The following is a 57,671-nucleotide window of genomic DNA, read 5'->3' as shown; positions in this document are numbered from 1 at the left end:
AACTATAAGACGAAGTTCTATCTCAGAAAGGTTATCTAAAATCGATTCTGATTACTTCCGTCAAATATACCAATGTGTTTACCAGCAATTTCACGATGCCTACCCTAACAAGGATAAGGAAAAACATCATTTAATACATGTAGATAGTTCTATGGTTAGTGAGGCTTCTGCCAAACTATTAAAAGGTATTGATCATAAAAATGGGAAGAAATCTGTTAAATACAGTATGGCTTTTGATGGTTTATTACCTTGTCATTCAGAGGTGTTTACCAAGGCGAAGTATGCTAGTGAAGATATGGCTTTATCCAAGGCTATACGCAATCATGTAAAGCAAGAAACACATCATCAAAACATCTATGTTATTGATAGAGGGCTTCAGTCTACAAGAACAATGAACTCATTTACTAATGAGGCTGTTACTATTATTGTTAGAGCAAAAGAAACCGAAAACATGTAGAACTACAATCTTTAGTTAAGCAAGCTCAAGATTTAGATTTAGGAGAATTAACCCTTATCAAAGATAGTAAAGTACAACTTTACACAGGAAAACCAATCCATAACAAAAAAGGAAATGCACATTATAGAGAAGAATTAGTAGAAACTCCTTTTCGTTTAATTGTAGCGAAAACAAAAACAGAAGACCCTAAGGACTTTTGGTTTATTACCAATGATTTTGATTTATCGGCTAAACAAATAGCACAAGCCTATCGAAGACGATGGGATATTGAGGTGTTTTTTCGTTTTATAAAACAAGAACTCAATGTAAGTCATCTGGTCTCATTGAATAAAAATGGAATAGAAGTTATGCTATATATGACTCTAATCGTAGCCATGTTAATTTTAACCTATAAAAAAGCAAACCAAATAGGTTATAAAACTGCTAAAAGAAGATTTAAAATGGAACTCAGAAATTTAGCTATAGCAATGATTGTTGTAGACTGAGAAGGAAATTTAGACCATTTTGAAACTTAAAAAAAATGGCCGGAATTTCTTCCGACCATGACTGGTTCATTAGACTGGTTTTTTTTTTACGGAATTTTAACATTAGGGGCTCATTTTTTTTTGTAACTTACGTCTATAAACTATAAATCAAATTCCCCCGGTATGGCAAGAGCTATGTACGATTATACTAAAACTATACTTAAGAAAGTAAGTTTTAACTCTGATTTGTTCTATAAGGAATTAAAAAAAGCATTGAACAGATTACTTCCTCATGAAATTGACGAACTAACAATTTGGCTTAATGAATTTACAGCCAATAAACCTGAGCTTTATCCATGTATGGCTTTGGTTAGAAGCTAAAATATTTATTTCTAAAAACTCCGAAATGATTTTCGGAGTTTTTAATTTTATAGAGCTACATTCTATTAATCATATTAAATATGTCGTCTTTTTCCTCACAGTTTTTATCTTTGCTACATTTATTTTCATGACGATTTTCACTATTATCACTCTCCTTCTCCTGTTTAACGTTTCTTTTTAAATACTTTAGATAATTATTACGTCTCTTAAGCCTTCTATATACCTTAATTTTTTGTGCTTTTTGCTTCGTTTCAATATGTTCTCTACCTTTAACTATATAAAAGTAAGAACGTCTATTTACCTGGTGTTCTTCTTCCGTGCACTTATTCCTATTTCTGTTGGTACAATCATTTAATAATCGTTCCTCTCCATATCCTTTTGCACTTTCTATTCTATTTGCATCTATTCCTCTACTGATAATATAATCTCTAGTAGCCCTTGCCCTTTTATCAGATAACATTTTATTGTAGGCATCTTTCCCCCTACTATCGGTATGAGATTCGATTTTAATTATAATCTTAGGATGATTTTTCATCACCATAACGATATTCTCTAATTCGTACTCCGCATCAGTTCGAATATGATAATCATTAAAATCGAAATATATAGGGTTAACTACAATTTGATTTCCAATAATGAGCGGGGTCAAATTGAGATTTATTTTTAATTGTTCTACAGACATGTCAGCGGTATCACCTGATTTTTGATCTGGTCTATAATCAAATTTACTCCCCTTAACAACGAAGTTTAAGTCACATGGAACCTTATTAAATATATAATTCCCAGTAGTATCAGTAACAGTTTCTTGAATTACTATACCTTCTTTATCAACTAGTTTTAAAATGGCATCAGAAATCGTCTCACCAAACTTAGAATCTCTAACAGTTCCGGAAATTTGCTTTTCACAAACATCCTTATACATATAATAGCTATAAATATCATCATCTCCCTTACCATTTTCCCTATTCGATGAAAAAAAGCCCTTCTTACCTCCATCATCTATGTAAAAAGCAAAATCATCTCTTTTACTATTAAATGGTGTCCCTAAATTTTTAACTTTCGAATAGGTTGAGTTTTCCCTTATTTTTGCTTGAAATATATCCAACAATCCCAAACCTAGGTGTCCATCTGAAGAAAAATACAAAGTATTGTCGGCTCCAACAAAAGGGAATTTCTCACTATATTCAGTATTAATATTCTCTCCTAAATTAATAGGATTTCCATATGTTCTATTTTGTTCAATTTCTACCTTATATATATCAGATGCGCCAAACCCTCCTGGCATATCAGAAACAAAATAAAGTGTTTTTTCATCGGGACTTAAGGCTGGATGCCCTGTAGAATAGTTATCACTGTTAAAAGGTAACTCAGTAACATTAATCCACATACCGTTTACTAAAGAAGCACTATAAATTTTTAAATTTACAGATCTTCTTTTATCTTTATTTACTCTCTTTCCATCAAAGTTATTTCTTGTAAAATAAATAGTTTTACCATCTTTAGTAAATACAGGTTTCCCTTCATGATATTCTGTAGTTATAGGATGATGCAATAACTTCTTATCATAAAGCGTTAACACAGTATCTTTTTCACTGCCTTCAACTGTTTCAATTCTTTCTTTCGCTTTATAAATATTTAAAAACGGTTGATTATTCCATTTGTAAAGCTTTTGTTTCTTATAATTTTTAGGTGAAGCCGAGGCAAAATATACATTCCCATTTAATATAAAGCCACCATAATCAGAGAAAATTGTGTTAATAGCAAGGTTTCTTACTCCGATTCTTTCTTTATTTTTTTCAGAACTGTCATCAAGTAAGTAAGTAATATCACTTTCTATAATTTCCTCATTATCTATATTCCCTTTTTTAGTAATTCCTAAAAAAACAGAATCAGACTTTTTATAATTTCCATTACCTCTTAGTACTTGCGCATACCTAAATAGGTATTTATCAGAAATTTCATTATTATATTTATTTACTAATAATTCATACCATACCAAGGCTTCTTCTATATTAGCGTTATTATAATACGAATCTGCCAAACGACTCAATACCTTTTTAGAGCTATCACCCTTTTGTTCCACCAAAGCTTGGTATAACTCAGCAGCTTTAACATATGAAAATTCTTCAAAATACCTATCCGCTAGTCTTTTATTCTGACTATAAACATTATTCATTCCGACTACTACGGTTATCGACAGTAATATTTTATGTAATTTCATTAGATTTTTTTTAAAATTAAAAGAATCTAGGAGATCTATATTTAGACTCTCTAAGTATTTCATACCTAAGCATAACCTCGTGGGTTCCTGTATTCGTAACGTTATAATTTGATGTAGTCAAATCATATGCGTATCCAATTAATAATGTATCCGTTGCTTGAAAACCTAAAAGTGCACTGATAGAATCACCCCATCTCCATGCTAATCCAGCTCTAAATTTCTCATTAAACAAAAAATTAGCAGAAACATCTAATGATAACGGGGCACCTTTCACACCCTTTAACAATGCGGCAGGTTTAAATTTTATACCTTCATTTAAATCAAATACGTAACCTGCTATTAAGAAAAAGTGCATCCTTTCGGTGGCTGCTTCTGCAAGCTCTTCCAAATTTTTATCATAATGTTCTGATCTCAGAAAATTCGGAACAGACAACCCGATATACCACTGAGATTCATGGTAGTATATTCCAGCACCTACTGTTGGTAAGAATTTACCATTAATATTATTCTCAAACAATGTTTCGCTATCTACCACTTTACCTTTTGTCCAATCAATATTTAACATTCTACCTCCTAGACGTAAACCAAAAGCAAAATTTCCTTCTTCTCCAGTCTCTATTGTATAAGACAAATTAGTATCAAAATAAATTTCATGTGAAGGTCCGATCTTGTCGTTAACCAAATTAAAACCAAGACCCAGCCCTGAATATCCAATTGGAGAATCAAAGCTCAAATTCTGTGTATCTGGAGCACCGTCAAAACCAACCCATTGTGTTCTCCCTAAAGCTGTTATAACTGGATGGCCTTTAGATCCAGCATACGCAGGGTTAACGCTCATTGTATTGAACATATATTGCGTAAATTGAGGATCTTGTTGTGCATAGGTTTTTAATATCATACAAACACCTAGCAAACATATAAATTGTGAAACTGACTTCATTTTATTCTTCAATTATTTAATAATTTATTACCTATTAATGTAGATCCATCCTTTTTTAACTGGACTTCCTTCCCCCAAATCTAATATATAAAAATATGTACCAACAGGAAGCTTACTATCAACATTTATATTAGCTCTACCTTTAGATATACCTCTAAAAACAACATCTCTATTATCATATCCCTCTCCTTTAAATACCGTATTACCCCATCTGTTAAAAATTTCTAAACTATTATTTGGGAAGTTTTCAATACAATCAATATTAAGGAAATCATTTTTACCATCACCATTAGGACTTATATTATTATAAACCTCGACACAAGTGTCAGTAAGCAAAGCATCACCAAATCCATCCAATTCATCAACACTATCCGCAATACCATCGCCATCTGAATCCGTTCCACTATCTTCTACCACACCTGTTCCACCGTCATTTGGATCTGTTGGGTCTGTACTACTTCCATCTGTGTTTCCTAAGTCTCCAAAATTATCTACATCATCATCTACGACATCTAAGATCCCATCGCCATCGGTATCCTCTTCTCCATCAACGGTTCCGCTACCATCTTCATCTGTATTTCCGCCTTCTACCACGTCATTTATACCATCATCATCACTATCTAAGTCTAGGTAGTCTGGCACACTATCTCCATCTGAATCTGTATTATCAGATTCACCTCCATTACCTTCTCCAAAACTTGAATCATCTGCATCTGCGCTATCTACGATTCCATCGCCATCTGAATCAGTACCATCGGCAATACCATCATTATTTATATCTATATTTTCATCTTCAATAACATCATTGATTCCATCATTATCACTATCTAAATCTTGATAATTTGGTACGCCATCTCCGTCTGCATCTGGCTCTTCATTATCGTCTACTGAGCCATCTGCCTGTCCATCGCCATTGGTATCTGTATAACCAATGTCATTTGAATCAATAACACCATCATTGTTTGTATCTAAGGCTCCATCTCCTCCTTCATCTACATCTAAAATACCATCATTATCGCTATCCAAATCTAAGCTATCAATTATACCATCACCATCCGTATCCTCGGTACCTTCATCAATATCAGGAATTCCGTCATTATCGTCATCTACATCAGCAATATCGGGAACACCATCACCATCGGTATCTACTCCACTGTCTCCAAACACGGTATCATTTCCATCAACACTATCTGCAATACCATCGCCATCTGAATCCGTTCCACTATCATCTACGACTCCTGTTCCTCCATCATTTGGATCTGTTACATCAGTATCATTTACATCTGTATTTCCTGAATCTCCAAAATTATCTACATCCTCATCTACTGCGTCTAAGATTCCATCACCATCGGTATCTTCCCCATCAACTAAACCGTTACCATCTGCATCAGAATTCCCACCTTCTACCACGTCATTTATACCATCATCATCACTATCCAAGTCTAGGTAATCTGGCACACTGTCTCCGTCTGAATCTGTATTATCTGGCTCGCCTCCATCACCTTCTCCAAAATTTGAATCATCCGCATCCACGCTATCTACGATTCCATCGCCATCTGAATCTGTGCCATCAGCAATACCATCATTATTTACATCGGTATTTTCATCTTCAATAACATCATTGATTCCATCATTATCACTATCTAAATCTTGATAGTTCGGCACGCCATCTCCGTCTGCATCTGGCTCTTCATTATCGTCTACTGAGCCATCTGCCTGACCATCGCCATTAACATCTGTATAACCAGTATCGTTTGAATCAATAACACCATCGTTATTTGTATCTAAGGCTCCATCTCCTCCTTCATCTACATCTAAAATACCATCATTATCGCTATCCAAATCTAAGCTGTCAATTATACCATCACCATCCGTATCTTCTGTTCCTTCTGCAACATCAGGAATTCCGTCATTATCGTCATCTACATCAACACTATCGGGAACACCATCACCATCGGTATCTACTCCACTGTCTCCAAACACGGTATCATCTCCATCAACACTATCTGCAATACCATCACCATCTGAATCCGTTCCACTATCATCTACGACTCCTGTTCCTCCATCATTTGGATCTGTTGGATCGGTATCATTTACGTCTGTATTTCCTGAATCTCCAAAATTATCTACATCCTCATCTACGACGTCTAAGATTCCATCACCATCGGTATCTTCCCCATCAACTAAACCGTTACCGTCTGCATCAGAATTTCCACCTTCTACCACGTCATTTATACCATCATCATCACTATCCAAGTCTAGGTAGTCTGGCACACTGTCTCCGTCTGAATCTGTATTATCAGGCTCACCTTCATCACCTTCTCCAAAACTAAAATCATCTGCATCAACACTATCTACGATTCCATCGCCATCTGAATCTGTGCCATCAGCAATACCATCATTATTTACATCGGTATTTTCATCTTCAATAACATCATTGATTCCATCATTATCACTATCTAAATCTTGATAGTTTGGTACGCCATCTCCGTCTGCATCTGGCTCTTCATTATCGTCTACTGAACCATCTGCCTGACCATCGCCATTAGCATCTGTATAACCAGTGTCATTTGAATCAATAACACCATCGTTATTTGTATCTAAGGCTCCATCTCCTCCTTCATCTACATCTAATATACCATCATTATCGCTATCTAAATCTAAGCTATCAATTATACCATCGCCATCGGTATCTTCTGTACCTTCTGCTATATCAGGAATTCCGTCATTATCATCATCTACATCAACACTATCCACAATACCATCACCATCGGTATCCACTTCACTATCTCCAAACACGGTATCTTCTCCATCGACACTATCTGCAATACCATCACCATCTGAATCCGTCCCACTATCATCTACGACTCCTGTTCCTCCATCATTTGGATCTGTTGGATCGGTATCATTTACGTCTGTATTTCCTGAATCTCCAAAATTATCTACATCCTCATCTACGACGTCTAAGATTCCATCACCATCGGTATCTTCCCCATCAACTAAACCGTTACCATCTGCATCAGGATTTCCACCTTCTACCACGTCATTTATACCATCATCATCACTATCCAAGTCTAAGTAGTCTGGCACACTGTCTCCATCTGAATCTGTATTATCAGATTCGCCTCCATCACCTTCTCCAAAATTTGAATCATCCGCATCCACGCTGTCTACGATTCCATCGCCATCTGAATCTGTGCCATCAGCAATACCATCATTATTTACATCGGTGTTTTCATCTTCAATAACATCATTGATTCCATCATTATCACTATCTAAATCTTTATAGTTTGGCACGCCGTCCCCGTCTGCATCTGGCTCTTCATTAACGTCTACTGAACCATCTGCCTGACCATCGCCATTAGCATCTGTATAACCAGTGTCATTTGAATCAATAACACCATCGTTATTTGTATCTAAGGCTCCATCTCCTCCTTCATCTACATCTAAAATACCATCATTATCGCTATCTAAATCTAAACTATCAATTATACCATCGCCATCCGTATCCTCTGTACCTTCGTCCATATCTGGAATTCCGTCATTATCATCATCTACATCAACACTATCCACAATACCATCACCATCGGTATCCACTTCACTATCTCCAAACACGGTATCTTCTCCATCGACACTATCTGCAATACCATCACCATCTGAATCCGTCCCACTATCATCTACGACTCCTGTTCCTCCATCATTTGGATCTGTTGGATCGGTATCATTTACGTCTGTATTTCCTGAATCTCCAAAATTATCTACATCCTCATCTACGACGTCTAAGATTCCATCTCCATCGGTATCTTCCCCATCAACTAAACCGTTACCATCTGCATCAGAATTTCCACCTTCTACCACGTCATTTATACCATCATCATCACTATCCAAGTCTAGGTAGTCTGGCACACTGTCTCCATCTGAATCTGTATTATCAGACTCGCCTCCATCACCTTCTCCAAAATTTGAATCATCCGCATCCACGCTGTCTACGATTCCATCGCCATCTGAATCTGTGCCATCAGCAATACCATCATTATTTACATCGGTATTTTCATCTTCAATAACATCATTGATTCCATCATTATCACTATCTAAATCTTTATAGTTTGGTACGCCATCTCCGTCTGCATCTGGCTCTTCATTAACGTCTACTGAACCATCTGCCTGACCATCGCCATCTGAATCTGTATAACCAGTGTCATTTGAATCAATAACTCCATCGTTATTTGTATCTAAGGCTCCATCTCCTCCTTCATCTACATCTAAAATACCATCATTATCGCTATCTAAATCTAAGCTGTCAATTATACCATCGCCATCGGTATCCTCTGTACCTTCGTCCATATCAGGAATTCCGTCATTATCATCATCTACATCAACACTATCCACAATACCATCACCATCGGTATCCACTTCACTATCTCCAAACACGGTATCTTCTCCATCGACACTATCTGCAATACCATCACCATCTGAATCCGTCCCACTATCATCTACGACCCCTGTTCCTCCATCATTTGGATCTGTTGGATCGGTATCATTTACGTCTGTATTTCCTGAATCTCCAAAATTATCTACATCCTCATCTACGACGTCTAAGATTCCATCTCCATCGGTATCTTCCCCATCAACTAAACCGTTACCATCTGCATCAGAATTTCCACCTTCTACCACGTCATTTATACCATCATCATCACTATCCAAGTCTAGGTAGTCTGGTACACTGTCTCCATCTGAATCTGTATTATCTGGTTCACCTCCATTACCTTCTCCAAAATTAAAATCATCTGCATCAACACTGTCTACGATTCCATCGCCATCTGAATCTATGCCATCAGCAATACCATCATTATTTACATCGGTATTTTCATCTTCAATAACATCATTGATTCCATCATTATCACTATCTAAATCTTTATAGTTCGGTACGCCATCTCCGTCTGCATCTGGCTCTTCATTAACGTCTACTGAACCATCTGCCTGACCATCGCCATCTGAATCTGTATAACCAGTGTCATTTGAATCAATAACTCCATCGTTATTTGTATCTAAGGCTCCATCTCCTCCTTCATCTACATCTAAAATACCATCATTATCGCTATCTAAATCTAAGCTGTCAATTATACCATCGCCATCGGTATCCTCTGTACCTTCGTCCATATCAGGAATTCCGTCATTATCATCATCTACATCAACACTATCCACAATACCATCACCATCGGTATCTACTTCACTATCTCCAAACACGGTATCTTCTCCATCAACACTATCTGCAATACCATCACCATCTGAATCCGTTCCACTATCATCTACGACTCCTGTTCCTCCATCATTTGGATCTGTTGGATCGGTATCATTTACGTCTGTATTTCCTGAATCTCCAAAATTATCTACATCCTCATCTACGACGTCTAAGATTCCATCTCCATCGGTATCTTCCCCATCAACTAAACCGTTACCATCTGCATCAGAATTTCCACCTTCTACCACGTCATTTATACCATCATCATCACTATCCAAGTCTAGGTAGTCTGGCACACTGTCTCCGTCTGAATCTGTATTATCTGGTTCACCTCCATTACCTTCTCCAAAATTAAAATCATCTGCATCAACACTGTCTACGATTCCATCGCCATCTGAATCTGTGCCATCAGCAATACCATCATTATTTACATCGGTATTCTCATCTTCAATAACATCATTGATTCCATCATTATCACTATCTAAATCTTTATAGTTCGGCACGCCATCTCCGTCTGCATCTGGCTCTTCATTATCGTCTACTGAACCATCTGCCTGACCATCTCCATTGACATCTGTGTAACCAGTATCGTTTGAATCAATAACTCCATCATTATTTGTATCTAAGGCTCCATCTCCTCCTTCATCTACATCTAAAACACCATCATTATCGCTATCTAAATCTAAGCTGTCAATTATACCATCACCATCGGTATCCTCTGTACCCTCTGCAATATCTGGAATCCCATCATTATCATCGTCTACATCTATACTATCTATGACTCCATCTCCGTCGGTATCTTTCAAAACATTAATTGTAACAATCGATGTACTACATATTTGTGGAGAAGAGTTATCACAAACTGTATATACAAAACTATCACTTCCTGTAAAATTTTGATTTGGTGAATATAACACAACATCATCACTTGGATCATTAGGTGTTCCTCCATCATTTATAGATATTATTCCATTCATAGGGTTACCAACTGATAATGTGCCCAATAAAGGAATACTAATATCATTTAAGTATATATTAATACTTACTTCTGAATCTTCATTAATATCAATAATATCATTACATGTATAAAATTCAACTATAGTAACAGTACTTGTAGCTTCAGTCGTACACGTAGCATCTGTTGTGCTTCGTACGCTTAAGGTATAGGTACCTGGTGTTAATTCTCTAAAAGTTGCACTAGATTGGTAACCACTTCCTACACTATATTCTACATCACTTTGCGATGTGAAAACTATCGTTCCTGAAGGAACCGCACAAGTTGGTTGAGTAGTACTTGCTACTGTTGGTACGCTGGGTTCATTGGGTATACTATCAATCGTAACAGTACTTGTAGCTTCAGTGGTACACGTAGCATCTGTTGTGCTTCGTACGCTTAAGGTATAGGTACCCGGTGTTAATTCTCTAAAAGTTGCACTAGATTGGTAACCACTTCCTACACTATATTCTACATCACTTTGCGATGTAAATACTATCGTTCCTGAAGGAACCGCACAGGTTGGTTGAGTAGTACTCGCTACTGTTGGTACGCTTGCTTCATTGGGTATACTATCAATCGTAACAGTACTTGTAGCTTCAGTGGTACACGTAGCATCTGTTGTGCTTCGTACGCTTAAGGTATAAGTACCTGGTGTTAATTCTCTAAAAGTTGCACTAGATTGGTAACCACTTCCTACACTATATTCTACATTACTTTGCGATGTGAATACTATCGTTCCTGAAGGAACCGCACAGGTTGGTTGAGTAGTACTCGCTACTGTTGGTACGCTGGGTTCATTGGGTATACTATCAATCGTAACAGTACTTGTAGCTTCAGTGGTACACGTAGCATCTGTTGTGCTTCGTACGCTTAAGGTATAGGTACCCGGTGTTAATTCTCTAAAAGTTGCACTAGATTGGTAACCACTTCCTACACTATATTCTACATCACTTTGCGATGTAAATACTATCGTTCCTGAAGGAACCGCACAAGTTGGTTGAGTAGTACTTGCTACTGTTGGTACGCTGGGTTCATTGGGTATACTATCAATCGTAACAGTACTTGTAGCTTCAGTGGTACACGTAGCATCTGTTGTGCTTCGTACGCTTAAGGTATAGGTACCCGGTGTTAATTCTCTAAAAGTTGCACTAGATTGGTAACCACTTCCTACACTATATTCTACATCACTTTGCGATGTAAATACTATCGTTCCTGAAGGAACCGCACAAGTTGGTTGAGTAGTACTTGCTACTGTTGGTACGCTTGCTTCATTGGGTATACTATCAATCGTAACAGTACTTGTAGCTTCAGTCGTACACGTAGCATCTGTTGTGCTTCGTACGCTTAAGGTATAGGTACCTGGTGTTAATTCTCTAAAAGTTGCACTAGATTGGTAACCACTTCCTACACTATATTCTACATCACTTTGCGATGTGAAAACTATCGTTCCTGAAGGAACCGCACAAGTTGGTTGAGTAGTACTCGCTACTGTTGGTACGCTTGCTTCATTGGGTATACTATCAATCGTAACAGTACTTGTAGCTTCAGTGGTACACGTAGCATCTGTTGTGCTTCGTACGCTTAAGGTATAAGTACCTGGTGTTAATTCTCTAAAAGTTGCACTAGATTGGTAACCACTTCCTACACTATATTCTACATTACTTTGCGATGTGAATACTATCGTTCCTGAAGGAACCGCACAGGTTGGTTGAGTAGTACTTGCTACTGTTGGTACGCTGGGTTCATTGGGTATACTATCAATCGTAACAGTACTTGTAGCTTCAGTGGTACACGTAGCATCTGTTGTGCTTCGTACGCTTAAGGTATAGGTACCCGGTGTTAATTCTCTAAAAGTTGCACTAGATTGGTAACCACTTCCTACACTATATTCTACATCACTTTGCGATGTGAAAACTATCGTTCCTGAAGGAACCGCACAAGTTGGTTGAGTAGTACTTGCTACTGTTGGTACGCTGGGTTCATTGGGTATACTATCAATCGTAACAGTACTTGTAGCTTCAGTGGTACACGTAGCATCTGTTGTGCTTCGTACGCTTAAGGTATAGGTACCTGGTGTTAATTCTCTAAAAGTTGCACTAGATTGGTAACCACTTCCTACACTATATTCTACATCACTTTGCGATGTGAAAACTATCGTTCCTGAAGGAACCGCACAAGTTGGTTGAGTAGTACTTGCTACTGTTGGTACGCTGGGTTCATTGGGTATACTATCAATCGTAACAGTACTTGTAGCTTCAGTGGTACACGTAGCATCTGTTGTGCTTCGTACGCTTAAGGTATAAGTACCTGGTGTTAATTCTCTAAAAGTTGCACTAGATTGGTAACCACTTCCTACACTATATTCTACATTACTTTGCGATGTGAATACTATCGTTCCTGAAGGAACCGCACAGGTTGGTTGAGTAGTACTTGCTACTGTTGGTACGCTGGGTTCATTGGGTATACTATCAATCGTAACAGTACTTGTAGCTTCAGTGGTACACGTAGCATCTGTTGTGCTTCGTACGCTTAAGGTATAAGTACCTGGTGTTAATTCTCTAAAAGTTGCACTAGATTGGTAACCACTTCCTACACTATATTCTACATCACTTTGCGATGTGAATACTATCGTTCCTGAAGGAACCGCACAAGTTGGTTGAGTAGTACTCGCTACTGTTGGTACGCTTGCTTCATTGGGTATACTATCAATCGTAACAGTACTTGTAGCTTCAGTGGTACACGTAGCATCTGTTGTGCTTCGTACGCTTAAGGTATAGGTACCTGGTGTTAATTCTCTAAAAGTTGCACTAGATTGGTAACCACTTCCTACACTATATTCTACATCACTTTGCGATGTGAAAACTATCGTTCCTGAAGGAACCGCACAAGTTGGTTGAGTAGTACTTGCTACTGTTGGTACGCTGGGTTCATTGGGTATACTATCAATCGTAACAGTACTTGTAGCTTCAGTGGTACATGTAGCATCTGTTGTGCTTCGTACGCTTAAGGTATAGGTACCTGGTGTTAATTCTCTAAAAGTTGCACTAGATTGGTAACCACTTCCTACACTATATTCTACATCACTTTGCGATGTAAATACTATCGTTCCTGAAGGAACCGCACAAGTTGGTTGAGTAGTACTCGCTACTGTTGGTACGCTGGGTTCATTGGGTATACTATCAATCGTAACAGTACTTGTAGCTTCAGTGGTACACGTAGCATCTGTTGTGCTTCGTACGCTTAAGGTATAAGTACCTGGTGTTAATTCTCTAAAAGTTGCACTAGATTGGTAACCACTTCCTACACTATATTCTACATCACTTTGCGATGTGAATACTATCGTTCCTGAAGGAACCGCACAAGTTGGTTGAGTAGTACTTGCTACTGTTGGTACGCTTGCTTCATTGGGTATACTATCAATCGTAACAGTACTTATAGCTTCAGTGGTACACGTAGCATCTGTTGTGCTTCGTACGCTTAAGGTATAGGTACCCGGTGTTAATTCTCTAAAAGTTGCACTAGATTGGTAACCACTTCCTACACTATATTCTACATCACTTTGCGATGTGAAAACTATCGTTCCTGAAGGAACCGCACAAGTTGGTTGAGTAGTACTTGCTACTGTTGGTGCGCTTGGTTCATTGGGTATACTATCAATCGTAACAGTACTTGTAGCTTCAGTGGTACACGTAGCATCTGTTGTGCTTCGTACGCTTAAGGTATAGGTACCCGGTGTTAATTCTCTAAAAGTTGCACTAGATTGGTAACCACTTCCTACACTATATTCTACATCACTTTGCGATGTGAAAACTATCGTTCCTGAAGGAACCGCACAGGTTGGTTGAGTAGTACTTGCTACTGTTGGTACGCTTGGTTCATTGGGTATACTATCAATCGTAACAGTACTTGTAGCTTCAGTGGTACATGTAGCATCTGTTGTGCTTCGTACGCTTAAGGTATAGGTACCCGGTGTTAATTCTCTAAAAGTTGCACTAGATTGGTAACCACTTCCTACACTATATTCTACATTACTTTGCGATGTAAATACTATCGTTCCTGAAGGAACCGCACAGGTTGGTTGAGTAGTACTTGCTACTGTTGGTACGCTTGCTTCATTGGGTATACTATCAATCGTAACAGTACTTGTAGCTTCAGTGGTACACGTAGCATCTGTTGTGCTTCGTACGCTTAAAGTATAAGTACCCGGTGTTAATTCTCTAAAAGTTGCACTAGATTGGTAACCACTTCCTACACTATATTCTACATCACTTTGCGATGTAAATACTATCGTTCCTGAAGGAACCGCACAGGTTGGTTGAGTAGTACTCGCTACTGTTGGTACGCTGGGTTCATTGGGTATACTATCAATCGTAACAGTACTTATAGCTTCAGTGGTACACGTAGCATCTGTTGTGCTTCGTACGCTTAAGGTATAGGTACCCGGTGTTAATTCTCTAAAAGTTGCACTAGATTGGTAACCACTTCCTACACTATATTCTACATTACTTTGCGATGTAAATACTATCGTTCCTGAAGGAACCGCACAAGTTGGTTGAGTAGTACTCGCTACTGTTGGTACGCTTGGTTCATTGGGTATACTATCAATCGTAACAGTACTTGTAGCTTCAGTGGTACACGTAGCATCTGTTGTGCTTCGTACGCTTAAGGTATAAGTACCTGGTGTTAATTCTCTAAAAGTTACACTAGATTGGTAACCACTTCCTACACTATATTCTACATTACTTTGCGATGTAAATACTATCGTTCCTGAAGGAACCGCACAGGTTGGTTGAGTAGTACTCGCTACTGTTGGTACGCTTGCTTCATTGGGTATACTATCAATCGTAACAGTACTTGTAGCTTCAGTGGTACACGTAGCATCTGTTGTGCTTCGTACGCTTAAGGTATAAGTACCTGGTGTCAATTCTCTAAAAGTTGCACTAGATTGGTAACCACTTCCTACACTATATTCTACATTACTTTGCGATGTAAATACTATCGTTCCTGAAGGAACCGCACAGGTTGGTTGAGTAGTACTTGCTACTGTTGGTGCGCTGGGTTCATTGGGTATACTATCAATCGTAACAGTACTTGTAGCTTCAGTGGTACACGTAGCATCTGTTGTGCTTCGTACGCTTAAGGTATAGGTACCCGGTGTTAATTCTCTAAAAGTTGCACTAGATTGGTAACCACTTCCTACACTATATTCTACATCACTTTGCGATGTGAATACTATCGTTCCTGAAGGAACCGCACAAGTTGGTTGAGTAGTACTTGCTACTGTTGGTACGCTTGCTTCATTGGGTATACTATCAATCGTAACAGTACTTATAGCTTCAGTGGTACACGTAGCATCTGTTGTGCTTCGTACGCTTAAGGTATAAGTACCTGGTGTTAATTCTCTAAAAGTTGCACTAGATTGGTAACCACTTCCTACACTATATTCTACATTACTTTGCGATGTGAATACTATCGTTCCTGAAGGAACCGCACAAGTTGGTTGAGTAGTACTTGCTACTGTTGGTACGCTTGCTTCATTGGGTATACTATCAATCGTAACAGTACTTATAGCTTCAGTGGTACACGTAGCATCTGTTGTGCTTCGTACGCTTAAGGTATAAGTACCTGGTGTTAATTCTCTAAAAGTTTCACTAGATTGGTAACCACTTCCTACACTATATTCTACATCACTTTGCGATGTGAAAACTATCGTTCCTGAAGGAACCGCACAAGTTGGTTGAGTAGTACTTGCTACTGTTGGTACGCTGGGTTCATTGGGTATACTATCAATCGTAACAGTACTTGTAGCTTCAGTGGTACACGTAGCATCTGTTGTGCTTCGTACGCTTAAGGTATAGGTACCCGGTGTTAATTCTCTAAAAGTTGCACTAGATTGGTAACCACTTCCTACACTATATTCTACATTACTTTGCGATGTAAATACTATCGTTCCAGAAGGAACCGCACAGGTTGGTTGAGTAGTACTCGCTACTGTTGGTACGCTTGCTTCATTGGGTATACTATCAATCGTAACAGTACTTGTAGCTTCAGTGGTACACGTAGCATCTGTTGTGCTTCGTACGCTTAAGGTATAAGTACCTGGTGTTAATTCTCTAAAAGTTGCACTAGATTGGTAACCACTTCCTACACTATATTCTACATTACTTTGCGATGTAAATACTATCGTTCCTGAAGGAACCGCACAGGTTGGTTGAGTAGTACTTGCTACTGTTGGTGCGCTGGGTTCATTGGGTATACTATCAATCGTAACAGTACTTGTAGCTTCAGTGGTACACGTAGCATCTGTTGTGCTTCGTACGCTTAAGGTATAGGTACCCGGTGTTAATTCTCTAAAAGTTGCACTAGATTGGTAACCACTTCCTACACTATATTCTACATTACTTTGCGATGTGAATACTATCGTTCCTGAAGGAACCGCACAGGTTGGTTGAGTAGTACTCGCTACTGTTGGTACGCTTGGTTCATTGGGTATACTATCAATCGTAACAGTACTTGTAGCTTCAGTGGTACACGTAGCATCTGTTGTGCTTCGTACGCTTAAGGTATAAGTACCTGGTGTTAATTCTCTAAAAGTTGCACTAGATTGGTAACCACTTCCTACACTATATTCTACATTACTTTGCGATGTGAATACTATCGTTCCTGAAGGAACCGCACAGGTTGGTTGAGTAGTACTCGCTACTGTTGGTACGCTGGGTTCATTGGGTATACTATCAATCGTAACAGTACTTGTAGCTTCAGTGGTACACGTAGCATCTGTTGTGCTTCGTACGCTTAAGGTATAGGTACCCGGTGTTAATTCTCTAAAAGTTGCACTAGATTGGTAACCACTTCCTACACTATATTCTACATCACTTTGCGATGTGAATACTATCGTTCCTGAAGGAACCGCACAAGTTGGTTGAGTAGTACTCGCTACTGTTGGTACGCTGGGTTCATTGGGTATACTATCAATCGTAACAGTACTTATAGCTTCAGTGGTACACGTAGCATCTGTTGTGCTTCGTACGCTTAAGGTATAAGTACCTGGTGTTAATTCTCTAAAAGTTGCACTAGATTGGTAACCACTTCCTACACTATATTCTACATCACTTTGCGATGTGAATACTATCGTTCCTGAAGGAACCGCACAGGTTGGTTGAGTAGTACTTGCTACTGTTGGTGCGCTTGGTTCATTGGGTATACTATCAATCGTAACAGTACTTGTAGCTTCAGTGGTACACGTAGCATCTGTTGTGCTTCGTACGCTTAAGGTATAAGTACCTGGTGTTAATTCTCTAAAAGTTGCACTAGATTGGTAACCACTTCCTACACTATATTCTACATTACTTTGCGATGTGAAAACTATCGTTCCTGAAGGAACCGCACAGGTTGGTTGAATAGTACTTGCTACTGTTGGTACGCTGGGTTCATTGGGTATACTATCAATCGTAACAGTACTTGTAGCTTCAGTGGTACATGTAGCATCTGTTGTGCTTCGTACGCTTAAGGTATAGGTACCCGGTGTTAATTCTCTAAAAGTTGCACTAGATTGGTAACCACTTCCTACACTATATTCTACATTACTTTGCGATGTAAATACTATCGTTCCTGAAGGAACCGCACAGGTTGGTTGAGTAGTACTTGCTACTGTTGGTACGCTTGGTTCATTGGGTATACTATCAATCGTAACAGTACTTGTAGCTTCAGTGGTACACGTAGCATCTGTTGTGCTTCGTACGCTTAAAGTATAAGTACCTGGTGTTAATTCTCTAAAAGTTGCGCTAGATTGGTAACCACTTCCTACACTATATTCTACATCACTTTGCGATGTAAATACTATCGTTCCTGAAGGAACCGCACAGGTTGGTTGAGTAGTACTTGCTACTGTTGGTACGCTTGGTTCATTGGGTATACTATCAATCGTAACAGTACTTATAGCTTCAGTGGTACACGTAGCATCTGTTGTGCTTCGTACGCTTAAGGTATAAGTACCTGGTGTTAATTCTCTAAAAGTTGCACTAGATTGGTAACCACTTCCTACACTATATTCTACATCACTTTGCGATGTAAATACTATCGTTCCTGAAGGAACCGCACAGGTTGGTTGAGTAGTACTTGCTACTGTTGGTACGCTTGGTTCATTGGGTATACTATCAATCGTAACAGTACTTGTAGCTTCAGTGGTACACGTAGCATCTGTTGTGCTTCGTACGCTTAAAGTATAAGTACCTGGTGTTAATTCTCTAAAAGTTGCACTAGATTGGTAACCACTTCCTACACTATATTCTACATCACTTTGCGATGTGAAAACTATCGTTCCTGAAGGAACCGCACAGGTTGGTTGAGTAGTACTTGCTACTGTTGGTACGCTTGGCTTTGTATTCACTGTTATATTAACATCTACTGAATCCTCACATCCTCCAACTGAGGTTATAGTATAAGTAATGGTAGTCATCCCACTACTAATTCCTGAAACAATTCCAGAAGAATTTACTGTAGCGACACTCGGATTTGAACTAGTCCAAACACCTCCAGTATCACCATCTGTTATTAATGTTAACATTTCTTCAGTACATACAATTGTTCCACCACTTAAGGCTCCTACATTTTGAGGATTAGCGGTCGTAACATTTTCTGTTGTTCCTTGAGCCTGTAAATTATCTGTATCACCTGTACCTTCAGGACTCACTATAACAGGAACTCCATCGGAGTCAACACCTCCATTAATCCTTCCATTAGAATCCAGATGTGATAATGTAACATTTTCAGCTCCTTCTATAGCATCGTAACAACCGTCATTATCCGAATCTGTATCTAAAAAATCTGGTATACCATCGTTATCTGTATCGCATATTACTCTAAATCCTAATGCAACTCCTTGTTTGCCCAAATGTCCAGAGATAAAATCCATGCTTATATTTATAGAAGATGCATTCTTCGAAGAATAAATAGACGTTCCTTCTTCTGAATTTACAGCAACTATAGTCTTTGTTCCTTCTCCTGTAAACTCTCCTCCGTCATTTAAAACTTCTAATAACTCCCATTCTGATCCGTTAGTTGTAAATGTTAGTGATTCATCAACGTGAGTAGATTCAGCATCTAGTGCTAAAAGCTCTAAGGGAAATGGAACTCCAGATTTTGTCGCATCAAAATTTACAGTAAACGAAACGTTCTCTGCAAATTTTGTTCCATAAATTGCTTCATGAACTCCAGATGTATCATAAAGATCATGCAATAAAGCTCCTGAATATGTATCCATATCTTTCGAACGCAAAGAGGATGTATCTCCCGACGTACCAGATATCGTTGCCGTAATACGTATATCATTAGGTAATTCAAAAGTTTGTGAATCTCCGTTTTGTACTCCATCAGAAAAAACGTTGTCATCCCAATTAAAAATATATAGTTGATTTTTATATACACCATTCCCTGATGAAATGTTGGTAATATCTAACATTTTACAGTCTTGTTCTACAGAATCTAAAATACCATCATTATCATCATCTAAATCTACATTATCAACAACACCATCATTATCGCTATCTAGACATTCATAAAAAGCATCATTTATTACAGCCGAAGTTGTTCCCTGACCACCTGAAGTAACTGAAGGGATACCATCACTATCTACGCCACCTGTAAATGCTCCATTAAAAAGCTGTAAACTTTTATAATCTCCTTCAGCTTCTATTGCATCATAACAACCATCGTTATCACTATCTAGATCAAATTGATTAGAAAAATTATCCCCATCATTGTCACAATCTCTTTTTACCGTTATATTATCTACGTGTACCCAATCATTGATATGTGGTTTTATTTCAACAGAACTAATTAAAACACCATTTTTAGAGTGCATCACGTAATCATTTCCCCTGTCATGCCCATTCTCAAAAAAACCTGTAGATTCTATTAGATTACCGTGTATGTCATACGTTAATGCCCTTCCCCGAGTATTTCTATCTGCAGCACTAAGCGCAAATTTTAAATAAGTTACTGGTTGATCAAACTCGATTTTCAAAGACTCATTACCACTATGCGGATTGTTTAAATCTACATATTCCCCGCTGAAACCTGGATTAGAACCAGGGTAATAATTATATTTATGGGCAAGTCTAATCATTTTGTCACTACCGCCATGTTTACTGAAAGTCATTCCATTAATAGTGAACGTTTCTCTTGGTGTATATCCAGCAAAAAAAGGTTCATCAAATGTAACAGTAGTTTCAGGGCATTCTACACTATCTAATATCCCATCATTATCATCGTCTAGATCTACTCCATTATTAATACCGTCACCATCAAAATCGCAATCTTCTCCAAATTCATTTTCCGGATCTGAACAAATACTAGGATCATAGCAAAAATTCAAATCACCTATGATCGCACCATATTCAGAGACAGCAGCACAAGTAGTGCAATTATCCCAAACAACTACAACTTGTTTTATCCCATCAGAGTCCAGAAAACCAATATTTGCATTTCCTGGAATCCCTCTCTCGTTAACCGCTTCTAAAATATTATTATTTACCCCTCTAACCTCAAAGGTATTATCTGGATCATTTTCTATAATTTGAGGGTAAATTACATTATTGTCTCCATCTAGCGCATATAACGTAAATTTATCTCCATACAGCTCTCCTCCAACTTTACTAATATGGCCTATATCAAAGTTTACGCCGCTTACAGTCCTAGTGAATGTAAAAGTAAACGTAACTCCACCCGATGAAAAGCCACTAGTCATCAAATCTAATCCAGAGATATTATTATTTAACCCTCCTTGGATTTTAGTTATTGCTTCTGTTTCACCCGTTACCTCCACTAAAACCCCTACATTAGACGCACCAATATTATTCTCCATCTCTATGAGTTTACCTGGAGGTGCCCATCTACTCATGACACTCGTTGTAGCCAAGACATCACCGCTGGCACAAGTTTGAGCCCTTATTTGAACACTAACCATTAACAATAAAAACGCTGAAATAATACAACTTGTTTTTCTAGCATTAAAATCTGAAAAGTAAAACTTCTCCATATAAATTGAATTTTAATTTGCATTAATTTTACAATACCCATTTCGTGGATATCATCTTAATTTCTCAATAAATTATACGGGAAGACATACGAAGCCCCCCAAAAAATACATTAGCCGTTTTAACGGCGAACCTATATTGGGGGGCTTTTCTAATAAACGCGACAAATATAGTTAACTTTTAATTATATCTGTCTTTTTTTTATTTTTTTTTTTAAATCACCCTCTATTAAGAATAATTAAAAATTATCAAAATGAAGATGTTTCAATAACTGATGAAGCTGAAATCTTTTATGACCTCTTTAAAACAGGTTACATAAGTTTTTTTGTTTTTATATCACTAAAGATTTGCAAAAGATCATTTATTTGAGCCAATTTATTAAATTTATTAAATGAAAAACGCACAGAAGCCTTTTTGCTTTCGTATTCGTCTAAAATATTCTGTAATACATGTGAACCTTTATTACTTCCACTTTGACAGGCACTGCCTCCAGATGCGGCAACTCCTAAAAGATCTAAATTAAAAATCAACATTTTATCAATAAAAGGGAATCTTATGTTTACCATCGTATAACTGCTTCTATTTAAATTTTTAGATAAACCGTTAAACTCTATTTCGGGAAATATTTCTTCAACCCCATTTATTAGATGTGATTTCAATTCTTCTATTACCTTTATATCATCTTCTAAGTTTTTCAAAGACAGCTCTAATGCTTTTTCCATTCCTAAAATAGCATGTACATTTTCTGTACTTGAGCGCGCACCTCTCTCTTGACCGCCTCCATATAATAGAGGACGTACTGAAATACCTTTTCTAATAAAGGCAAATCCAACTCCTTTTGGCCCATGAAACTTGTGTGCACTTCCTACCATAAAATCCAATGGTATTTCTTGTAAATCTAACTGATAATGACCAATAGCTTGTACTGTATCTGAATGAAAAAGTGCGTTGTTTTTTTTACAAATCTTAACAACTTCTTTTATTGGCAATATATTACCAATCTCATTATTTATCCACATTAAACTAACCAAGGTTTTCACTTTAGTTTCCTCTAGCACCTTTTCTAACTCCTCTAAATCAACCTCACCTTTCTTATTTGTTCCAATATATACAACTGTTATATTATATGTTTTTTGTAAAAACTCAACTGTGTTTAATACCGCAGAATGCTCTATCTTAGTTGTTACTATAGTTCGAACACCTATATTAGTAACTGCATTTTGTAACAGAAAGTTATCCGCTTCTGTACCTCCTGAGGTAAAAAAAATCTCACTTGCGGATACATTAAAATGCTTCGCTATATTTTTTCTTGCTCTTTCTATGGCTGTTTTTGCCATTCTACCATATTTATGAGTTGACGACGGGTTACCATAGTTTTCTTTCATTGATTCACTCATTAGTTCGATCACCTCAGGTAACATTGGCGTCGTTGCTGCATTATCTAAATACATTCTTTCCATATCACAAAGATAAAGTTAATTTGGATTTTGATATATATATACCTCCGTTGCTCCTGCTCCATATTGTTTATATGATGCATCGTAATACTTTATTGGATATCTATTAAACAAGTAGTTCAATTCAGATTTTAACGTTCCTTCGCCTACTCCATGAATAAATACTATTTTTGATATTTTTTTTGACAAACAATATTCAATTTTTCTTTTTGCTGTTTCTATTTGATATGACAATATATCATAGTTATCCATTCCTTTGGTAGATTTCAATAGTTTCTCTATGTGTAAATCTACCTCCATTACAACTTCTTTTTTTGTTTTTACAAAAGCTTTTACTTTCTTTTTTTTAGCTGAGAGTTTCTCTTTTAATATAGCATTATTTATATCTAAATATTTACTCAACTCTTGCTGCTCCAGCGTTATTTTAACCAACTCTACTTTAAAAAACTGGTACTCCATTCCATGGTCATCTTTTACCAATACCATGTCATTATAAAAGCCAACTACTTCTCCTTCTATTACATCATCAATGACCCGAACTTTATTTCCAATTTCAAAACACATAATTAACTATTATTTAATTCACTATAATATACTACCCTTTATATTTGCGGATATTTTAATTTACAAAAGAACATTAAATAAATGATTAACACTAAAAACGCAAGCACAAAAATTTTCTTTGAAGACGCTAGAAAAGAGATCTCTTTAAGTAATGACCGAAAAGAGTTATTGGCAGATATCGCTGATACTATTATTGATGAATACATCGATCGCGAAAAACTTAATCTAAATTTTATCTGTACGCATAACTCTAGAAGAAGTCAATTAGCACAAGTTTGGTGTTTTTATGCCACTGAGTACTTCAACTTACAGAATATTTACGCCTTCTCTGGCGGAACAGAGGTAACCGCTTTTCACAGAAACACTATAAGAGCCTTACAAATAGCTGGTTTTGAATTCAATGTTGATGATTTTTCTCATCAGAATCCTAAGTATTTAATTTCTTATGAAGGGTCTAAAAGCTCGTTAATAGGGTTTTCAAAAACCTTTGACCATCCCGATAATCACTATCCATACATTGCTATTACCACTTGTGATAGTGCAGATGAGAACTGCCCTTTTATCCCTGATGCCATAGGTCGCTTTCATTTACCATTTGTTGATCCAAAAGTATCCGATAACAACGACAATACGAAAGAAGTTTATTTGAATACTTCTAAGCAAATCGCTGCAGAAATATTTTTTATTTTTGATGAACTAAAAAAGCAAATCCCTATTGATTAAACCTTCGTTGTTTTATCGTACGGTATACTCTTTAGTATGTAATTAATAACATTAATTCTTGCCATGGTTTTTCTATTTGCTCTGATCACTTTCCATGGAGATGTTTTAGTATTTGTTCTAGAAAACATGGTTCTTTTATACTCTGTATAATCATCCCAAAGTTCTTGAGCTCTCTCGTCTACCGCGGTCATTTTCCATTGCTTAAGAGGGTCGTTTTTTATTTCACTAAAACGTTTTGCTTGTTCTTTTTTGGTAATTGACATGTATATTTTCACTAAACGTATACCCGACTCTAAAATCATTCTTTCAAAATCATTCACCTGATTCATAAAAACATCATATTCAAACGGTGTACAAAATCCATTTACTGGCTCTACAACTGCTCGGTTATACCAACTTCTGTCAAAAAACACCATTTCACCTGCTTTTGGAAATTGCTTAACGTAACGTTGAAAATACCATTGTGTTTTTTCATCCTCACTAGGCTTTGGCAATGCTACAATTCGCATATGTCTCGGGTTAATTCGCTCAGTTATTCTACGAATAGCCCCCCCTTTGCCTGCAGCATCTCTACCTTCAAATAAAACTATTATTCTCTCATTATTATCAATAGCCCAAGTTTGAAGTTTTATCAGCTCGACTTGTAGTTTTTTCAACTTTCGTTCATAATTAACATAGCGTAACGCTCTTTCAATATTGAAAGGCTCTTTTGATAAAATAGCTTTTAAACCTCTATTAGAATTGAGTTTATTGACACTCTTTTGTGTTAAATTCTCCATAATTAATCTAATTGAGTTATTGAACGATGATAGCGCATTACAATATTGGGGTCTGGGGTCAAAACTGTTTTAGCTTCTTTCTTTCCCTGATAGTTAAATTGAGATAAAACATGACGAATACACTCAACTCTTGCTTTTTTCTTATCATTAGTTTTCACTACGATCCAAGGACTATAAGTTGTATGTGTTTTACTAAACATTTCATCTTTATAAAAGGTATATTTATCCCAAAGTTCTTGACCTTTTTTATCAACTGGACTAAATTTCCAACGCTTTAAAGGGTTGTTATTTCTAGAGTTAAAACGCCTTAACTGTTCTTCTTTAGAAATTGACAACCAAAACTTAATTATGGTCACTCCATCCTCATACAACATATGTTCAAATTCAGGTACCTGCACTAAAAATCTTTTATATTGATTTTCAGCACAAAAACCCATTACAGGTTCAACTACTGCGCGATTATACCAACTACGATCAAAAAAAACAATTTCTCCTGGATTGGGTAACTCTTTTATATATCGCTGAAAGTACCACTGCCCTTTTTCTTTCTCTGTAGGTTTGTTCAAAGCTACTAAACGCGTTGATCTTGGATTTAAATGCTCCATAAATCGCCTGATGCTTCCTCCTTTTCCTGCAGCATCTCTTCCTTCAAAAACTACCGCTACTCTCTTCTTATTTTTCGCGATCCATTGTTGTAACTTAACCAACTCAATCTGAAGTTTTTTGAGCTCATTCTCATACGTAATTTTAGCCTCTACTTTTTCAATTGAAACTTCTTTCTCTTTTAGAAGCAATCTTAACTCCTCATTAGAAGTCACTTTTTGAAAATCTTGTATTGTTAATTTCGATCTTTCTTTCATAGATAAAAGAGTAATTATGTAAATTATTTAACATAAGTATTGCTAAAATAAGATGATATTTGCTACTATGAAAAATTTTATCATTTTTTTATCAATCTTATTTTCATCCTTTAGTTTTTCACAACGTAAATACGATAAAGAATATGTATTATCAAACGACAATGATTTGTACATATCTACCTATCAAGATAGGTATTACACCAACGGGCTTTTTGTCAAATATAGGTATCTAAGTAAGCTATCTAACACCCATTTTGAAAAAAAAATATACACATTTACCATAGGGCATCATATGTACACGCCGTTTAAAGCTACGGTTCAATCTCACAAACAACATGATAGACCCTTTGCAGCGTATTTATACGGTGAATTTGGCATTGATAAATATTATATAAACAATAGCATATTAAAGACCTCAGTGCAACTTGGGGTTATTGGTCCGTCAGCACTAGGGTCGCAATTGCAAGATATCATCCACGATATCTATAACTTTAAAAAAGCTATTGGATGGGAATATCAAATAAAAAATGCTCTTGCCCTGAACTTCGATTCAAGCTTTATAAAACCGCTAACAAAAGATGTCTCCAATAATTATGATATAAATTGGATTAGTAATTTGCAAATCGGTACTGTTTTTAATACTGTTTCATCTGGTTTTTACGGTAGAATCGGTTTTAAACCCTTACAAGAGCTCGTTAACTCTACTGCTTTCAATGGTAATTTAAACAATAAAAACTCCAAGTACAACAATGAAATTGAGTCATTTATATATATAAAACCAACGCTTAGTTATGTATTTTATGATGCCACCATTGAAGGTAGTTTTTTGAATTCAAATGACCCCATAACGTTTGATGTAATGCCTTTTAAATTCTCAACTGAACTAGGAATACGTTTTACTTCAAACCATTTCATCTTTGGATACAGTATACATTATCATACTAAAAAGCTAAAAAGCATACAAGTTCCTGAGGGAAATTTTTACGGAAACATCTCAATAAGTTATCAATTTAATTAGTTTTGAAAATAAATTTTATAACTAAGTAAATTAAAATATATTTGTAGTTCTAATCATTAGAAACATAATCAATGAAATTTATAGTATCTAGCTCTCAGTTATTGAAACAATTACAAGTTTTAGGAGGCGTTATAAACAGTAATAACACGTTACCTATTTTAGATAATTTTTTGTTTGAATTATCTGAAAATCAGTTAACAATATCATCCTCAGATTTAGAAACTACAATGAGTGCTGTTGTAGAAGTTGAAAGTACCGATGTTGGAGCTATAGCTATTAATGCTCGGCTATTATTGGATACTTTGAAAACTTTCCCTGATCAGCCCTTAACTTTTAAAACTGAAGGAGAAAATACAATTGAAATTATTTCTGAGCAAGGAAAATATGATATGGCCTATTTTAATGGCGATGAATTCCCTAAAGCAGTTCAATTACAGTCACCAAGTAGTACTGAAATACCCTCTCATATTTTGGCAACAGCCATCACGAAAACAATTTTTGCTACAGGAAATGACGATTTAAGACCTGTAATGAGCGGTGTTTTCTTTCAGTTTAACTCAAAAGAGTTAACCTTTGTAGCAACTGATGCGCACAAACTTGTGAAGTATACACGTACCGATGTTACCGCTGATAAATCTGCTGAATTTATCATGCCGAAAAAACCTTTGAACTTATTGAAGGGAATCTTAGGTGGTTCTGAAGAGAATGTTACTATTGAGTATAATGACACCAATGCCAAGTTTATTTTTGAAAATGTTGTTTTAATATGCCGTTTAATTGACGGCAAGTATCCTAATTACGAAGCGGTTATACCGAAAGAAAACCCCAATAAATTGACGGTTGACAGAGCTACTTTCTTAAACTCAGTGCGCCGTGTTTCAATTTTCTCTAGCAAAACCACCCATCAAATACGGTTAAAAATGGCCGGTACCGAGTTAAATATATCGGCAGAAGATTTAGATTATTCTAATAAAGCCGACGAACGCTTACTGTGTGATTATCAAGGAGACGACATGCAAATAGGCTTTAATTCTCGTTTTTTAAGTGAAATGTTAAATAACCTAAGTGCAAATGACGTTCTTATTGAGATGAGTTTACCCAATAGAGCAGGTATTTTAACTCCAATTGATGGAACAGAAGAAGGAGAGCATATAACTATGCTTGTTATGCCTGTAATGTTGAATAACTAACAAAAAAACAACCTTATAAAATAAAGGTAGCTTGTTCGGGCTACCTTTTTTTATCACTAAAAATCCAATCTTTATCATCAAACAAACCCGTTTTTAGGTATTCAACGAATACTATAAGTTCGAATTGACACATTCAAAACTCAGATAAATTGGTGTTTTATATAGAAAACACAGTTGAGAGTTTGAAAAACATAAATTTTATTTACGTATTTATAATGGCTCAACAGGCATTTAACACCATTTTTTGTAAAAACATTAATTATTGTTAACATCTTTCACTATAAAAAACCATAAATAATTGTAAATTTACCTCTTTCAAAACTAGACAAAATACGATGGGTAGAATTATTGCAATAGCAAATCAAAAAGGCGGTGTTGGTAAAACAACAACTTCAGTTAACTTGGCTGCGGCTTTAGGTGTTTTAGAGAAAAAAGTATTATTGATAGATGCTGATCCACAAGCGAACGCTACTTCTGGTCTAGGTATTGATGTCGAAAGCATTGAAATAGGCACATACCAAGTACTTGAACATACAATTGACCCGAAAGAAACTGTTTTAAAAACGGATTCTCCTAATGTGGATTTAATCCCTGCTCATATTGATTTAGTAGCCATTGAGATTGAATTGGTTGACAAACAGCAAAGAGAGTATATGCTCAAAAAAGCTTTAAAAAACATTAAAGAGGACTACGATTATATTTTAATTGATTGTGCTCCTTCTCTTGGTCTTATCACGTTGAACTCTTTAGTGGCCTCTGACTCTGTAATAATTCCTATTCAATGTGAATATTTTGCCTTAGAAGGATTAGGAAAATTATTAAACACCATAAAAAGTGTTCAAAAAATACATAATCAAGATTTAGACATTGAAGGTTTATTATTAACTATGTTTGATTCTCGTTTACGTCTTTCAAATCAAGTTGTTGACGAAGTTCGTAAACATTTCAGTTCTATGGTTTTCGACACCGTAGTACACAGAAATATTCGTTTAAGTGAAGCTCCTAGTTACGGTGAAAGTATAATTTCTTATGATGCAACCAGTAAAGGTGCCGTAAATTACTTAAATTTGGCGAACGAATTATTAAATAAAAACGCATAAATATTGTAATGGCAAAAGCAACAAAAAAACAAGCTCTTGGTAGAGGGTTATCGGCATTATTAAAAGAAACTGAAGAAGTAAAATCGGCTTCAGATAAAAACGCCGATAAGTTAGTAGGAAGCATCATTGAAATAAATATTAATTCAATTGAAGTTAATCCATTCCAACCAAGAACTTATTTTGATGAAGAAGCCTTGCGCGAATTAGCTAGTTCAATTGAAACTTTAGGTGTAATTCAACCTATAACAGTTCGTAAGTTAGAAAGTAATAAATTTCAATTAGTTTCAGGTGAACGTCGTTTTAGAGCATCAAAATTAATCGGAAACGAAACTATTCCGGCTTACATACGCTTAGCAAATGATCAAGAGATGCTAGAAATGGCATTGGTTGAAAATATCCAACGTAAAAATCTTGATCCTATCGAAGTTGCTCTTTCTTATCAGCGACTCATAGATGAAATTAAATTAACTCAAGAAGAATTAAGTACGCGTGTTGGTAAAAAACGTTCTACAGTAACAAACTACTTACGCTTGTTAAAACTGGACCCTATTATTCAAACAGGAATGCGAGATAGTTTTATTTCTATGGGGCATGGTAGGGCGCTTATAAATGTTGATAGTACTACAGATCAATTAAATATTTATGAGAAAATTGTTAGAGACAAACTTTCTGTGCGTCAAACAGAAGAACTTGTAAAAAATTTAAAAGCTGGTACCGTAGTTAAAGCAGCAAAAAAGAAAGTATTACCTAAATACATATCTGATGGAGCGGAGGTTATTGGCAACTACTTCGGCAATAAAGTAGATGTTTCTGTTAACAACCGAGGTAAAGGTAAAATTTCTATATCATTCACTTCTGAAGAAGATTTTAATCGAATAAAAAACTTGTTAAAGTAATTGTCTTTAAAAAATTTCATACTTGTTTTTTTTAGTTCTTTTTTGTCATATGGTTTATATGCTCAAAAAGATTCACTGGTGGTAGAACCTAAAATCAAAAAACATCAATTGAAGAGTAATGAGTACAACCCTCTTTCTCCTTCAAAAGCAGCTTTCTATTCGGCTATTTTCCCTGGTGGAGGTCAGATTTACAATAAAAAATACTGGAAAGCACCTATCGTATGGGGTGCTATCGGTTCTAGTGTTTATTACTACGTTATTAACAGTAATGATTACGATCGATATAGAACCGCTTTTAAACAACGAGAACAAGGTCTTCCAGATGAATTTAATGGTGAAAATGGGAATCCTAATATTTCTATCGCTGGTTTAGAAAATGCTCAAAAAGTGCTTAGGAAGAATCGAGATCTCTCGTTATTAACAGGTATCTTATTATATGTATTACAAATTGTTGAAGCGAGTGTTAACGCACATTTACTTCAATTTAATACAGATGATAACTTATCAATAAAACCAACAATTTCAACTGATCCTGCGATGTTTGAATCACCAAAGGTTGGTTTAACATTTAAATATTCTTTTTAAAAAAATGAAAATAGCCTTACTTGGATATGGTAAAATGGGTAAAGAAATTGAAAAAATAGCTTTACAGAGAGGTCATGACATTGTTATAAAATATGCTGGAAAAGATAATTACGACATAAATTTAGCTGATGTTGCCATAGACTTCAGTGTTCCTGATGTTGCTTTTGACAATATTTCTAATTGTATCAATCACAAAGTTCCTGTTGTTTCTGGAACAACGGGTTGGCTGGATAAATACAAAGACATTATCAGCTTATGTAATGAAAAACAAGGTGCTTTTATCTATGCTTCCAATTTTAGCTTGGGGGTTACTATTTTTTTTGAGTTAAACAAGCAATTAGCTAAGATGATGAATTCGTTAGAACAATATAATGTTTCAATTGAAGAAATTCATCATACAAAAAAATTAGATGCACCAAGTGGTACTGCTATTACACTAGCTGAAGGAATTATAGAAAATTCAGGTCATGATTCTTGGGAGTTGGATAAACAAACTTCGGAAACCAGTATTCCAATATCAGCAATTCGCACCGCTGATGTTCCGGGTACTCATACAATTAACTATCATTCTAGCATAGATTCTATAGAAATCAAACATACTGCCCATAATAGGCAAGGCTTTGCTTTAGGGGCCGTTATTGCTGCTGAGTGGCTAGTGAACAAAACAGGGGTTTTCACTATGAATGACGTGTTAAACTTAGGTTAAAAGAGTAACTTTTTAATGATAACTAGACTAATAAACTGACCAAATAGTCTAACCGTGAATAAAATATTGATATTATGACATTAACAGAATGGTTTATTTTCTTTTTAGTAATTCAAGTAATTCATTTTTTAGGAACTTGGAAACTCTATATAAGAGCAGGAAGACAAGCATGGGAAGCTGCTGTGCCTCTTTACAATGCAGTAATTTTAATGCGTATCATAGGGCGTCCTGTTTGGTGGGTGGTATTATTGTTTGTGCCAATCATCAATTTATTAATGTTTCCTATTATATGGATTGAAACTTGCAGAAGTTTTGGTTTTAATAAAGGAAAAGACACACTATTAGCCATTATCACATTTGGATTCTATATTTTCTTTTTAAACTATGCCACTAATGCAGTTCATAAAAAAAATCGCAGTTTAAAACCACCTAATTCTGTTGACGAATGGTTGAGCTCTATCTCTTTTGCTATTATCGTTGCTACTTTAGTGCATACTTATTTTATACAGCCATATACTATCCCTACATCATCATTGGAAAAATCGTTATTAGTTGGAGATTATCTATTTGTTAGTAAGTTTCATTATGGAGCTCGTGTACCTATGACTACAATCGCAGCACCAATGGCTCATGATTCCATTCCTTTTTTAGGAGCTAAATCATTTTTATCAGAAGATAACCCCGAAAAGAAAAACAGTTGGAAAAATAAATTAACGCTACCTTATATGCGTTTACCTGCTATTCAAAAAATTAATCGTAACGATATTGTTGTTTTTAGTTGGCCAGCAGATACCACCAAAACAATGTGGGGAGATACCTCTGGAAAACATACTTATAAACCAATTGATAAGCGTACAAACTATGTAAAACGCTGCGTTGGTATTGCTGGTGATAGTTTAGAAGTTCGTGATGGTTATGTATATATCGACGGTAAAAAAACAGTACTGCCTGACCGAGCAAAACCACAATGGTTTTTCTTAGTAGATACTGGGGGAGAAAGTTTCAGCAAAGGAGCCGTTGAAAGATATAATATACGCGAGTGGGCACCAAAGGATGGCAAATATATTTTAAATTTAACAGATGCAGAAGCTGCCTTAGTAGCCAAAAACCCAATTGTTAAGAGTATTGAAAAAACACTAAAGCCTAAAGGGTTTTATGATAAAGCAGTTTTTCCTCATAGTCCAAAATACGCTTGGTCTTCGGATAACTTTGGCCCAATATACATCCCCAAAAAAGGAGTAACTGTTGATATAAATGAAAATAGTATCCCTTTTTACGAGCAAATTATTCGCAGATATGAAAAAAATGATTTAACTATTTTCGGTGGTAGTATTTATATTAATGGAAAAAAGGCTACTACTTATACCTTCAAACAAGATTACTATTGGATGATGGGTGACAATCGTCAGAACTCGTTAGATGCTAGAAATTGGGGTTACGTTCCTTTTGACCATGTTGTAGGTAAACCTGTAATGATTTGGTTAAGCTGGGACCCTAAAGCACCTAATTTTATAGCTAAATTAAAATCCATCCGTTGGGATAGAATGTTTACAACTGTTGGCGGTAATGGTAAACCTGTTTCTTATTTATGGATAGTAATTACTTTAATAGCTGGTTATACTCTTTATAATTTCCGTAAAGGTAGAAAAAAACAATAATGTCACTTTTTATTCCGACCTATTTTGCTCCAATAGCTCAATATGCAGCTATATATCAATGTGATTCGATCACCTTTGAATTTGAGGATAATTTTCAAAAACAAACCTATCGAAGTCGATGTTATATCTATGGAGCAAATGGTAAATTATCATTAAATATCCCAACAAAACATATATCTTCTGAAGGAAGAAAAAAAACAAAAGATATTGTAGTTGAAAATAATTTTCCTTGGCAACAACAACATTTTAAATCGTTGCAGTCGGCTTACAGATCTTCTCCTTTTTTTGAATTCTTTGAACAAGATTTACATACCATATTTAACAAAAAATATAAGTTTCTGCAAGACGTTACTATAGATACACATCTTTTTGTGATGGATGCTCTACAACTAAAAGATGACTATAACATCACTACTAAGTATAATAGTATTAGTGACCTAAAAGACTATAGAACTTTAGCCATTGCTAAAAAAGGAATCGAAATTCAAATGGATCAATACATTCAAATGTTTGATGATAAACATGGATTCCTTTCAAATCTTTCGATTTTAGACCTATTATTCATGGAGGGCGCAAATGCTATTAGCTTTTTAGAAAAAATTTCCATAAATTTGGAGTAGACACTTATTTGTCCCCCATGTATTTGTCTTACTGTATTTTAAGTTGTAACGAACAACTTAATTACTTTTAAGTACATAAATAAGTTTTTTATGCGAAATGTTATTGAACAATTTATGAGATATTTTCATCCAAATATCTCATTGCAGTCTGTTGAGTTATTTAGCTCAATTATTACGTTAAAATACTTCCAGAAAGGGAAGGTCGTTTTAAAACAAGGTCAAGTTCCTAGTAATTTTTATATCTTAAAAAAAGGTGTAACTAGGAGTTTCATAAAAGGGCCCGAAGCTAGAGAGCATATAAGGACGCTATACACTCCGCTAAGTACCTTCGGGGCACTGTCATCTTTAATTCAGAAAAATGAAGCAAATGCTACTTATGATTGTTTAACCGATTGTGAGGTTTTTGAAGGTGACTTTAATAAATTTTTAAGTCTTACAAAAACCAATCATGAGCTTGCTATTTTTTATTCTAAAGTTTTAGAGCATATATTTATTAGAACTGAAAAGCGAGTGGATGAATTAGCTCTTTTAAATGCGACTGAACGCTATCTAAAAATCAAAAAAGACATTCCTGAAATTGATAATTTAATTCCACAATATCACATTGCTTCCTTTTTAAATATTACTCCAGTTCAACTTAGTAGAATTAGAAAAAAACTATATTCGGTGTAATTATAAACATATGTTAATCACACGTTTTAATATTAAATATACCTTTACTTCTCTAGAAAATACTTAAGGTAGAATTCTTTTTCTCCTTGATATTTTGGTTTCCCCTTATATAGAAGTAAGGTTTGTTTTTAACAAACCTCTTCTTTTTAAATTAATTTTCCAATTAAGTTATTAATTTGTGCAGATACCTTTAATTTGTATATAATATATATGTATAGCGGTATTATTATTACACTCTTACCTACAATGTTAATAGCAGGTTCAATAGAAAAATTCAAAAGTTTTACTTCACTTATATTAAAATCCCAATAATTGAATACTAGAAATAAGCTTACTATTACCACGAGTATCAATACGGTTTTCTTCGTATAAGGAAACATCTCTAATTTATTATTTACATACCATAATTTAAAGAGTCCAGATGTGAGAAACGTTAGTAATGTGGACAAGGCCAATCCTTCGGTCTCGTAATTTAAATTATAATAAAAATATTTATTTAAGAGCCAAACCATCAAAGCCATGGCAGCTCCCGTAAATAGTGTTATTTTATAGAATTTGGAATTGTTAATAATGGCTCCATTATTCCCTAAGGACATGTTAAACAACTTGGCCCCTGATATCATGAGTACTACCCATTCACCCCCTGCATACCCAACAGGCATCATCTTGAACAACTCTGTAACATTGGCATTGACTAAAATAAAGAAAAGCCCACCTATTAACAACAAATTAATAGAGCTCTTTTTATAAAGACTTAGTACTTCTTTTGAGTTATTTTCATTAATAGATTTAGAGGTTAAAGGTTGTAAAATTTGCGTCATTGCTCTACTAGGTGCTTCAATAAATGAGCCTATAAAAACAGCAACACTATAATATGCAGCTTTATTAAAGGTATCCTTTCCTGCAATCATAAATTTATCTATATCTAAAATTATCGCACTAGCACTTCCCGCTAAAATAATAAAAAACGTATATCGTAATACTTCTTTATAGTTGTTAGGTACTGAAAAATAAAATTTAGGTAGATACAGTTTAAAAGCATAGAACATCATTAACATAGTTCTAAGAATATATGCATACGATAGATAACATATAAATTCTTGTTTTGTAATCCAATTAAAGTAGACCGCAAACAATAATATCATTACTGCCAATCTATTGTAAAGTTCTTTTAATAGATTTCCAAAAACGGATTGCATTTGTACCTTAGCCCAAGAATAAAATACTTCAAAGTATGCACAACAAACCGCAATAATATATATATAAATTGTATAATTCTCAACAATGGTGTTTTCTTCTGCAACAAAGCCCAACACCCATAAATGAAAATAATTCCAAAAGTAGCCTATGACTAAGGCAATTATCATAGGTAGTAATATTACAGAACTCAAAAATTTATCTCTTTGTTCATTTGTTTTATACCCTGAATAAAACTTTACAATAGTGTAATGAATTCCAAATGCCGTAACAGGCATTATTAAATTTGAAGACGACAAAATATAGGTAACTAAACCATAATAATCATCTTTTAAGAAACGTGCATATAAAACAATCGTATTAATTCCTCCAATTAAAAAACCTAAATAGATTACTAATGTATTCTTAAATGATTGTTTGAATATTATTCCCAATTTATGATACTTTTTTATTAGTTATTATACACTTCTTGAATAAACCCTACTAAATCTTTAGTCAAACTTTTTCTATGGTATTTTTCAATATTATTTTCGATCGGCGGAATACCTTCTTGTTTGTACTTACTATACAACTCTTTTATAAAGTTCTTCAATTTCTTTTTATTTTGATAATCTGCAACTTCACCAGCGTTCATGTTTTCTAATATAGCGGCTAAATCGCCATCTTCTGGGCCAATACCAATAATAGGTCTTTTTGCTTGCAAGTACTCAAATGTTTTACCAGGAATCATTTCTTTTGCACTTGGATAATCGTTTACTACAATAAGTAATACTTGTGTTTCTCTTTGATATTGTTTAGCTATTGGGTGTGGTACGTAACTTACTTTTTCTACGTTCTTAATTTGATGATTTTCTATTTCTTTTGCAATTGTATCATCAATCTTCCCGATAAATCTAAGCACCAAATCATCCGAAAATTTGCTATCTTCTATAGACAACTCAGATAACACCTCCCATAGTATTTTAGGGTTTCGTTCCGAATTCATCATTCCAATATGAGTAATTGAAAACTTAGTATCTGTACTACTCTTCTCTTCACCTTCTATACCATCAACATCAAAACCATTGGTAATAACTTCAATAGACTTTGCTTTATCTTCGTATCTTTTCTTCGCATGGTTACTCACCATTAAAACACCATCAGCCGAACTCACCACTTTTTCTTCCAATTGATAGTGCTTTTTTAAAGACGATTTTGTCAATGGCAATAGATGAAAATAATCAACAGTTGTCCAAGGGTCTCTGAAATCAGCAATCCATTTAATGTCATATTGCTTTCTTATCGCTAAACCAATTAGGTGAACACTATACGGAGGTCCAGTTGTTATAATAAGGTCAACTTTATTCTTTGACAAATATTTCTTTAAGCGATTCACCGAAGGTTTAACCCAAAATTTTCTTGCATCTGGAATAAAATAGTTTGCTCGAATGTACATTAACAATCTATCGAATCGTGTTGGATTAGGATTAAAAAATCCAAGACTTTTTTCAGCAGTATTTCTCTTAAACCGAGAAATAACAGCATTGGGTTCTATAATTGGACATTTAATTATTTCGATACCCTCTGGAACATCTTCCTTTAGAGATTGATCAATAACAGGATAACTAGGGTTATCCGCAGTAAAAACAACGGGTTCAACATCAAATTGACGCAAGTATTTCACAAACTTCAACCAACGTTGTACTCCAGGACCTCCAGCAGGGGGCCAATAATAAGTTATAATTAATACTTTCAAGCTAAATTTTTATATAGTTGTTTTAATTCTTTTGAGGTCTTATCCCAGGTAAAGTGATCTCCTACAAAATTTTTCCCATTTGCTCCTAATCGTTCTCTTAATTTACTATCATTATATAAAGCTACTATTTTCTCCGTAAAATCACTAGTATTTTCTGCTTCATGAACTAAACCTGCTTTTGCCCTTTCAATTATATCTTTTTGAGCCTTGGCATCACTGACTACTAATGGTTTTCCAATACTCATGTATTGGAAAATCTTATTTGCATAGGTAGTATCATGGTGTATATTTCTATGCAAAGGTGATACACATACATCTGCATTGCGAATCCATTTAGGAAAAGTTGTATCATTTTGCCATCCCATCAGTTTAACCTCATTTGACAAGCCTAGATCTAAGATCATTTTCTCTAACCAATGACCTGATTTCCCAACAACTATAAACTTAATGTTTTTGATTGTTTTCTTTAGAACTGCAATACTGCTAAGCACAGTTGCCAACCCTCTTCTTTTTCCAGTATCTCCTAGATAAAGTAATGTAAAATCCGTTACTGATTTTTGAAACGGTATATCAGGTATTTTCAAAGTATCATTAAAAAATGATTTTCTAACCGTATTAGGAACCACAACAATATTTTCAGCAGCTACTTGAACTCTATCAACAATCTCATTTTTCGCTTCCTCTGTCACTACAATAGTTGCATTTGCCATTCTAATGAATTCCTCTTCTTTTTTCTTCCACTTGTTTATTGATATGAACAATTTACCTCTAAGTTTTTGCATATGAGGATAAAACCTCATTATCTCAGGCCTATTTTCATGTAAATCTAACACCACTGGCAAATTGAAACTTTTATTTGCTTTAAAAACTGCTTCAGCAATTCGAATATCGTGTATATGAAGTATTTCAATTTTGTTTCTTTTTACAAAATCTTTAATTTTCAAACTCATACATAACGAATACACTGGTATTGTATAGACTAATGCTGACATTTTGAAATCGAAAAGATTTGTTTTATATCTTCTTACATTAATTTCCTTTACAACTTCTTCTTTCGTAACTTTTTCATATGTTAAACAGAATAAAAAAACGATATGCCCTTCCTTAATCAATTCTATAGCTTCATTTTCAACTCTGGGATCTGGTGGATACACGTTATCCAATATCATTCCTATTCTCATTCGTTTTTCATTTTTTGTTTTTCCGCATAAACTGCATAATATCTGGGCGTAAAACTTCTTAGTATTGGCCGAATTCCAAACCTCATTACAGGATTTGTCCATTGTTTTCTAGCCACAATATCCCATCCCGATTTTTCTAACAACCAATCATATTGCCAATCTTCAAATTCATGATAATGCCTATCCCATATATCCGTCTTACTTCTATAAGCTGCACTGAACCATAATTTCAAAGGAATTGTAGTGACAATTTTTTTAGTTTCTATTTCTCTTAATACGTTAAATGGAGCAATTAAATGTTCAAAAATCTCAAAAGCTGTTACTGCATCAACTTTATGCTTTTTTACTACTTCTGGCAACAAGTCTAAGTCCTCCCCTTCAGTATTGTATACGGTATATCCATTTTCTTCCATAACTTCGCTGAATGGGTTTCTAACACCTAAATCTAAAATAGTAGCTGGTGGAGGAATGTGCTTTTTTAAAAAAACAAGTGTATGGTTGTATCTCTTAGTAGGTAGCTTTTTATACATTTATTTCATTTTACAACAAATGTATTATTATTCTTTTATTAAATTAAACAGTTATTAAATAATATCGTTTTCTAATCAGTATATTTTTGTAAAAACGAAAAATTATGCAGGGCATCTCCATTTTTATATGCAATTCAACATAGGTGTTGTATCTATATATTTTTAAAAATTCGCTGATTCTGTCAAATATGTACTAAGTTCCTTAATTTCTCTTCAACAAAAAAGCATCAAACACATAAGTGCTTGATGCCTTTCTATGCTAACTATTTTTTAGCAGATATAACCCTATATTATGTTCTTAAGGCAAATAGCATTATTTCTCAACCAGATGTGCTTTATCCCTTGTTTGTTTGTATAACATAATTAAAGGCACGATTAAAAGTAACAAATAGGAAATGATTGTAACTCTATTACCTGTTGCTATAATCGTTGGTTCAAATTTAAATTCTATCACATGATTTCCTTCCGGAACTTTAATTCCTCTTAAAACATAATTAACCCGAGCATGCGGTGTTAATTCTCCATCAACATAAGCATTCCAGCCATTTTGGTAGTAAACCTCAGAAAAAACAGCAAACTGCTCTTTTTGAGCACTACTTTTATATCTTAACCTAGCCACATCGTACTTTACTAAACTAATAGTTGCTGTAGTATCTTTCTCAAATTCAACATGGTTAATCAAATCAGCATAGCTCCTAAATTCATTTTTATTTATAACTGCCTCCTCTTTTGTCTTCAAACTATCTAGAGCTTGCATTTCTTCATTAGGGGAGTTTGTCAATTTCAATTTATTCACAAACCATACATTACCATTTGCATCTGGATTCATTTGCAACTTGTCTTCACCTAAAATGAAATATTTAACATTTAACATATTTAACATTTCAAAATTATTCTTACCAATCTGGTATTCAAACAATTCTTGATAACGTCTCATTTTTGCCGCGTGGTACCCTCCTATTGAATTATGAAAATAAGACGTACGTGCCTCATTCAACATATTTCCTGCAAAATTAGCTACTCGATAATTCGATTTATCTTCTAAAATTTGTTTATCTACTTTGGCAAGGGTAAACGGCTTATAAACTTTTCTTGACGTAGTAAAATTTTCTTTATTCACATACTTTAAATCAACCGTCACTAAATCAAAAACTATTAAAAGTAGCATTAATACAATCACCAGCGTTTTTCTTATTTTCTTTTTAAGAAAGAGCCATAAAATTGCAGATGAACCTAAAACGAATGCAAATGAGCGTAAACTATCATTCACCAACATCGACTTTCTATCTGCAATCAACGCATCCGTTAATTCAGGAAACAACTGTTGATATTGTGCATCGTGTAAGCCTTCAAAGCTAAACAAACTTGTTCCTATAAGGGCAAACATCAGGGTAATTCCTCCTACTACATAAAAGGCTTTCTTGAGAGCTTCTAGTTTTTCTTCAGAATTCGTCTTTGCTGAGAAAAAATCTCTCAATCCAAGCACCGCCAAAACAGGTATACATAATTCGGCAATAACTTGAATTGAAGAAACCGCTCTAAATTTGTTATATAAAGGAAAATAATCTATAAAGAAATTTGTAGGTATCGGAAAATTCCTTCCCCAACTCATTACAATAGAAAAAACAGTAGCGCTTACCAACCAGTATTTCCATTTCCCCCTAACTAAAAATATACCTAAAAAGAACAGGAAGAAGACAATTACTCCTATATAAGCTGGTGCTTCAACAATGGGTTGTTTACCCCAGTATGTATATACTTGACTTGAGTACTCTTTAGCTACTCTAGCATCTGTTCTACTTTCTATCGCATTATAAAAGTGTGAATTCTCATCAAGTTCTTCAAGGGTTCCTCCTCCCATAAAACGAGGAATTAATAAATTAAATGTTTCGGCAATTCCATAACTGTATACGGTTATATAATCTTTATCTAAACCACTCGTTCTCTGTTTAGCAGATCCATCAGGATTAATGGTTAATTCTGATCGTCCTCTTGTACTATGATCGGCATATTCTTTGGTTGCAAATAACCGTGTCGAATTAACACCTATACCTAAAACTATCGCAGCAAGTGCTATACAGACTTGTTTTGCAAAAACAGGGATTTTTTTATTTTTAAACGCTTCAATCAGTTCAACAAGACCTAATATTAACAAACAAAACCCCAAATAGTAGGTCATCTGTAAATGGTTAGCACAAATTTCTAAAGCCATTGCAAGTGACGTCATTACAAAACCTAATAAATACCGTTTCTGGAAAATGTACAAAATACCAGCTAAAACTAAGGGCATATAGCCAATTGCGTGCGCTTTGGAATTATGGCCAGCCCCGAAAATAATAATTAAATAGGTGGAAAACCCAAAGGACAAACTTCCTAAAACTGCTAACTTCCAATCGACTTTTAATGCTGTCAGCAATATAAAGAATCCAAAAAAATACAAAAAAAGGTAATCAGCTGGTCTTGGTAAAAAACGAATAGCTTTATCTACATAACGTATAAAATCATTTGGAAAATAAGCCCCCACTAGATAAGTTGGCATTCCGCTAAACGCATTACCTATCCAATATGACTCTTGTCCTTTTTCAGCTCTATAACTTGATGCTTCTCTAGACATTCCGACAAACTGAGCAATATCACTTTGTTTAATTTTTTTTCCACTTAAAACAGGGTTAAAATAAATTAACGAGGTTATTACGAAAATAACCATCACCACTATATAAGGGAGCGCTTTTTTAACATTCATAATTAATCAATTTCTTCAAAATCAACGTACTCTCCAACAGAGTCGTTACTTTGTTTGTTTTTGTTAGGTTTTTTATCAATTACTGTTTTACCGTCTTCAACGGTAGTTTCATTTCGATCATTATATTGTTGTTGAGCTTTTTTTTGAACCTTATCTACCGCTTTTTTGAGTAAATAAGGGGCGAATAATTTCACGAAAAATTTTACAACATAATACACTAATAAAATAATTAATAATGTACGTATAAAAGCCATAGGTCCTGCTTGATGTATTGTCATCTAAAAAAATCTTAAAAAAATTAATCAAAAATAACAATTTGATATCAAAGGTAACGTTAAGAGTTTACAAAACTTATAATATAGAGTAATTCATATTTTTGCTGTATGTTTGTATTGGTACTTAAAATTGACTTTATAACATGGTTAAAACACTTTCTTTTCTTCTGTTTTTTTGTATAACCCTATCAATACAAGGTCAATACACCTCTGTCATAAATTCCAATAGACCGGGCTTGTCTGAAAGCCCTTATAGTGTAGGCTCTGGTGTTTATCAATTCGAATCTAATTTTTTCTTTAAAAAAAATCCTATTGTAGAAACATTTAGCAATCCTCAGGCAATCGGATTGGATCTTTCATTTAGAACAAGCTTTCTTTTTGAGAAATTAGAATTCAACTTGAACACCTCAATTACAAAGGATAAAATTGCTTTTAAAAATATTTTTGAATCTTCGTACGATCAAACGGGTATAAGTAATCTTTCTTTAGGGGCAAAATATTTAGTATATGTTCCAAAATATACTGATAAGTCTAAAGAAATAAGAAGTTGGAAAGCTAGACATTCTTTTGATTGGAAACGCTGGATACCTCACGTGGGTGTATATGTAGGTTTAAACTTCGGTAGTGTTTTATCAGATTTTCACAATAAAGGAAATATGACACCCAAAGTAGGAGTTTTACTTCAAAATGAATTTTCTAACAAGTTAAATGTAGTCACCAATATTTACTATAACCATATTGGAAGTGATTTTAAAGAATATTCTTATATCGTAACAGGCACGTATAATTTCAATGATTTTTGGTCTGGTTATGCAGAAATGCAAGGTGTTATCGAAAAGTATCAAACTAGAAGTACTATTGGTGTTGGTGCTGCGTATTTATTGAGTAAAAATATTCAGATTAACACCTCTGCAAGAATGAACATTGAAAAAAATGAAATGGGTATTACCTCGGGTATAGGTGTTTCCTATAGAATAGATAAGCATAGAGACAATTTTGTAGAAATAGATGAATTTGGCAACAAAATTGAAGAAGATAAGCCTATTAAATACGACCAAAATAGAGGTTTCATTGGAAGACTATTTAGTAAATTCAAAAAGATCTTTAAAAAAGACCGCAAACGAGAGCAAAAGGTTGATTTAGATATTTCTCCAAATGGTAAAAAAGAAGAGGTTAGAACTGAAAAACCCAAAAGAATAAGAGAAAAATCTTTAATTGACATCATCTCTAAAGAAGATGAAAAATTAAAGCGAAAAGTTAAAAAAAACAAAAAGAGAGAAGCAAAAAAAGCAAAGAAAAATGCTGAAAAAGACAAAAAACGCCAAGAAAAAGATAGACTTAAAGAAGCCAAACGTAAAGAAAAAGAACGTCTGAAATTAGAAAAAGAAATTAAAAAACTGGAAGAAGAAATTAAACAGGAAGAAGAAGAAGAAAAGAAAAAGGAAGAAGAACAATAGAAATCACCGGATAGAGGACAATGATTACAATTAAAGAAATAACCACTAAAAAGGAAATGAAACAATTTGTCAAATTTCCTTTTTCACTATATAAAAATAACCAATGTTGGGTACCACCAATCATCAAAGATGAGATGGCTACTTTCGATCAGGAAAAAAACCCAGTATTTGAACATGCCACTGCTCAATTTTTTATTGCACTGAAAAACAATAAGATTGTCGGTAGAATAATTGCCATTATTAATACGTATGAGGTAGAAATACAACATATAAAAAAAATGCGTTTCGGTTGGTTTGATGTTATTGATGACATCGAAGTCAGTAAAGCACTCATTAACAAAGTAAAAGAAATAGGTCTTAAAAATAATCTTACGTACTTAGAGGGACCTATAGGGTTCAATAACTTGGATAAAACTGGGGTTCTGATTGATGGATTTGATCATATTGGCACAATGATTACTTGGTACAACCACCCTTACTATAAAGATCATTTAGAAAGTTTAGGCTTTAAAAAAGAAAAAGAATATCTAGAAAATAAGTTTTTATTTAAAAATGTAAGTTTTACAAAATACAATAGAGCTGGTAATTTAATTGAAAAAAGATACCATCTTACTGCACTCAATTTTTCGGCAACGAAAGATATAATGCCTTATGTCGATGAAATGTTTGATGTATTTGGAAAGTCGTATTCTAAGCTTTCTACCTACGTCCCTATTTCAAAAACCCAAATAAATTATTTTAAGAAGAAGTATATTAGTTTTATCAATCCTGAATACATAAAATTTGTATTGGATAAACAAAGAAAGATTGTTGCTTTCGCCATAGTAATGCCTTCCTTTTCAGAAGCGCTACAAAAGGCAAAGGGTAAGCTTTTTCCTTTTGGATTGTTTCATTTACTACAGGCCAGAAAAAATGCTAAAGACGTAACCTTTTATTTAATAGGTGTTGACCCTGAGTATCAAAACAAAGGGGTTACCGCTATTCTGTTCAGAGAATTTCAAAAAACTTTTTCCGAAAAAGGGATAAAAAATTGTATTAGAACTCCTGAACTAGAAGATAATAAAGCCATACATCGGATCTGGAAAGGTTTTGATCCAACAACGCATAAAAGAAGAAGAACCTATAGAATTGATTTATAATGCAACTATTTTATAACCCTATCATTTCTGAAAAGACAGAACAAGTTACTTTTGACAAAAATGAGAGTCGTCATATTGTTCGTGTACTACGAAAAAAAGAAGGTGATACATTATACATAACAAATGGTAATAATTTTTTGTTTAGCGTTCAAATAACCATTGCGAACGATAAAAAGTGTATTGCCATTGTAGTACATAGAGAGAAAAAAATCTCTAAAAGAAATTACTACCTACATGTAGCAATAGCTCCCACAAAAAACAATGATCGTTTAGAATGGTTTCTGGAAAAAGCAACAGAAATAGGAATCGATGAAATAACTCCGATAATTTGCAAAAACTCAGAAAGAAAAATTGTTAAGACTGAGCGATTATCAAAAATTATTCAAGCTGCCATGAAACAGTCGCTCCAATATAAACTACCTATACTTAATGAGCCCGTAAAATATTCGGAATTCATGCAACAAAAATTTAAAGGGCAATTGTTTATAGCACATTGTGAAGATAACACTGAAAGAAAACACTTAAAAAATATAGCTCTTTTAAATTCTCATTACACCATTTTAATTGGCCCAGAAGGCGACTTTTCTAAGGATGAAATTGAAAATTCTTTGACAAACAACTTCAGCCCTATAAACCTAGGTGACAATCGATTAAGGACTGAAACTGCTGGTATCACCTGCGTTCAACATATCAGTTTTTTACATCAATAATTCTTTTTTGTATATTTAAACCTAACCAAACACTATTTTTTGAGTACGTCTGTTTTTTTTAATTTATTCTTACTAATAAGTGCGTTACATGGGTTTACATTTAGCATAATACTATTTTCTTCAAGAAATGGTAGAGAAAAAAGTATGCTTTATTTAAACCTTCTGATTTTATCTATTTCATTAAATAACATTCAATCTTGGGTTCTTGAAAATAAACTTTTTCAATACAAATTTGCGTTAGCTTATATTCAAATACCTTGGCATTTTTTAGCCATGCCTTTTCTTTATATGTTTCTGATTAATTACTTAAAGATAACATCTAAGGCTTTTAATTTACTAAAAGTAATTATCCCATTATTTATTCTTTTAATAATTGCTCAGATTAGTTTTGTGCTATACTACAGTGATCTTAATTCAAATGAGTATAAAGATTTTTTATACGAAAAATATACGTCAATTGAAGAGATTATAAGTTTTTTGGTATCAATAAGCTTATTTATTTATTCTTTTTATATCCTGTATAGTAAAGAGAAGCTATTCCCTAGAATATTGTCATATGACAACTTAAAATGGATAAACACTTTTTTTAAACTTTCTTCTTTAGGTTATTTTCTATGGATTTCTGCTTTAATAATAAAGGTAAGCATGAATTTTACAGGGTTTATGTTTTCCTATTATCCCTTAAGAATTTATACCACAATATTAATCTATTGGTTAGGTTATCAAGGACTAAATCAACTTAGGGTTTTAAAAGAAAGGCAACGTATAAGAGAATTATTATTAACCTCCCCTTTATCCATAACGGAAACCAAACAAAAAAGCAATATTAACTCTAATTACACCAATATTTCTGATGAGCAATTAAAAAAATACAGAGAATATTTTACCAAGATTGATCACTATATTCGAAAAGAAAAGAAATTTTTACTCTCAAAATATACTTTGCAAAATCTGTCTAAGGATTCGGATTTTAGTCCAAGTACACTTTCGCTTATAATTAATACCATAGCCAACAAAAGCTTTATAGATTATATAAATGAAATGAAGGTTGAACAAGCTAAAAACCTTTTGATAAACCCTAGCTATGAAAATTACACCATTACCTCAATAGGCTTAGAATCTGGTTTTAATTCTAAGTCGACTTTCTATACTGTTTTTAAAAAACACACCAGTACAACACCGTTCACTTATAGAAAACAAAAGCGACTGCTCAATTAATAATTATTGTAAAATGTGCTAAAATAAGTCCGAAATCATCCAAATTAGACGTTTTCAAACTATATCTTTTTCGTATCTCTTATATTTGAACTCTGAGCGAAGGAAACATAAATAATACCATTTACCATTTGAATTTATCGTAATAAAACGTCCTTTTTCTTTTACAGTAAATTCAAACAATAACTGGTATAACTACCCAAAAGTATTGTTGAATAAGATATAAATCTATTCAATAATGAAAAAGAAAAGTTGTATTTTAAACATCAATTAGTTTTAATTGATGTTTTTAATTGTATTACATACAAATACTCATACAATGGCTAAAATAAGTTCGAAAACATCTAATTTGGATGTTTTCAAACTCTAATAATGAAAAAATGACCTATATTGGCGCTAGGAATTAATATCCAAATTAGGTATATTTTATCATACATTAATTTCTTAAGGGGAAAAGAAAACACCAACTTAAATCGTTGGTGTTTTTTAATTATGATTTATTATATTGTCATCCCAATTCATATTTAGTGAAGAGATTTATAATTATTTCATGTTTATTTTTTACCCTTTTTTCATATACTCAACAAATAGCGGTTTTAAAATATAAAGGAGGTGGTGATTGGTATGCTAATCCTACTGCCTTACCTAACTTAATACAGTTTGCTAATTCAGCCATTAAAACTGCAATTGATAAAGATCCACAAGTAGTTTCTCCAGATGATAATGCTATATTCAATTATCCTATTGTATTTATGACCGGTCATGGCAATGTTTTCTTGAATGATTCAGCTATAGAAACTTTAAGAAATTATTTAATTTCAGGAGGCTTCTTGCATATTTCAGATAACTATGGTTTAGACAAATATATTAGAAGGGAATTGAAAAAGGTTTTTCCAAAAAGTGAGTTACGTCCCATCCCTGTATCGCATCCTATTTACCATCAAACTTTTCTGTTTCCTAAAGGACTGCCAAAAATTCATGAGCATGATAAAAAACCACCTGAAGGGTTAGGAGTTTTTTATAAAGGGCGATTGGTTATCTTTTATGATTATGAAAGTGATCTCAGCGATGGTTGGGAAGACGCTTCTGTTCATAACAATCCAAAAATGGTTAGAGAAAAGGCTTTAAAAATGGGTGCTAATATATTAGAATATGCTTTTAAACATTAAAAATCTTCAAATAGATTCTATACAAATCAATTTTGATACTGAAGCTCTATGGGTTTTAAACATTGCCTTAGGCATCATAATGTTTGGTATCTCACTCGACATTACAATAAATGATTTCAAAAGACTTTTAAAGAATCCTAAAATTTTATTTGTTGGTATATTATCACAATTTATTTTACTCCCTTTCCTTACGTTTGTATTGGTACTAATACTTAAACCTCATCCGAGTTTTGCATTGGGTATGATTTTAATAGCTGCTTGTCCAGGAGGAAACGTTTCTAATTTCTTTAGTAAAATGGCTAAAGGAAACGCTGCTCTCTCCATTAGTTTAACCGCTTTTGCTACGTTGATTTGCATCGCTATGACGCCTTTGAATTTACATTTTTGGGGAGGTCTATATCCTCCTACAAAAGCTATTTTAAAAACGGTTGCGCTAGATCCTTTTGAGTTAACAAAACTTGTTTTACTCATCTTAGGAATTCCTTTAATATTAGGTATGACACTTAATTATTATAGTGATCGAATTGCTAAAAAAATAAATTCTATACTGCGTCCATTTTCAGTCTTATTTTTTCTTATACTTATCGTAATCGCACTCTATGACAATGTCGATATTTTTAAAAACTATGTTCATTTGGTAATGTTTCTGGTTATATTCCACAATGTTTTTGCTTATTTTATTGGTTATTTCACGGCTAAAACATTTAATCTTTCAGTAAAAGACACGAAAACAATTTCTATAGAAACTGGTATTCAAAACGGAGGTCTTGGTTTATTGCTAATTTTTAGTTTTTTCAATGGTTTAGGAGGCATGGCTCTTTTGGCTGCTTTTTGGGGTGTTTGGGATATTTTTTCAGGAATGCTATTAGCTAGCTATTGGGCAACTAGAAAGAAAATTTAACCCCTATTATGATCTATTACTTTTTTAAAATTTTCATAAAAACTGGATTGTTTTTTTACACAAAAGAAATAATCGTTAACGGCACAGATAAAATTCCAAACAATAGTGCGGTACTATTTACTGCAAATCATCCCAACGGACTCATAGACCCTCTTCTCATAGCTACCCATATCAAACGTAAAACCCACTTCTTGGTTAGAGCTTCCGTATTTAAAAACGTGATTGCTTCAAAATTTTTCGATTTACTGGGGATGATGCCAATTTATAGAATTAGGGATGGCATTAAGGAACTATCTCGAAACAAAGCTATTTTTGATAAATGTGAGGCATTATTAAAAAACAATAAAGCGCTATTAATTTTTCCTGAAGGAAGTCATAATAGAAAACGAACAATAAGGCCTTTAAGTAAAGGATTTACTCGAATTATTTATCAAACATTAGACACATCACCTTCTACAAAATTATATATTGTACCTATTGGAATTACCTACCAAAATCCTTCTCAATACCCATTAAAAGTAGTACTTAATATCGGCAATCCTATTGATGTCAATACTTATCTGGATAACGATCGATTCCGAACAACAGAAGTGTTAAAAAAATTAGTTTCTCAACAATTGAGAGAACTGACAGTTCATATTCCTGCGAACGAAAATTACAGTTCAGTTCTTAAACAACTGAATGATGCTCAAACAGATTTTACCTTGGTAGATGAAGTAAACGAATTAATTACTAAAAAAGATCAAGTCTATAAAAAAACACCTAGCTACAATTATTACAAGCCCTTACTTTATCTTATTATTGTCAATAGTATATTTCCGTACACTCCTTGGAAAATAGCTTCGAAAAAAGTCAAAGAATTTGAGTTTATTGACACCTTTCGTTTCAGCATTACTCTGGTTTTATTTCCATTGTTCTATCTATTCCAAAGTTACTTAATCGCTTATTTATTTAACTACAAAACAGCTTTATTTTATATTATCTTTAGTTTTACTATGATTCTGTGCTACACAAAATTCGCGCCTACTCCTCCAAAATAGCATTTTGAATATCCTCTTGAATCTTGGTTCTCATGTTGCTTTTTAACAACCCTCTATTTCCCATGGTTGGATACACTCTATTGGATAAAAACACATATACAATACCATTTTCAGGGTCTGCCCAGGTATATGTTCCTGTAAAGCCACTATGCCCAAAACTCTTATCTGACACGCAGCCACAGGTTGGTTTTTCTTCTGGTCTTAATTGTGGTTTATCAAACCCTAAACCTCTGCGAACTTTCATTTTAGCGTAATATCTCCTATTAAATTTATCAAGCGTTTCTGGTTTCAAATATTGTTTACCTCCGTAACTTCCTTTTTGCAAATACATTTGCATGATTTTAGCAATGTCATTCGCATTTGAAAACAAACCTGCATGTCCGCCCACTCCACCTAGCATAGCAGCTCCCATATCGTGCACATATCCATGAACCAATTGATTCCTGAAATAATTATCTTTTTCAGTTGGAACAATTTCTCGTTTTGTAAATTTATTTAACGGAAGATAAGTTGTTCTATACGCCCCTAAAGGTTGATAAAACATTTCATCCGTCAACTTATCTAAAGACTCTTGATATTTATTTTCTATGATTTCCTTGATCATATAATACCCTAAATCACTGTACTCGTAACCGGGTTTATTTCTTTGCTCTGATTCTACAATATGTTTGTATATGGTATCTTTATAACTTCTATTTAAGTAGAGGTTCTTTGCTACTTTAACAGTAAAATTTTCAGACTTTTTCTTTCTATAATATTGCAATGAATTCTCCCCTGTTTCTTCATCCTTCGTATTTAAATAAAAAGGAATCCATGCACGTAAGCGTCCATAATGAGATAATATCTCTTTCAACATCAACGTATCCTTATTTGAATCACTATACCTTGGCAGCATATCTCCCAAGCTAGAGTAGAGACTTATCTTTTTATCTTCTTCGGCCTTCATTATTAAAGGAAGAGAAGCTATTATTTTTGTTAAAGAAGCTAAATCATAGATATCAGTATCCCTAACCCTTCTTTTCTTTTTTAATGTATGGTGTCCAAAACTTTTATGATAAAAAACCTTGCCATTTCGTGCAATTAAAATTTGTCCTCCAGGCGCCATTTTCTGTGCTAAAATGGTGTCTATTCTTTTATCTATAATGTTTAATTTTTCTGATGAAACACCTGCTTCTTCCGGAATTGTGTATTCCAGTATATCAAGTTTCTTTACATCAATACCCTCCCCTGTTTTAAACTCATTCTTAACACTTACAGGCAATCTTCCTTTTAACTCATAGGCTCCAAATAGCCCTTGTGCAGTTAGCTCTTGTGATAACTTACTATTTTGATAGGCTACCACAACAGTTTCAATATTCGTAAATGATTTTAGTTGTAGTAAACTATACGGGCTTGTAAAAATGGTTAAAATTACATTATTGTTACGGGCTATTTCCTGCAACCACACTAATTCTTTATTTGTGAATTTATAACTTTTCCAAGGATGTTTATTCGACTTATGAAATCCAACAACTACTGTATTGTATTCTTTTAACTTTTGAAGTAATGTGTTTAAATGCTTACTTGTAACCTTGTCTACTTTGGTATAATTATTCATCATTCGCAAAAAATCAACTCCAGTATCATCACCTAAAGGAACATAGGCTATCTTTTTATTTTCAAGATGTTGTATTGGTAAATTTTTAACGTCATCTTTAACTACAGTAACCGCATTTTTAATTAGGTTTCTATGTAAAATTACATCCTCCACTCTATGAAGATCTTGTTGTATATTATCAGTTATTAACGGTTTAAAATCATATAACCCTGCCAAGTACTTTGCTTTCAATATTTTTCTTACAGAGTGATTTATTCGTTCTTCTGTTAAATCACCAGTATCTATTGCTTCTTTAAATAATTTAACTGTTTCAGGAATGTCTTGTGGGATCAATAACAGATCATTGCCAGCTTGCAAAGTTGCTAAATTTATCGCAGCGGGAGTACTGTAATTTGCCGCTCCCTTCATATTCAATCCATCCGTTATAATAAGCCCTTGAAAGCCAAGTTTTACTTGCAATAAATCGGTTACAATTGATTTAGACAATGATGAAGGCAACTCTCTATTCGGTTCTAACTGTGGCATACTCAAATGTGCTACCATAACACTTGCTAAGCCGGTATCAAACATTTTCTTGTAAGGATATAATTCTACAGAGTCCAATCGTTCTTCTGAAAAATTAACCGTAGGTAGTGTTTTATGAGAGTCGGTTGAGGTGTCTCCATGCCCTGGAAAATGCTTTGCATTTGCCAATACGCCCACACTTTGCATTCCTTTAGTAAACGCTATTGCTTTTGTAGTCACATTTTCTTTACTCTCACCAAACGAACGGTTGCCAATAATGGGGTTGTTCGGATTTGTATTAATATCAACCACAGGTGCAAAATTCATATGAATCCCTATTCTCTTACAGTGCTCTCCTATTCTTTTCCCTACTTCTTCGAGTAATTTGTTATCAGTTATAGCGCCTAAGGTCATATTCCATGGAAATCGATAGGTGTTCTTTAACCGCATATTTAAGCCCCATTCACCATCAAAACCAATTAACAATGGGAATTTTGATTTGGCTTGGTACTTATTTGTTAAAATAACTTGTTTTTCAGGTGTTCCTTGCATAAAAATCAAGTTCCCCACATGGTACTTAGTTATCATATCGATAACATAATTTTCATGTTTTTTATCCCTATTCGAGTACGCCTGTATCATGAACAATTGCCCTATTTTTTCATCGATAGACATTGATTTTAAAATACTATCCACCCAAATAGTTTGCGCCTCTATATCATTCGCTTGTAATGGATCTAATTGTTGTGCTTGTAATAAGCCTATAAAAATTATATTCGTAACTAAAAGTATCTTTTTCCTCATTCTATCAACTATAGATATTGTCTTGGCTATGCTTCGTACCTGAATTAAAAGCAGTAAACTTTCAATTAAGCATTTAGCTAAAACTATTTGTTTTCGTTTATATTCTGTATACATAAAGCCAAATCAATAGATTTGGCGGACTCCATTAAAACTCTAAACTAGGTATAATAAATAAACTCTTATTAATTCTAGCTATCATTACAAGCTGGCTTTTATTCGTTTAGTTATTTGGTCAATTGTTCCCAGTCCATCAAAGGTCAGAACTTTAATTTTTGATTTCATATATTCAATTCCGGGTCTTGTTGAATTTTCGAAAACCTGAATTCTTTTTGTATGAATTTCTGGATCTTTATCATCTTTTCTATCCGATGTTTCGGCTCTTTTTTTAGCTCTAACTAAAAGCTCCGATTTTGGAACATCAATGTTTAACACCTTCCCTATTTTCATTTCTTTCGATTCTACAAGCTCAAGTAGATCGTCTACTTGTGCCTTGGTTCTAGGATAACCATCTAATATTATTCCGTTATTTGATGTATTTTCGTCTAGAATTTTACCGAAAAGATCTTTCATAATAGCATCAGGAACCAAATCTCCTTTTTCTTCATATTCTGACATTATTCTTCCTATTTCAGTTCCATTTTCCTTTTCAAATCGACATCTATCACCAGTTGAAATATGCTTGAAATCTAATTGTTTATATAAGATTTCACATTGCGTTCCTTTTCCAGAGTATGGTGGTCCAGTAATTATTAATATTTCCATGTATGTTTTTTACTTGCCTGTAACGCTCTATTAGCTTCAATAGTTATACCAAAAATCTTTTATGCCAACTTTGTTCAGCTGGAATTTCCCAGTTGGCTTCAAAATCTTTTTTGGTATTCACCATATTATTGAAAACAATAGTACTAGGAGTAATTTTTTGTTCTTTAGCAAATCTTTGAAAATCTGAAAGCTTTACAATGTTTATATTTTCTCCATCTTTAAAGGAAATATTCATTTTATTCATTAAGTCGATCTGTAATTGATTTTCTAATTCTTGAACAAAACGTACTGAAGCATCAATAGAACAGCCTGAAACGTTGTTAAAGTTTTCATCTACTGCCAATACTAAAAACTGATTGTATTTTATAGTAAATGACCCCTTTAAATCATCTCCATGGCGTGTCCAATTATCAATAAACAACTTTGTTTTTTCAGTAATCAATTCTATTTCTTCTGAACTAAATACTCTATCTGCTTGATACACCCAAACTCTTGAATTGCCAGGTAAATTTTTATATTCTGTAAACATTTTTAGATCTAAATTATTTGTATTAATAATCGTTCTCTTCTTTCAATCGACAACTATCTTGCATTAAATTTCGCTTGTAATGCTTTTAATTTTTCATCATCGGATAATACTTGTACCGGCTTAGACATTCTTTGTTTTATTTGCCTCATAACCTTTTTCGTATACAACGGGAAATCGGCATTTTGAATCCAAGAATTATACCCTGGGTTTTCCTTAAGTACTTCCTCTACGGTTCTACCTTTATACTTCCCAAAAGAAAAAATCTCTTCCCCTTCTTCATTGAACAAAATAAATCCGGCAAAATCTGCACGTTGTGTATGTGATGAAAACTCACTTAATTTTTCAACTGAATTTTCAATATCATCATACTTGTCTAACTGTGCTTTCAATATTTCATAGGTTGCTAAGGTATCTGCTTCAGCTGAATGCGCATCTTCCAAATCTTTTCCACAATAAAATTTGTACCCAGCACCTAAGGTACGCTGTTCTTTTTTATGGAAAATCACTTGAACATCAATTGCTCTTCTGTTTTCCATATTAAAATCAATCCCCACCCTTAGTAATTCTTCTGCCAATAGTGGAATGTCAAAACGATTGGAATTAAATCCAGCCAAGTCAGAATCTGCAATCATTTCATTTATTTTCACCGCTAATTCTTTAAACGTTGGTTCCGAAGCTACCTTTTCATTGGTTATTCCATGAACGGCTATGACTTCCGCAGGAATTTCCATTTCAGGGTTCACCAACCATGTTTTGCTTTCTTTATTTCCGTTTGGATATATTTTCAATATCGATATCTCAACGATTCTATCATTCGCAATATTTATCCCTGTCGTTTCTAAGTCGAAAAAGACAATAGGTTTTGTTAAGTTTAATTCCATGTATAAAAGTATGTGGACACATTGTACGGTAAAGGTTTCTTTACATATAGCACAAGTATCCTATATTATTCGTTATTTAATTGTTCTTTAAATTTATCTATTTGATCTACTACTTTCTTTGTCAATGAAGGCTCTTTAAAATTATATTTCTTTAATTCTTCTAAAAGCACCTTTGCCACTATATACCTAGCCGTTGGTTTATTATCAGCAGGCACGACATACCAAGGAGCGTAATTAGTTGATGTTCTATTCAATACATCCTCATAACACACTTGGTATTGATCCCATAATTTACGTTCTTTCAGATCACCTGCAGAAAATTTCCAGTTCTTTTCAGGAATACTTAATCGACGTAATAGTCTGTTTTTTTGCTCGTCTTTAGAAAGGTTTAAAAAAAACTTCAACACAATCGTACCACTTTCAGACAAATGCTTTTCAAATTGGTTTATACTATCCATTCTTGCATGATAAAATGCATCATCCAAATCATCTAATGATTGTACCGTTGGGATATTTTCAGCAAACACGTACTCCGGATGAACTCTTGTTACTAAAACATTTTCATAGTGAGTTCTATTAAATACACCTATTTTCCCTTTAGCCGGTAGTGCCAAATAATGTCTCCATAAAAAATCATGCTTCAATTCGAGCTCTGTTGGCACTTTAAAACTATGAACCACGACTCCTCTAGCATTAATATCTTTAAAAACTTCTCTGATTAAGCTATCCTTACCTGCAGTATCCATTCCTTGCAAGCAAATAAGCATACTATACTTTCCTTCTGCATACATCCTATCCTGAAGTACACTAATTTCCTTTCTCAATTTTTTAAGTTCTTTTTTGGCCTGTAATTTGACTTCCTTAGTACTTAAATTTTGCAATTGTAAAACTCCAGAAACTTTATAGTTATTTACGTTCATTAGAAATTATGGTAATGGTACTATAAAAGTAAGAAATTAAAAACGTTTAACGATTGATTTTTACTTGGTATTTATCAACTAATTCAATTACACAACCAGTTCTCTCTCCAGTTTATTTCTTAATTTGACGCTTTAAACAGGTGTTAGTAATGACTTTTAATTAAAAACACTACACTAAAAACTAAACAATAAGCACTTAAATTAAAACATAAACAATGAACAATAAAGTAATCATACAAGGTAGTTCAAATAGTTTCGGCAACACTTTCAAAATAATTGATTATATAAATGAAAATGGTTGTTTTGACACTATTGATCTGAAAACGAAAACTATTGGTCCTTTTGACTATGATTTTAAGTATGCCGATGATGATTTTATTCCTTTAATGGAAACTATTATATCGAAATACGATACTATTATTTTCGCGACTCCGGTGTACTGGTATAGCATGAGTGGCATTATGAAAAATTTCTTTGATAGACTCTCCGATCTCTTGAAGTATAAAAAAGACCTAGGAAGACAATTACAAGGAAAAAACATGGCATTAATTAGTAATTCAGGTGCTAACGATTTAAAACCTGGTTTTGTCATGCCTTTTAAAGAAAGCGCAAATTACCTAGGGATGAATTACTTAGGCGAAACCCATGCTTGGTTTAATGAAAAAGGAAGTGATATTGATGACCAAGCAAAAATTAAACTAGACGAATTTTGTTCATTTATACGATCGTATACTAATTGCGAACTCAAATTACGGTAATAAAATGCACTTTTTATTTAATACCCGGTCTTACGTAAAGCTGCACAACCATTTCCTTGCAGCCATACTTCTGTTTTACCTATTAGTAATCATTTAAAATTATGGCTGGACAATTAACATTAGAAATAGTATAATTTTAGGGTGAAACTTGCTCAATATAAAACATTAATCGTAATATTGCAATATATAAATAACAAGGTTATGGGATTGACTAAAACAGAAATGTTTTCAGAAGAACAAAATAAAATCGCCAAGGTAGCTAAAGTTTTAGGCCATCCAGCTCGTATTGCGATCATTCAACATTTATTAAAAATCAAATCTTGTATTTGCGGAGACTTAGTGAATGAAATTGGTTTGGCTCAGCCTACTATTTCTCAGCATTTAAAAGAATTGAAAAGTATTGGTGTGATCAAAGGGAATATTGAAGGAACCAGTGTTTGCTACTGTATTGACGAAGAAAATTGGTTTACTATTCAAACCATACTGTTAAGTCTATTTTCAGAACCATCAACAAACAGCTCTTGTTGTCAATAAAATAATTACAACCTTAAACCGAGATATTGTAGAAAAAATGAATACAACTTTATTAGAAACTATAGAAAAACTGGATATTACTTCGATATCGGAAGAGAGAAAAGAGGTGTTAGCACCACTCGTTAACACTTTACAAACTAAAATTCACAGGAAAGAGCTGATCCTCCTCAATTTTATCTGCACACACAACTCAAGAAGAAGTCACTTATCACAAATATGGATGCAAGCTTTAGCTAAACACTTTAATTATCCCTCAATTTTTTGTTACTCTGGAGGAACTGAAGCCACTGCTATAGCTCCTCAAGTCATTAAAACTCTCAAAAACCAAGGGTTCACTATTAGTACTATTTCTAAAAACGTCAATCCTGTATATGGAATAAAATCATCTGAAAATTCATTACCAATTATAGCTTTTTCAAAAGAATATTTTCACGAATTCAATCCTACATCGAATTTTATTGCGGTGATGACATGTTCACAAGCCGATAGTGGTTGTCCGTTAGTTGCTGGAGCCGTAAAACGAA

Annotated in this window: 41 protein-coding genes and 1 pseudogene (2 of these 42 only partly in view); 24 read left to right on the top strand and 18 right to left on the bottom strand. The window is 34.1% G+C overall.

Annotation, left to right across the window (positions count from 1 at the left end; all coding sequences use genetic code 11):
* The 4 genes and pseudogenes from AC2TDS_RS17975 to AC2TDS_RS17960 form a co-directional block, all read left to right on the top strand.
* A protein-coding gene (locus AC2TDS_RS17975; RefSeq protein WP_484736955.1) for a hypothetical protein crosses the window boundary here: on the top strand, window positions 1-457 show its 3' portion. It extends 116 nt beyond the left edge of the window; 457 of the gene's 573 nt are visible here — the last part of the coding sequence; its start codon lies beyond the left edge, outside the window; the stop codon is at window positions 455-457.
* A gap of 56 nt (window positions 458-513) precedes the next feature.
* Window positions 514-777 (top strand): annotated as a pseudogene (locus AC2TDS_RS17970) (transposase); the annotation flags it as partial.
* Between the two features lie 36 nt (window positions 778-813).
* Window positions 814-942, top strand: a complete 129-nt coding sequence (locus AC2TDS_RS17965; RefSeq protein ID WP_484736954.1) for a hypothetical protein — start codon at window positions 814-816, stop codon at window positions 940-942.
* Window positions 943-1,104: 162 nt separating this feature from the next.
* A complete protein-coding gene (locus AC2TDS_RS17960) occupies window positions 1,105-1,302 on the top strand; it encodes a hypothetical protein (protein WP_484736953.1) in 198 nt (65 codons plus the stop codon).
* A 55-nt stretch (window positions 1,303-1,357) separates the two neighbouring features.
* Here AC2TDS_RS17960 and AC2TDS_RS17955 read toward each other — a convergent pair whose 3' ends face one another.
* From AC2TDS_RS17955 to AC2TDS_RS17935, 5 genes are all read right to left on the bottom strand, one after another.
* Complete coding sequence (locus AC2TDS_RS17955) at window positions 1,358-3,523, bottom strand: OmpA family protein (RefSeq protein WP_484736952.1); 2,166 nt, start codon at window positions 3,521-3,523, stop codon at window positions 1,358-1,360.
* Window positions 3,524-3,539: 16 nt separating this feature from the next.
* A complete protein-coding gene (locus AC2TDS_RS17950; protein WP_484736951.1) occupies window positions 3,540-4,463 on the bottom strand; it encodes a PorP/SprF family type IX secretion system membrane protein in 924 nt (307 codons plus the stop codon).
* Between the two features lie 27 nt (window positions 4,464-4,490).
* The gene (locus AC2TDS_RS17945) at window positions 4,491-21,740 is read right to left on the bottom strand and encodes a T9SS type B sorting domain-containing protein (RefSeq protein WP_484736950.1); all 17,250 of its coding nucleotides are present in this window, start codon (window positions 21,738-21,740) and stop codon (window positions 4,491-4,493) included.
* Window positions 21,741-22,049: 309 nt separating this feature from the next.
* The gene (locus AC2TDS_RS17940) at window positions 22,050-23,198 is read right to left on the bottom strand and encodes a cysteine desulfurase family protein (RefSeq protein WP_484736949.1); all 1,149 of its coding nucleotides are present in this window, start codon (window positions 23,196-23,198) and stop codon (window positions 22,050-22,052) included.
* A 15-nt stretch (window positions 23,199-23,213) separates the two neighbouring features.
* Complete coding sequence (locus AC2TDS_RS17935) at window positions 23,214-23,759, bottom strand: DUF8465 domain-containing protein (RefSeq protein WP_484736948.1); 546 nt, start codon at window positions 23,757-23,759, stop codon at window positions 23,214-23,216.
* 81 nt (window positions 23,760-23,840) lie between these two features.
* On the opposite strand from AC2TDS_RS17935, the gene AC2TDS_RS17930 reads away from it, so the two are divergent.
* A complete protein-coding gene (locus AC2TDS_RS17930; protein WP_484736947.1) occupies window positions 23,841-24,482 on the top strand; it encodes a low molecular weight phosphatase family protein in 642 nt (213 codons plus the stop codon).
* Here AC2TDS_RS17930 and ppk2 (AC2TDS_RS17925) read toward each other — a convergent pair.
* Both ppk2 (AC2TDS_RS17925) and ppk2 (AC2TDS_RS17920) read right to left on the bottom strand, forming a co-directional pair.
* Entirely contained in the window at window positions 24,479-25,261 is a 783-nt protein-coding gene (ppk2, locus tag AC2TDS_RS17925) for a polyphosphate kinase 2 (protein WP_484736946.1), read from the bottom strand. The genes AC2TDS_RS17930 and ppk2 (AC2TDS_RS17925) overlap by 4 nt on opposite strands.
* A gap of 2 nt (window positions 25,262-25,263) precedes the next feature.
* Window positions 25,264-26,121, bottom strand: a complete 858-nt coding sequence (gene ppk2, locus AC2TDS_RS17920) for a polyphosphate kinase 2 (RefSeq protein ID WP_484736945.1) — start codon at window positions 26,119-26,121, stop codon at window positions 25,264-25,266.
* Between the two features lie 67 nt (window positions 26,122-26,188).
* Between ppk2 (AC2TDS_RS17920) and AC2TDS_RS17915 the strand changes: the two genes are divergently transcribed.
* From AC2TDS_RS17915 to AC2TDS_RS17875, 9 genes are all read left to right on the top strand, one after another.
* Window positions 26,189-27,139, top strand: coding sequence for a lipid A deacylase LpxR family protein (locus AC2TDS_RS17915; protein WP_484736944.1), 951 nt, complete (start codon window positions 26,189-26,191; stop codon window positions 27,137-27,139).
* Between the two features lie 71 nt (window positions 27,140-27,210).
* The gene (gene dnaN / locus AC2TDS_RS17910) at window positions 27,211-28,329 is read left to right on the top strand and encodes a DNA polymerase III subunit beta (RefSeq protein ID WP_484736943.1); all 1,119 of its coding nucleotides are present in this window, start codon (window positions 27,211-27,213) and stop codon (window positions 28,327-28,329) included.
* Between the two features lie 335 nt (window positions 28,330-28,664).
* A complete protein-coding gene (locus tag AC2TDS_RS17905; RefSeq protein ID WP_484736942.1) occupies window positions 28,665-29,429 on the top strand; it encodes a ParA family protein in 765 nt (254 codons plus the stop codon).
* Window positions 29,430-29,437: 8 nt separating this feature from the next.
* A complete protein-coding gene (locus tag AC2TDS_RS17900) occupies window positions 29,438-30,325 on the top strand; it encodes a ParB/RepB/Spo0J family partition protein (RefSeq protein WP_484736941.1) in 888 nt (295 codons plus the stop codon).
* Window positions 30,326-30,403: 78 nt separating this feature from the next.
* The gene (locus AC2TDS_RS17895; protein WP_484736940.1) at window positions 30,404-30,910 is read left to right on the top strand and encodes a DUF5683 domain-containing protein; all 507 of its coding nucleotides are present in this window, start codon (window positions 30,404-30,406) and stop codon (window positions 30,908-30,910) included.
* Between the two features lie 4 nt (window positions 30,911-30,914).
* Window positions 30,915-31,616, top strand: coding sequence for a 4-hydroxy-tetrahydrodipicolinate reductase (gene dapB, locus AC2TDS_RS17890; RefSeq protein ID WP_484736939.1), 702 nt, complete (start codon window positions 30,915-30,917; stop codon window positions 31,614-31,616).
* Window positions 31,617-31,690: 74 nt separating this feature from the next.
* On the top strand, window positions 31,691-33,274 hold the full coding sequence (gene lepB, locus AC2TDS_RS17885) for a signal peptidase I (protein WP_484736938.1): 1,584 nt from the start codon (window positions 31,691-31,693) through the stop codon (window positions 33,272-33,274).
* Window positions 33,274-33,894, top strand: coding sequence for a WbqC family protein (locus AC2TDS_RS17880; RefSeq protein ID WP_484736937.1), 621 nt, complete (start codon window positions 33,274-33,276; stop codon window positions 33,892-33,894). Before lepB ends, AC2TDS_RS17880 begins: the two co-directional genes overlap by 1 nt.
* Before the next feature lie 90 nt (window positions 33,895-33,984).
* Entirely contained in the window at window positions 33,985-34,566 is a 582-nt protein-coding gene (locus AC2TDS_RS17875) for a Crp/Fnr family transcriptional regulator (RefSeq protein ID WP_484736936.1), read from the top strand.
* A 146-nt stretch (window positions 34,567-34,712) separates the two neighbouring features.
* Here AC2TDS_RS17875 and AC2TDS_RS17870 read toward each other — a convergent pair whose 3' ends face one another.
* The 6 genes from AC2TDS_RS17870 to AC2TDS_RS17845 all read right to left on the bottom strand — a co-directional run bounded on the left by AC2TDS_RS17870 (window position 34,713) and on the right by AC2TDS_RS17845 (window position 42,230).
* Window positions 34,713-36,197, bottom strand: a complete 1,485-nt coding sequence (locus tag AC2TDS_RS17870; protein WP_484736935.1) for a lipopolysaccharide biosynthesis protein — start codon at window positions 36,195-36,197, stop codon at window positions 34,713-34,715.
* A 17-nt stretch (window positions 36,198-36,214) separates the two neighbouring features.
* Window positions 36,215-37,498, bottom strand: coding sequence for a glycosyltransferase family 4 protein (locus tag AC2TDS_RS17865; RefSeq protein WP_484736934.1), 1,284 nt, complete (start codon window positions 37,496-37,498; stop codon window positions 36,215-36,217).
* Window positions 37,495-38,679, bottom strand: a complete 1,185-nt coding sequence (locus AC2TDS_RS17860; protein WP_484736933.1) for a glycosyltransferase family 4 protein — start codon at window positions 38,677-38,679, stop codon at window positions 37,495-37,497. The genes AC2TDS_RS17865 and AC2TDS_RS17860 overlap by 4 nt, the downstream gene beginning before the upstream one ends.
* Window positions 38,676-39,209 carry a class I SAM-dependent methyltransferase gene (locus AC2TDS_RS17855; protein ID WP_484736932.1) on the bottom strand — a complete coding sequence of 178 codons (534 nt, stop codon included), beginning with the start codon at window positions 39,207-39,209 and terminating at the stop codon, window positions 38,676-38,678. The genes AC2TDS_RS17860 and AC2TDS_RS17855 overlap by 4 nt, the downstream gene beginning before the upstream one ends.
* 313 nt (window positions 39,210-39,522) lie before the next feature.
* Window positions 39,523-41,952 carry a YfhO family protein gene (locus AC2TDS_RS17850; RefSeq protein ID WP_484736931.1) on the bottom strand — a complete coding sequence of 810 codons (2,430 nt, stop codon included), beginning with the start codon at window positions 41,950-41,952 and terminating at the stop codon, window positions 39,523-39,525.
* Window positions 41,953-41,954: 2 nt separating this feature from the next.
* On the bottom strand, window positions 41,955-42,230 hold the full coding sequence (locus AC2TDS_RS17845; protein ID WP_484736930.1) for a DUF4834 family protein: 276 nt from the start codon (window positions 42,228-42,230) through the stop codon (window positions 41,955-41,957).
* Between the two features lie 140 nt (window positions 42,231-42,370).
* Between AC2TDS_RS17845 and AC2TDS_RS17840 the strand changes: the two genes are divergently transcribed.
* From AC2TDS_RS17840 to AC2TDS_RS17810, 7 genes are all read left to right on the top strand, one after another.
* Window positions 42,371-43,684: a transporter gene (locus AC2TDS_RS17840; RefSeq protein ID WP_484736929.1), complete on the top strand. Its 1,314-nt coding sequence runs from the start codon at window positions 42,371-42,373 to the stop codon at window positions 43,682-43,684.
* A gap of 20 nt (window positions 43,685-43,704) precedes the next feature.
* Entirely contained in the window at window positions 43,705-44,823 is a 1,119-nt protein-coding gene (locus AC2TDS_RS17835; RefSeq protein WP_484736928.1) for an N-acetyltransferase, read from the top strand.
* Entirely contained in the window at window positions 44,823-45,533 is a 711-nt protein-coding gene (locus tag AC2TDS_RS17830; protein WP_484736927.1) for a 16S rRNA (uracil(1498)-N(3))-methyltransferase, read from the top strand. The genes AC2TDS_RS17835 and AC2TDS_RS17830 overlap by 1 nt, the downstream gene beginning before the upstream one ends.
* A 144-nt stretch (window positions 45,534-45,677) precedes the next feature.
* Window positions 45,678-46,751 carry a helix-turn-helix domain-containing protein gene (locus tag AC2TDS_RS17825; RefSeq protein WP_484736926.1) on the top strand — a complete coding sequence of 358 codons (1,074 nt, stop codon included), beginning with the start codon at window positions 45,678-45,680 and terminating at the stop codon, window positions 46,749-46,751.
* 524 nt (window positions 46,752-47,275) lie between these two features.
* Window positions 47,276-47,917, top strand: coding sequence for a DUF4159 domain-containing protein (locus tag AC2TDS_RS17820; protein ID WP_484736925.1), 642 nt, complete (start codon window positions 47,276-47,278; stop codon window positions 47,915-47,917).
* Entirely contained in the window at window positions 47,901-48,818 is a 918-nt protein-coding gene (locus AC2TDS_RS17815; RefSeq protein ID WP_484736924.1) for a bile acid:sodium symporter family protein, read from the top strand. The genes AC2TDS_RS17820 and AC2TDS_RS17815 overlap by 17 nt, the downstream gene beginning before the upstream one ends.
* 47 nt (window positions 48,819-48,865) lie before the next feature.
* Window positions 48,866-49,858 carry a 1-acyl-sn-glycerol-3-phosphate acyltransferase gene (locus AC2TDS_RS17810; protein ID WP_484736923.1) on the top strand — a complete coding sequence of 331 codons (993 nt, stop codon included), beginning with the start codon at window positions 48,866-48,868 and terminating at the stop codon, window positions 49,856-49,858.
* Here AC2TDS_RS17810 and AC2TDS_RS17805 read toward each other — a convergent pair.
* The 5 genes from AC2TDS_RS17805 to AC2TDS_RS17785 all read right to left on the bottom strand — a co-directional run bounded on the left by AC2TDS_RS17805 (window position 49,842) and on the right by AC2TDS_RS17785 (window position 55,855).
* On the bottom strand, window positions 49,842-52,763 hold the full coding sequence (locus tag AC2TDS_RS17805) for a serine hydrolase domain-containing protein (RefSeq protein WP_484736922.1): 2,922 nt from the start codon (window positions 52,761-52,763) through the stop codon (window positions 49,842-49,844). The two genes, AC2TDS_RS17810 and AC2TDS_RS17805, sit on opposite strands and share 17 nt — an antisense overlap.
* 198 nt (window positions 52,764-52,961) lie before the next feature.
* On the bottom strand, window positions 52,962-53,525 hold the full coding sequence (locus AC2TDS_RS17800; protein ID WP_484736921.1) for an adenylate kinase family protein: 564 nt from the start codon (window positions 53,523-53,525) through the stop codon (window positions 52,962-52,964).
* Between the two features lie 43 nt (window positions 53,526-53,568).
* A complete protein-coding gene (locus tag AC2TDS_RS17795) occupies window positions 53,569-54,054 on the bottom strand; it encodes an ABC transporter ATPase (RefSeq protein ID WP_484736920.1) in 486 nt (161 codons plus the stop codon).
* A gap of 53 nt (window positions 54,055-54,107) precedes the next feature.
* Window positions 54,108-54,935, bottom strand: a complete 828-nt coding sequence (locus AC2TDS_RS17790) for an exonuclease domain-containing protein (RefSeq protein WP_484736919.1) — start codon at window positions 54,933-54,935, stop codon at window positions 54,108-54,110.
* A gap of 65 nt (window positions 54,936-55,000) precedes the next feature.
* Entirely contained in the window at window positions 55,001-55,855 is an 855-nt protein-coding gene (locus AC2TDS_RS17785; protein WP_484736918.1) for a PPK2 family polyphosphate kinase, read from the bottom strand.
* Window positions 55,856-56,070: 215 nt separating this feature from the next.
* On the opposite strand from AC2TDS_RS17785, the gene AC2TDS_RS17780 reads away from it, so the two are divergent.
* From AC2TDS_RS17780 to AC2TDS_RS17770, 3 genes are all read left to right on the top strand, one after another.
* Entirely contained in the window at window positions 56,071-56,613 is a 543-nt protein-coding gene (locus AC2TDS_RS17780; protein WP_484736917.1) for a flavodoxin family protein, read from the top strand.
* 201 nt (window positions 56,614-56,814) lie between these two features.
* Window positions 56,815-57,147 (top strand): ArsR/SmtB family transcription factor, encoded by a 333-nt coding sequence (locus AC2TDS_RS17775; protein ID WP_484736916.1) that lies wholly within the window; start codon window positions 56,815-56,817, stop codon window positions 57,145-57,147.
* A 37-nt stretch (window positions 57,148-57,184) separates the two neighbouring features.
* Window positions 57,185-57,671 carry the 5' portion of an arsenate-mycothiol transferase ArsC gene (locus tag AC2TDS_RS17770; protein ID WP_484736915.1) on the top strand. Its footprint extends 131 nt past the window's final position, so the window shows 487 of its 618 coding nt (coding positions 1-487); it begins with the start codon at window positions 57,185-57,187; its stop codon lies beyond the right edge, outside the window.

The organism is Tenacibaculum profundicola (genome assembly GCF_057220795.1).
Note: the sequence above shows the minus strand (reverse complement) of the source record. Positions and strands in the feature narration are given on the sequence as shown.

Bases quoted from the DNA above. Each gene is read 5' to 3' on its own strand.
- AC2TDS_RS17965 (WP_484736954.1), top strand. From the start codon at position 814: ATGACTCTAATCGTAGCCATGTTAATTTTAACCTATAAAAAAGCAAAC.
- AC2TDS_RS17960 (WP_484736953.1), top strand. From the start codon at position 1,105: ATGGCAAGAGCTATGTACGATTATACTAAAACTATACTTAAGAAAGTA.
- AC2TDS_RS17955 (WP_484736952.1), bottom strand. From the start codon at position 3,523: ATGAAATTACATAAAATATTACTGTCGATAACCGTAGTAGTCGGAATG.
- AC2TDS_RS17950 (WP_484736951.1), bottom strand. From the start codon at position 4,463: ATGAAGTCAGTTTCACAATTTATATGTTTGCTAGGTGTTTGTATGATA.
- AC2TDS_RS17945 (WP_484736950.1), bottom strand. From the start codon at position 21,740: ATGGAGAAGTTTTACTTTTCAGATTTTAATGCTAGAAAAACAAGTTGT.
- AC2TDS_RS17940 (WP_484736949.1), bottom strand. From the start codon at position 23,198: ATGGAAAGAATGTATTTAGATAATGCAGCAACGACGCCAATGTTACCT.
- AC2TDS_RS17935 (WP_484736948.1), bottom strand. From the start codon at position 23,759: ATGTGTTTTGAAATTGGAAATAAAGTTCGGGTCATTGATGATGTAATA.
- AC2TDS_RS17930 (WP_484736947.1), top strand. From the start codon at position 23,841: ATGATTAACACTAAAAACGCAAGCACAAAAATTTTCTTTGAAGACGCT.
- ppk2 (WP_484736946.1), bottom strand. From the start codon at position 25,261: ATGGAGAATTTAACACAAAAGAGTGTCAATAAACTCAATTCTAATAGA.
- ppk2 (WP_484736945.1), bottom strand. From the start codon at position 26,121: ATGAAAGAAAGATCGAAATTAACAATACAAGATTTTCAAAAAGTGACT.
- AC2TDS_RS17915 (WP_484736944.1), top strand. From the start codon at position 26,189: ATGAAAAATTTTATCATTTTTTTATCAATCTTATTTTCATCCTTTAGT.
- dnaN (WP_484736943.1), top strand. From the start codon at position 27,211: ATGAAATTTATAGTATCTAGCTCTCAGTTATTGAAACAATTACAAGTT.
- AC2TDS_RS17905 (WP_484736942.1), top strand. From the start codon at position 28,665: ATGGGTAGAATTATTGCAATAGCAAATCAAAAAGGCGGTGTTGGTAAA.
- AC2TDS_RS17900 (WP_484736941.1), top strand. From the start codon at position 29,438: ATGGCAAAAGCAACAAAAAAACAAGCTCTTGGTAGAGGGTTATCGGCA.
- dapB (WP_484736939.1), top strand. From the start codon at position 30,915: ATGAAAATAGCCTTACTTGGATATGGTAAAATGGGTAAAGAAATTGAA.
- lepB (WP_484736938.1), top strand. From the start codon at position 31,691: ATGACATTAACAGAATGGTTTATTTTCTTTTTAGTAATTCAAGTAATT.
- AC2TDS_RS17880 (WP_484736937.1), top strand. From the start codon at position 33,274: ATGTCACTTTTTATTCCGACCTATTTTGCTCCAATAGCTCAATATGCA.
- AC2TDS_RS17875 (WP_484736936.1), top strand. From the start codon at position 33,985: ATGCGAAATGTTATTGAACAATTTATGAGATATTTTCATCCAAATATC.
- AC2TDS_RS17860 (WP_484736933.1), bottom strand. From the start codon at position 38,679: ATGAGAATAGGAATGATATTGGATAACGTGTATCCACCAGATCCCAGA.
- AC2TDS_RS17855 (WP_484736932.1), bottom strand. From the start codon at position 39,209: ATGTATAAAAAGCTACCTACTAAGAGATACAACCATACACTTGTTTTT.
- AC2TDS_RS17850 (WP_484736931.1), bottom strand. From the start codon at position 41,952: ATGAATGTTAAAAAAGCGCTCCCTTATATAGTGGTGATGGTTATTTTC.
- AC2TDS_RS17845 (WP_484736930.1), bottom strand. From the start codon at position 42,230: ATGACAATACATCAAGCAGGACCTATGGCTTTTATACGTACATTATTA.
- AC2TDS_RS17840 (WP_484736929.1), top strand. From the start codon at position 42,371: ATGGTTAAAACACTTTCTTTTCTTCTGTTTTTTTGTATAACCCTATCA.
- AC2TDS_RS17835 (WP_484736928.1), top strand. From the start codon at position 43,705: ATGATTACAATTAAAGAAATAACCACTAAAAAGGAAATGAAACAATTT.
- AC2TDS_RS17830 (WP_484736927.1), top strand. From the start codon at position 44,823: ATGCAACTATTTTATAACCCTATCATTTCTGAAAAGACAGAACAAGTT.
- AC2TDS_RS17825 (WP_484736926.1), top strand. From the start codon at position 45,678: ATGCTTTATTTAAACCTTCTGATTTTATCTATTTCATTAAATAACATT.
- AC2TDS_RS17815 (WP_484736924.1), top strand. From the start codon at position 47,901: ATGCTTTTAAACATTAAAAATCTTCAAATAGATTCTATACAAATCAAT.
- AC2TDS_RS17805 (WP_484736922.1), bottom strand. From the start codon at position 52,763: ATGAGGAAAAAGATACTTTTAGTTACGAATATAATTTTTATAGGCTTA.
- AC2TDS_RS17800 (WP_484736921.1), bottom strand. From the start codon at position 53,525: ATGGAAATATTAATAATTACTGGACCACCATACTCTGGAAAAGGAACG.
- AC2TDS_RS17795 (WP_484736920.1), bottom strand. From the start codon at position 54,054: ATGTTTACAGAATATAAAAATTTACCTGGCAATTCAAGAGTTTGGGTG.
- AC2TDS_RS17790 (WP_484736919.1), bottom strand. From the start codon at position 54,935: ATGGAATTAAACTTAACAAAACCTATTGTCTTTTTCGACTTAGAAACG.
- AC2TDS_RS17785 (WP_484736918.1), bottom strand. From the start codon at position 55,855: ATGAACGTAAATAACTATAAAGTTTCTGGAGTTTTACAATTGCAAAAT.
- AC2TDS_RS17780 (WP_484736917.1), top strand. From the start codon at position 56,071: ATGAACAATAAAGTAATCATACAAGGTAGTTCAAATAGTTTCGGCAAC.
- AC2TDS_RS17775 (WP_484736916.1), top strand. From the start codon at position 56,815: ATGGGATTGACTAAAACAGAAATGTTTTCAGAAGAACAAAATAAAATC.